The sequence below is a fragment of the Streptomyces sp. NRRL F-5650 genome (assembly GCF_000721365.1).
Taxonomy (GTDB): domain Bacteria; phylum Actinomycetota; class Actinomycetes; order Streptomycetales; family Streptomycetaceae; genus Streptomyces; species Streptomyces ardesiacus.
Map to the genome: position 1 here is coordinate 1 of NZ_JOGV01000026.1, position 57,364 is coordinate 57,364.

Annotated in this window: 51 protein-coding genes, 1 pseudogene and 1 riboswitch (1 of these 53 cut by a window edge); of the genes and pseudogenes, 39 read left to right on the forward strand and 13 right to left on the reverse strand. The window is 72.3% G+C overall.

Going from position 1 to position 57,364, the window contains the following annotated elements; translation table 11 throughout:
* Positions 1 to 67: 67 nt before the first annotated feature.
* A complete protein-coding gene (locus IG88_RS0121940; protein WP_031043803.1) occupies positions 68 to 1,282 on the forward strand; it encodes an acetyl-CoA C-acetyltransferase in 1,215 nt (404 codons plus the stop codon).
* A gap of 42 nt (positions 1,283 to 1,324) precedes the next feature.
* Positions 1,325 to 3,505, forward strand: coding sequence for a 3-hydroxyacyl-CoA dehydrogenase NAD-binding domain-containing protein (locus IG88_RS0121945; protein ID WP_031043805.1), 2,181 nt, complete (start codon positions 1,325 to 1,327; stop codon positions 3,503 to 3,505).
* A 9-nt stretch (positions 3,506 to 3,514) separates the two neighbouring features.
* Here the strand turns inward: IG88_RS0121945 and IG88_RS0121950 are convergent, their stop codons facing one another.
* On the reverse strand, positions 3,515 to 4,258 hold the full coding sequence (locus IG88_RS0121950) for a MerR family transcriptional regulator (RefSeq protein WP_031043807.1): 744 nt from the start codon (positions 4,256 to 4,258) through the stop codon (positions 3,515 to 3,517).
* A 259-nt stretch (positions 4,259 to 4,517) separates the two neighbouring features.
* On the opposite strand from IG88_RS0121950, the gene IG88_RS0121955 reads away from it, so the two are divergent.
* Together IG88_RS0121955 and IG88_RS0121960 are read left to right on the forward strand one after the other, a co-directional pair.
* A complete protein-coding gene (locus tag IG88_RS0121955; RefSeq protein WP_031043810.1) occupies positions 4,518 to 5,987 on the forward strand; it encodes an amino acid permease in 1,470 nt (489 codons plus the stop codon).
* 57 nt (positions 5,988 to 6,044) lie between these two features.
* On the forward strand, positions 6,045 to 6,530 hold the full coding sequence (locus IG88_RS0121960) for a macro domain-containing protein (RefSeq protein ID WP_031043813.1): 486 nt from the start codon (positions 6,045 to 6,047) through the stop codon (positions 6,528 to 6,530).
* Between the two features lie 12 nt (positions 6,531 to 6,542).
* Here the strand turns inward: IG88_RS0121960 and IG88_RS0121965 are convergent, their stop codons facing one another.
* Complete coding sequence (locus tag IG88_RS0121965) at positions 6,543 to 8,036, reverse strand: M1 family metallopeptidase (RefSeq protein ID WP_031043816.1); 1,494 nt, start codon at positions 8,034 to 8,036, stop codon at positions 6,543 to 6,545.
* Positions 8,037 to 8,286: 250 nt separating this feature from the next.
* On the opposite strand from IG88_RS0121965, the gene IG88_RS0121970 reads away from it, so the two are divergent.
* Entirely contained in the window at positions 8,287 to 10,023 is a 1,737-nt protein-coding gene (locus tag IG88_RS0121970; protein ID WP_031043818.1) for a BCCT family transporter, read from the forward strand.
* A 34-nt stretch (positions 10,024 to 10,057) separates the two neighbouring features.
* Here IG88_RS0121970 and IG88_RS0121975 read toward each other — a convergent pair whose 3' ends face one another.
* Positions 10,058 to 11,020 carry an FAD-dependent oxidoreductase gene (locus IG88_RS0121975; protein ID WP_037836399.1) on the reverse strand — a complete coding sequence of 321 codons (963 nt, stop codon included), beginning with the start codon at positions 11,018 to 11,020 and terminating at the stop codon, positions 10,058 to 10,060.
* Positions 11,021 to 11,124: 104 nt separating this feature from the next.
* Here IG88_RS0121975 and IG88_RS0121980 point away from each other — a divergent pair, with 104 nt between their 5' ends.
* The gene (locus tag IG88_RS0121980) at positions 11,125 to 12,765 is read left to right on the forward strand and encodes an ABC-F family ATP-binding cassette domain-containing protein (RefSeq protein WP_031043825.1); all 1,641 of its coding nucleotides are present in this window, start codon (positions 11,125 to 11,127) and stop codon (positions 12,763 to 12,765) included.
* Between the two features lie 161 nt (positions 12,766 to 12,926).
* On the opposite strand, the gene IG88_RS0121985 is transcribed toward IG88_RS0121980, so the two are convergent.
* The 4 genes from IG88_RS0121985 to IG88_RS0122000 all read right to left on the reverse strand — a co-directional run bounded on the left by IG88_RS0121985 (position 12,927) and on the right by IG88_RS0122000 (position 17,489).
* Entirely contained in the window at positions 12,927 to 15,296 is a 2,370-nt protein-coding gene (locus tag IG88_RS0121985; protein ID WP_031043828.1) for a Tex family protein, read from the reverse strand.
* 115 nt (positions 15,297 to 15,411) lie between these two features.
* The gene (locus IG88_RS44975) at positions 15,412 to 15,543 is read right to left on the reverse strand and encodes an LPFR motif small protein (RefSeq protein ID WP_007389050.1); all 132 of its coding nucleotides are present in this window, start codon (positions 15,541 to 15,543) and stop codon (positions 15,412 to 15,414) included.
* A gap of 146 nt (positions 15,544 to 15,689) precedes the next feature.
* Positions 15,690 to 16,559, reverse strand: coding sequence for an SCO6745 family protein (locus tag IG88_RS0121995; RefSeq protein WP_031043830.1), 870 nt, complete (start codon positions 16,557 to 16,559; stop codon positions 15,690 to 15,692).
* 174 nt (positions 16,560 to 16,733) lie between these two features.
* Complete coding sequence (locus IG88_RS0122000; protein WP_031043832.1) at positions 16,734 to 17,489, reverse strand: enoyl-CoA hydratase/isomerase family protein; 756 nt, start codon at positions 17,487 to 17,489, stop codon at positions 16,734 to 16,736.
* 201 nt (positions 17,490 to 17,690) lie between these two features.
* Between IG88_RS0122000 and IG88_RS0122005 the strand changes: the two genes are divergently transcribed.
* Positions 17,691 to 18,158 carry an ATP-binding protein gene (locus IG88_RS0122005; protein WP_037836403.1) on the forward strand — a complete coding sequence of 156 codons (468 nt, stop codon included), beginning with the start codon at positions 17,691 to 17,693 and terminating at the stop codon, positions 18,156 to 18,158.
* Between the two features lie 38 nt (positions 18,159 to 18,196).
* Here the strand turns inward: IG88_RS0122005 and idi are convergent, their stop codons facing one another.
* A complete protein-coding gene (gene idi, locus IG88_RS0122010; RefSeq protein WP_031043835.1) occupies positions 18,197 to 18,790 on the reverse strand; it encodes an isopentenyl-diphosphate Delta-isomerase in 594 nt (197 codons plus the stop codon).
* Positions 18,791 to 19,098: 308 nt separating this feature from the next.
* Positions 19,099 to 20,037 carry a cation diffusion facilitator family transporter gene (locus IG88_RS0122015; protein ID WP_031043837.1) on the reverse strand — a complete coding sequence of 313 codons (939 nt, stop codon included), beginning with the start codon at positions 20,035 to 20,037 and terminating at the stop codon, positions 19,099 to 19,101.
* A gap of 476 nt (positions 20,038 to 20,513) precedes the next feature.
* On the opposite strand from IG88_RS0122015, the gene IG88_RS0122020 reads away from it, so the two are divergent.
* From IG88_RS0122020 to IG88_RS38865, 20 genes and pseudogenes are all read left to right on the forward strand, one after another.
* A complete protein-coding gene (locus IG88_RS0122020) occupies positions 20,514 to 22,367 on the forward strand; it encodes a DUF5941 domain-containing protein (protein WP_031043840.1) in 1,854 nt (617 codons plus the stop codon).
* Positions 22,364 to 23,116 carry a sugar phosphate nucleotidyltransferase gene (locus tag IG88_RS0122025; protein ID WP_031043841.1) on the forward strand — a complete coding sequence of 251 codons (753 nt, stop codon included), beginning with the start codon at positions 22,364 to 22,366 and terminating at the stop codon, positions 23,114 to 23,116. Before IG88_RS0122020 ends, IG88_RS0122025 begins: the two co-directional genes overlap by 4 nt.
* Positions 23,104 to 24,165 (forward strand): iron-containing alcohol dehydrogenase family protein, encoded by a 1,062-nt coding sequence (locus tag IG88_RS0122030; protein ID WP_031043842.1) that lies wholly within the window; start codon positions 23,104 to 23,106, stop codon positions 24,163 to 24,165. Before IG88_RS0122025 ends, IG88_RS0122030 begins: the two co-directional genes overlap by 13 nt.
* Positions 24,143 to 24,922 (forward strand): CDP-alcohol phosphatidyltransferase family protein, encoded by a 780-nt coding sequence (locus tag IG88_RS0122035; protein WP_078861563.1) that lies wholly within the window; start codon positions 24,143 to 24,145, stop codon positions 24,920 to 24,922. Before IG88_RS0122030 ends, IG88_RS0122035 begins: the two co-directional genes overlap by 23 nt.
* An 8-nt stretch (positions 24,923 to 24,930) precedes the next feature.
* Complete coding sequence (locus IG88_RS0122040) at positions 24,931 to 25,803, forward strand: glycosyltransferase family 2 protein (RefSeq protein WP_031043849.1); 873 nt, start codon at positions 24,931 to 24,933, stop codon at positions 25,801 to 25,803.
* Positions 25,804 to 25,899: 96 nt separating this feature from the next.
* Positions 25,900 to 26,829 carry an ABC transporter permease gene (locus IG88_RS0122045; RefSeq protein ID WP_030404086.1) on the forward strand — a complete coding sequence of 310 codons (930 nt, stop codon included), beginning with the start codon at positions 25,900 to 25,902 and terminating at the stop codon, positions 26,827 to 26,829.
* Positions 26,822 to 27,601, forward strand: a complete 780-nt coding sequence (locus IG88_RS0122050) for an ABC transporter ATP-binding protein (protein WP_030404087.1) — start codon at positions 26,822 to 26,824, stop codon at positions 27,599 to 27,601. Before IG88_RS0122045 ends, IG88_RS0122050 begins: the two co-directional genes overlap by 8 nt.
* Before the next feature lie 359 nt (positions 27,602 to 27,960).
* Entirely contained in the window at positions 27,961 to 28,863 is a 903-nt protein-coding gene (gene hpnC / locus IG88_RS0122055) for a squalene synthase HpnC (protein ID WP_031043853.1), read from the forward strand.
* Complete coding sequence (gene hpnD, locus IG88_RS0122060; protein WP_031043856.1) at positions 28,860 to 29,807, forward strand: presqualene diphosphate synthase HpnD; 948 nt, start codon at positions 28,860 to 28,862, stop codon at positions 29,805 to 29,807. Before hpnC ends, hpnD begins: the two co-directional genes overlap by 4 nt.
* A complete protein-coding gene (locus IG88_RS44350) occupies positions 29,807 to 29,965 on the forward strand; it encodes a DUF6380 family protein (protein WP_037836406.1) in 159 nt (52 codons plus the stop codon). The genes hpnD and IG88_RS44350 overlap by 1 nt, the downstream gene beginning before the upstream one ends.
* Positions 29,962 to 31,395 carry a hydroxysqualene dehydroxylase HpnE gene (gene hpnE / locus IG88_RS0122065; protein WP_031043858.1) on the forward strand — a complete coding sequence of 478 codons (1,434 nt, stop codon included), beginning with the start codon at positions 29,962 to 29,964 and terminating at the stop codon, positions 31,393 to 31,395. Before IG88_RS44350 ends, hpnE begins: the two co-directional genes overlap by 4 nt.
* A 68-nt stretch (positions 31,396 to 31,463) precedes the next feature.
* On the forward strand, positions 31,464 to 32,528 hold the full coding sequence (locus IG88_RS0122070) for a polyprenyl synthetase family protein (RefSeq protein ID WP_031043861.1): 1,065 nt from the start codon (positions 31,464 to 31,466) through the stop codon (positions 32,526 to 32,528).
* A gap of 116 nt (positions 32,529 to 32,644) precedes the next feature.
* Positions 32,645 to 34,684, forward strand: a complete 2,040-nt coding sequence (shc, locus tag IG88_RS0122075; RefSeq protein ID WP_031043864.1) for a squalene--hopene cyclase — start codon at positions 32,645 to 32,647, stop codon at positions 34,682 to 34,684.
* Complete coding sequence (locus IG88_RS0122080; RefSeq protein ID WP_031043867.1) at positions 34,684 to 35,325, forward strand: hypothetical protein; 642 nt, start codon at positions 34,684 to 34,686, stop codon at positions 35,323 to 35,325. Before shc ends, IG88_RS0122080 begins: the two co-directional genes overlap by 1 nt.
* 6 nt (positions 35,326 to 35,331) lie before the next feature.
* Entirely contained in the window at positions 35,332 to 36,354 is a 1,023-nt protein-coding gene (gene hpnH, locus IG88_RS0122085; protein ID WP_031043870.1) for an adenosyl-hopene transferase HpnH, read from the forward strand.
* Between the two features lie 4 nt (positions 36,355 to 36,358).
* A pseudogene (locus tag IG88_RS38860) lies at positions 36,359 to 37,365 on the forward strand (flavodoxin/ferredoxin-dependent (E)-4-hydroxy-3-methylbut-2-enyl-diphosphate synthase).
* A gap of 25 nt (positions 37,366 to 37,390) precedes the next feature.
* A complete protein-coding gene (gene dxs / locus IG88_RS0122095) occupies positions 37,391 to 39,331 on the forward strand; it encodes a 1-deoxy-D-xylulose-5-phosphate synthase (protein WP_031043874.1) in 1,941 nt (646 codons plus the stop codon).
* Positions 39,332 to 40,717, forward strand: coding sequence for an aspartate aminotransferase family protein (locus IG88_RS0122100; RefSeq protein WP_031043877.1), 1,386 nt, complete (start codon positions 39,332 to 39,334; stop codon positions 40,715 to 40,717).
* An 85-nt stretch (positions 40,718 to 40,802) separates the two neighbouring features.
* The gene (locus IG88_RS0122105; protein ID WP_031043879.1) at positions 40,803 to 41,417 is read left to right on the forward strand and encodes a helix-turn-helix domain-containing protein; all 615 of its coding nucleotides are present in this window, start codon (positions 40,803 to 40,805) and stop codon (positions 41,415 to 41,417) included.
* The gene (locus tag IG88_RS38865) at positions 41,414 to 41,533 is read left to right on the forward strand and encodes a DUF6126 family protein (RefSeq protein ID WP_007389118.1); all 120 of its coding nucleotides are present in this window, start codon (positions 41,414 to 41,416) and stop codon (positions 41,531 to 41,533) included. The genes IG88_RS0122105 and IG88_RS38865 overlap by 4 nt, the downstream gene beginning before the upstream one ends.
* 23 nt (positions 41,534 to 41,556) lie before the next feature.
* On the opposite strand, the gene IG88_RS0122115 is transcribed toward IG88_RS38865, so the two are convergent.
* Positions 41,557 to 42,354 carry a tyrosine-protein phosphatase gene (locus tag IG88_RS0122115; RefSeq protein WP_031043881.1) on the reverse strand — a complete coding sequence of 266 codons (798 nt, stop codon included), beginning with the start codon at positions 42,352 to 42,354 and terminating at the stop codon, positions 41,557 to 41,559.
* Between the two features lie 425 nt (positions 42,355 to 42,779).
* Positions 42,780 to 42,937: riboswitch (cyclic di-AMP (ydaO/yuaA leader) on the forward strand.
* Positions 42,938 to 42,941: 4 nt separating this feature from the next.
* On the opposite strand from IG88_RS0122115, the gene IG88_RS0122120 reads away from it, so the two are divergent.
* Together IG88_RS0122120 and IG88_RS0122125 are read left to right on the forward strand one after the other, a co-directional pair.
* Positions 42,942 to 43,889: a M23 family metallopeptidase gene (locus IG88_RS0122120; RefSeq protein ID WP_031043883.1), complete on the forward strand. Its 948-nt coding sequence runs from the start codon at positions 42,942 to 42,944 to the stop codon at positions 43,887 to 43,889.
* Positions 43,890 to 44,124: 235 nt separating this feature from the next.
* Entirely contained in the window at positions 44,125 to 44,910 is a 786-nt protein-coding gene (locus IG88_RS0122125) for an SGNH/GDSL hydrolase family protein (protein WP_031043885.1), read from the forward strand.
* On the opposite strand, the gene IG88_RS0122130 is transcribed toward IG88_RS0122125, so the two are convergent.
* Positions 44,882 to 45,568 (reverse strand): TetR/AcrR family transcriptional regulator, encoded by a 687-nt coding sequence (locus IG88_RS0122130; protein WP_078861564.1) that lies wholly within the window; start codon positions 45,566 to 45,568, stop codon positions 44,882 to 44,884. The two genes, IG88_RS0122125 and IG88_RS0122130, sit on opposite strands and share 29 nt — an antisense overlap.
* Before the next feature lie 159 nt (positions 45,569 to 45,727).
* Between IG88_RS0122130 and IG88_RS0122135 the strand changes: the two genes are divergently transcribed.
* Positions 45,728 to 46,921 carry an MBL fold metallo-hydrolase gene (locus IG88_RS0122135; protein ID WP_031043898.1) on the forward strand — a complete coding sequence of 398 codons (1,194 nt, stop codon included), beginning with the start codon at positions 45,728 to 45,730 and terminating at the stop codon, positions 46,919 to 46,921.
* Positions 46,922 to 47,546: 625 nt separating this feature from the next.
* On the opposite strand, the gene IG88_RS0122140 is transcribed toward IG88_RS0122135, so the two are convergent.
* Together IG88_RS0122140 and IG88_RS0122145 are read right to left on the reverse strand one after the other, a co-directional pair.
* Positions 47,547 to 48,752 (reverse strand): MFS transporter, encoded by a 1,206-nt coding sequence (locus IG88_RS0122140; protein ID WP_037836410.1) that lies wholly within the window; start codon positions 48,750 to 48,752, stop codon positions 47,547 to 47,549.
* Complete coding sequence (locus IG88_RS0122145; RefSeq protein ID WP_199807481.1) at positions 48,749 to 49,621, reverse strand: NAD(P)-dependent oxidoreductase; 873 nt, start codon at positions 49,619 to 49,621, stop codon at positions 48,749 to 48,751. Before IG88_RS0122145 ends, IG88_RS0122140 begins: the two co-directional genes overlap by 4 nt.
* A 97-nt stretch (positions 49,622 to 49,718) precedes the next feature.
* On the opposite strand from IG88_RS0122145, the gene IG88_RS0122150 reads away from it, so the two are divergent.
* The 9 genes from IG88_RS0122150 to tdh all read left to right on the forward strand — a co-directional run.
* Complete coding sequence (locus IG88_RS0122150) at positions 49,719 to 50,327, forward strand: CGNR zinc finger domain-containing protein (RefSeq protein WP_051852008.1); 609 nt, start codon at positions 49,719 to 49,721, stop codon at positions 50,325 to 50,327.
* Positions 50,328 to 50,627: 300 nt separating this feature from the next.
* Positions 50,628 to 51,479: a VCBS repeat-containing protein gene (locus tag IG88_RS0122155; RefSeq protein WP_199807482.1), complete on the forward strand. Its 852-nt coding sequence runs from the start codon at positions 50,628 to 50,630 to the stop codon at positions 51,477 to 51,479.
* A gap of 389 nt (positions 51,480 to 51,868) precedes the next feature.
* Entirely contained in the window at positions 51,869 to 52,198 is a 330-nt protein-coding gene (locus tag IG88_RS0122160; RefSeq protein ID WP_051852009.1) for a hypothetical protein, read from the forward strand.
* Between the two features lie 443 nt (positions 52,199 to 52,641).
* Positions 52,642 to 54,510, forward strand: a complete 1,869-nt coding sequence (locus tag IG88_RS0122165; RefSeq protein WP_031043912.1) for a sensor histidine kinase — start codon at positions 52,642 to 52,644, stop codon at positions 54,508 to 54,510.
* A 119-nt stretch (positions 54,511 to 54,629) separates the two neighbouring features.
* Positions 54,630 to 55,064, forward strand: coding sequence for a roadblock/LC7 domain-containing protein (locus tag IG88_RS0122170; protein WP_031043915.1), 435 nt, complete (start codon positions 54,630 to 54,632; stop codon positions 55,062 to 55,064).
* 2 nt (positions 55,065 to 55,066) lie between these two features.
* The gene (locus IG88_RS0122175; RefSeq protein ID WP_031043918.1) at positions 55,067 to 55,441 is read left to right on the forward strand and encodes a DUF742 domain-containing protein; all 375 of its coding nucleotides are present in this window, start codon (positions 55,067 to 55,069) and stop codon (positions 55,439 to 55,441) included.
* Positions 55,419 to 56,048 carry a GTP-binding protein gene (locus IG88_RS0122180; RefSeq protein ID WP_031043920.1) on the forward strand — a complete coding sequence of 210 codons (630 nt, stop codon included), beginning with the start codon at positions 55,419 to 55,421 and terminating at the stop codon, positions 56,046 to 56,048. The genes IG88_RS0122175 and IG88_RS0122180 overlap by 23 nt, the downstream gene beginning before the upstream one ends.
* Positions 56,045 to 56,620 carry a GAF domain-containing protein gene (locus tag IG88_RS0122185; RefSeq protein ID WP_031043923.1) on the forward strand — a complete coding sequence of 192 codons (576 nt, stop codon included), beginning with the start codon at positions 56,045 to 56,047 and terminating at the stop codon, positions 56,618 to 56,620. Before IG88_RS0122180 ends, IG88_RS0122185 begins: the two co-directional genes overlap by 4 nt.
* Positions 56,621 to 56,822: 202 nt before the next feature.
* Positions 56,823 to 57,364 carry the 5' portion of an L-threonine 3-dehydrogenase gene (gene tdh, locus IG88_RS0122190; RefSeq protein ID WP_031043926.1) on the forward strand. It continues 487 nt past the right edge of the window, so 542 of the gene's 1,029 nt are visible here — the first part of the coding sequence; its start codon is at positions 56,823 to 56,825; its stop codon lies beyond the right edge, outside the window.

Sequence of the window (57,364 nt, forward strand, 5' to 3'; positions counted from 1 at the left end):
TACGGTCTCGTGGGCTCGGAGATGTGTATAAGAGACAGGTGCACACCCCTCAGTGAAAGGCCTGCCAGTGAGCACCGAAGCGTATGTGTACGACGCGATCCGCACTCCGCGCGGACGCGGCAAGGCGAACGGCGCCTTGCACGGCACCAAGCCCGTGGATCTGGTGGTGGGCCTGATCCATGAGATCCGGGCCCGTTTCCCCGGTCTGGATCCGGCGGCGGTCGACGACGTCGTGCTGGGTGTGGTCGGTCCGGTGGGGGATCAGGGTTCGGACATCGCGCGGATCGCGGCGATCGCGGCGGGGCTGCCGGACACGGTGGCGGGCGTGCAGGAGAACCGCTTCTGCGCCTCGGGTCTGGAGGCGGTGAACCTGGCCGCCGCGAAGGTCCGTTCGGGCTGGGAGGACCTGGTCCTGGCGGGCGGGGTGGAGTCCATGTCCCGCGTCCCGATGGCCTCGGACGGCGGCGCCTGGTTCAACGACCCGATGACCAACCTCGCCACCAACTTCGTGCCGCAGGGCATCGGCGCCGACCTGATCGCCACCATCGAGGGGTTCTCGCGCCGCGACGTGGACGAGTACGCCGCCCTTTCCCAGGAGCGCGCGGCCACCGCCTGGAAGGAGGGCCGCTTCGAGCGCTCCGTCGTGCCGGTGAAGGACCGCGCCGGTCTCACCGTCCTCGACCACGACGAGCACATGCGCCCCGGGACCACGGCGGACTCCCTGGCGAAGCTCAAGCCGTCCTTCGCCGACATCGGCGAGCTGGGCGGTTTCGACGCCGTGGCGCTGCAGAAGTACCACTGGGTGGAGAAGATCGACCACGTCCACCACGCTGGCAACTCCTCCGGCATCGTCGACGGCGCCTCCCTGGTCGCCGTCGGGTCCAAGGAGGTCGGGGACCGCTACGGCCTCACCCCGCGCGCCCGGATCGTCTCGGCCGCCGTCTCCGGTTCCGAGCCCACCATCATGCTCACCGGGCCCGCCCCCGCCACCCGCAAGGCGCTCGCCAAGGCCGGGCTGACCGTCGACGACATCGACCTGGTCGAGATCAACGAGGCGTTCGCGGCGGTCGTCCTGCGTTTCGTGAAGGACATGGGCCTGTCGCTGGACAGGGTCAACGTCAACGGCGGTGCCATCGCGCTCGGCCACCCGCTGGGTGCCACCGGCGCGATGATCCTCGGCACCCTCGTCGACGAACTGGAGCGCCAGGACAAGCGTTACGGCCTCGCGACCCTGTGCGTGGGCGGCGGCATGGGCATCGCCACGGTCGTCGAGCGCGTCTGACCCCCTCCCGACGGACACCACGGACACCTGGAGCACACCCTCATGAGCACCGAGCCCACCGCCATCCGCTGGGAGCAGGACGACACCGGCGTGGTCACCCTCGTCCTCGACGATCCGAACCAGTCCGCGAACACCATGAACCAGGCGTTCCGCGACTCCCTGGCGGCCGTCACCGACCGCCTGGAGGCCGAGAAGGACGCCATCCGCGGCGTCATCGTCACCTCCGCCAAGAAGACCTTCTTCGCGGGCGGCGACCTGCGCGACCTCGTCCGCGTCACGCCCGGAACCGCCCAGGACCTCTTCGACGGCGGCATGGCCGTCAAGCGGAACCTGCGCCGCATCGAGACCCTCGGCAAGCCGGTCGTCGCCGCCATGAACGGCGCGGCCCTCGGCGGCGGTTACGAGATCGCGCTCGCCTGCCACCACCGCGTCGCCCTCGACGCGCCCGGCTCCAAGATCGGCTGCCCCGAGGTCACCCTCGGCCTGCTCCCCGGGGGCGGCGGCGTCGTGCGCACCGTCCGGATGCTCGGCATCACCGACGCCCTGCTGAAGGTCCTCCTCCAGGGCACCCAGTACAACCCGCGCCGCGCCCGGGAGAACGGCCTGGTCGACGAGGTCGCCGACAGCCGCGAGGACATGCTCGCCAAGGCCCGCGCCTTCATCGACGCCCACCCGGAGTCGGCCCAGCCCTGGGACAGGCCCGGCTACCGCATCCCCGGCGGCACCCCGGCCCACCCGAAGTTCGCGGCCAACCTGCCCGCCTTCCCGGCCAACCTGCGCAAGCAGACCAACGGCGCCCCCTACCCGGCGCCGCGCAACATCATGGCCGCCGCCGTCGAGGGCGCCCAGGTCGACTTCGAGACCGCCCAGGTCGTCGAGGCCCGCTACTTCGTCGAACTGGCCGCCGGACAGACCTCGAAGAACATGATCCAGGCGTTCTTCTTCGACCTCCAGGCGGTCAACTCCGGCGCCAACCGCCCCAAGGGCGTCGAACCGAGGAAGGTCACCAAGGTGGCCGTGCTCGGCGCCGGGATGATGGGCGCGGGGATCGCCTACTCGTGCGCCCGCGCCGGCATCGAGGTCGTGCTGAAGGACGTCGCCCTGGAGTCGGCGGTCAAGGGCAAGGCGTACTCCGAGAAGCTGTGCGCGAAGGCCGTCGCGAAGGGGCGCACCAGCCAGGAGAAGGCCGACGCGCTCCTCGCCCGGATCACACCGACCGCGGAGGTGGCCGATCTCGCGGGCTGCGACGCGGTGATCGAGGCGGTGTTCGAGGACACCTCGCTCAAGCACAAGGTGTTCCAGGAGATCGAGCACGTCGTCGCCCCCGACGCCCTGCTGTGCTCCAACACCTCGACGCTGCCGATCACGGCGCTGGCCGAGGGCGTCGAGCGCCAGGCCGACTTCATCGGGCTGCACTTCTTCTCGCCCGTGGACAAGATGCCGCTGGTGGAGATCATTAAGGGGGAGCGGACCGGGGACGAGGCGCTGGCGCGCGCGTTCGACCTGGTCCGGCAGATCGGCAAGACGCCGATCGTGGTCAACGACTCGCGGGGCTTCTTCACCTCCCGGGTCATCGGCCACTTCATCAACGAGGGCGTCGCGATGGTCGGCGAGGGCATCGAGCCCGCCTCCGTGGAGCAGGCGGCGGCACAGGCGGGCTACCCGGCCAAGGTGCTGTCCCTGATGGACGAGCTGACCCTGACCCTCCCGCGCAGGATCCGCGAGGAGACGAAGCGGGCCGTGGAGGAGGCGGGCGGCACCTGGACCGCGCACCCCGCCGAGGCGGTCGTCGACCGCATGGTCGACGAGTTCGGGCGCCCCGGGCGTTCCGGCGGCGCAGGGTTCTACGAGTACGGGGACGACGGGAAGCGGGCGGGGCTGTGGCCGGGCCTGCGCGAGCACTTCACCAAGCCGGGGCACGAGATCCCCTTCCGTGACATGCAGGAACGCATGCTCTTCGCGGAGGCGCTGGACACCGTCAGGCTCCTGGAAGAGGGAGTCCTGACCTCCGTCGCCGACGCCAACATCGGCTCGATCTTCGGCATCGGTTTCCCCGGCTGGACGGGCGGTGTCCTGCAGTACATCAACGGCTACGAGGGCGGCCTGCCCGGCTTCGTCGCCCGCGCCCGCGAGCTGGCCGACCGCTACGGCGAGCGCTTCGCCCCGTCCGCGCTGCTGGTGGAGAAGGCGAAGAAGGGGGAGGTCTTCACCGACGGGCGCTGAGCCGCCGGATCACTCGTCGGAGTCCTCGCGTGCCTCCGTACCCGCGTCCGCGCCGGCCTCCTTGTCGAGCCACGCCCGCAGCTCCTCGCGCAGCGACCGCTGGAACGTGGTCAGCAACGCCTGGACCACCAGTGGGTGCATGTGGGCGGAGAGCGACCGCACGTCCGGCGCGTCGCGTTCGGCGACCGCGTCGCGCAGCAGCCGCGACAGGTCCCGCGCGGCGGCTCGGGAGTGCTCCAGGAGGGCGGTGCGGGCGGCGAGGACCGTCTCGGGGGAGAAGGGCACGTCGAGCAGTTCGACGCCGAGCCGGAGCAGCCCGGCGTCGACGCGGTAGCCGTCGCCGTCGGGCACCACGACGTCCATCGCCCCCAGCCGGTCCACCTCCTCGTCGGTGAGCGGTCGCCCCGCCCGCCTGCCCAGTTCCTCCCGGGTGACCCGCTCCACCGTCTCCGGTGCCCAGGAGGCCACCACCGCGCGGTGCAGCGCCAGGTCGTGGGCACTCAGGTCCGACGGCAGCCGCCCGAGGTACCGCTCGATGGCGGCCAGCGTCATGCCCTGGTGCTGCAACTCTTCGATGAGCGCCAGCCGGGCCACGTGCTCCCGGCCGTAGTGACCCACCCGGCGCGGGCCGAGCACCGGCGGTGGCAGCAGTCCTCTGGTGCCGTAGAAGCGGACCGTGCGCACCGTGACACCGGCCCGCGCGGCCAGCTCGTCGATCGTGAGGGCCGGCTCGCCGGTGTCGGTCGTCGTCATGTGCAGCAGTATCGCTGTCTCACCAGTGCTGTGAAACCTCTCGCGCACCGGGCGCACGCCTCGTGCCCGCGCTGTGCGGACCGTCGGTGGATCTTGTGAGAAGTCACGCTGTGTGACATGAGCCACCGCATGCCCACGCAGAGTCGTGGGAAGGTGCTGCGTTGGTCTGTGCCGCGTCAATGGGTGGTGCGGGCCCGAGACACAGGTACGGACGACTCGGGCGCACCCCGCCCGAGGGCACCAGAGAGTGGAACCACCCGTGAGCAAGGACGCCGTCGGCACGGCTCAGGCCGCCGCCCCACACCGGGCGACCGGAACCCTCCCCGCGGACGCGGGCGACGCCGGATACAGCAAGGACCTCAAGCCCCGCCACATCAACATGATCGCCATCGGCGGCGCGATCGGCACCGGCCTCTTCCTCGGCGCCGGCGGGCGCCTGCGCGACGCGGGCCCGGCGCTCGCGATCGCCTACCTCGTCTGCGGCGTCTTCGCGTTCTTCGTGGTCAGGGCCCTCGGCGAGCTGGTGCTCTACCGGCCCTCCTCCGGTTCCTTCGTCTCCTACGCGCGCGAGTTCCTCGGTGAGAAGGGCGCCTACGTCGCCGGCTGGATGTACTTCCTGAACTGGTCGACCACCGGCATCGCCGACATCACCGCGATCGCGCTGTACACGCACTACTGGAGCATGTTCACGAGCATCCCCCAATGGGTGCTCGCCCTGATCGCCCTCGCGGTGGTCCTGGCCGTGAACCTGATCTCCGTGAAGATCTTCGGCGAGATGGAGTTCTGGTTCGCGATCGTCAAGGTCGCCACCCTCGTCGGCTTCATGCTGATCGGCGTCTTCCTGCTCGCCACCCAGCACGACGTGGGCGGCCACACCCCGGGCCTCGGCATGATCACCGACCACGGCGGCTTCTTCGCGCAGGGCCTGATGCCGGTGATCGTCGTCATGCAGGGCGTGATCTTCTCCTACGCCGCCCTGGAACTGGTCGGCGTCGCCGCCGGCGAGACCGCCGAGCCGGAAAAGGTCGTCCCGCGCGCGGTCAACTCCATCATGTGGCGCGTCGCCCTGTTCTACGTCGGCTCGGTCGTCCTGCTGGCGCTGCTGCTGCCGGGCTCGCTCTACTCCGGCGACGAGAGCCCGTTCGTCACCGTCCTGTCGAAGATCGGCGTCCCGGCGGCCGGCGACGTGATGAACCTCGTCGTCCTCACCGCGGCGATGTCCTCCCTCAACTCCGGCCTGTACTCCACCGGACGCATCCTGCGCTCCATGGCGACCGCCGGGTCCGCGCCGAAGTTCACCTCCGTCATGAGCCGCAGCCAGGTCCCCTACGGCGGCATCCTGCTCACCTGCGGCGTCTGCGTCCTCGGCGTCGGGCTGAACTTCCTGGTGCCCAGCAAGGCCTTCGAGATCGTCCTGAACGTCGCCTCGCTCGGCATCATCAGCACCTGGGTGATCATCATGGTCTGCCACCTGGTCTTCGTCCGCCGGGCGCGGTCGGGGCTGGTCAGCCGTCCGCACTTCCGGCTGCCCGGCAGCCCGGTCACCGAGGTCGTCACGATCGGCTTCCTGCTGGCCGTGCTCGTCCTGATGTGGAACGACGCGGAGGTCGGCCGCAAGACCCTCTTCCTGGTCCCCGTGATCGCCGTGATGCTGGTGGCGGGCTGGTTCGGTGTCCGGCGCCGGGTGGGCGAGAACGCGGCGCGGGAGGCGGCCCGTACGGCGGAGTAGCCCGGGCCCGCGGTGCGGGCCCGGGGCACTGTCAGTGGCCGCCCGTACGGTGGCGTCATGTCGGAGATCAGGTATGTCCGGGGTGACGCCACCACACCGTCGGCGAAGGGCGTCAAGGTGATCGCCCACGTCTGCAACGACCTGGGAGGCTGGGGCAAGGGCTTCGTCCTGGCCGTCTCCCGCCGCTGGCCCGAGCCGGAGGCGGCCTACCGCGCCTGGCACCGCGACCGCGCGGCCAACGACTTCGCCCTGGGCGCCGTCCAGTTCGTCCAGGTCGAGCGGTACGTGTGGGTGGCCAACATGATCGGCCAGCACGGCATGCGCAGGGGCGGCAAGGGCGTGCCCATCCGCTACGAGGCCCTCGGCACCGCCCTCGGCCGCCTCGCCGGCAGGGCGGCCGAGCTGGACGCGTCCGTGCACATGCCCCGCATAGGCTGCGGCCTCGCCGGCGGCACGTGGTCCCGGGTGGAGCCACTGATCACCGAGCGGCTCACCGGACGCGGCGTCCCCGTGACCGTCTACGACCACGGGGACGCCGCCTGAAGCCGCCCGGGCTCAGTGCGCGTGCACGTCGTTCGTCGCGGCGATCTTCCGCCAGGAGCGGGGCTGCGCGGGTGCCTGGGAGGTCTTCGCGAGCGAGCGGGCGTGCGCCGCCGGGGCGTCCGGCTTCGACGGCTGGAACAGCCAGGTGTCGAACAGTGCGGCGAGCGGCCTGCCCGACACCTCCTCGGCGTAGCGCTGGAAGTCGGCGACGGACGCGTTGCCGTGGGCGTACTTCGCGGGCCAGCCCTTCAGGACGGTGAAGAAGGCGTCGTCCCCGATCTCGTTGCGCAGCGCCTGCACGGCCAGCGCGCCCCGGTCGTAGACGGCGGCGTCGAACTGGTTCTCCGGGCCGGGGTCGCCGGGCCGCACCGTCCAGAAGGCGTCGTCGGCCGGGTGCGAGGCGTACGTGTAGTCGGCGAGTTCCTGCGCCGTGCCCTCGCCCTCGTGCTCGGACCACAGCCACTGCGCGTACCGGGCGAAGCCCTCGTTGATCCAGATGTCCTTCCAGCCACGCACCGAGACCAGGTCGCCGTACCACTGGTGGGCCAGTTCGTGCACGACGACGGACACGTTCGACCCGTTCGCGAACTGCCGCGGGCTGTAGAACGGCCGGGTCTGCGTCTCCAGCGCGTACCCCGTGGTCGTGTTCGGCACGTAGCCGCCGAGCGCGTTGAAGGGGTACGGCCCGAAGTAGCCGCTCAGCCAGTCGGCGATCTCCCCGGTCCGCTCCACGCTGGCCCGCGCGGCGCCGTCGTTCGCGCCCAGGTCCCTGCTGTAGGCGTTGACGACGGGGATGCCGCTTTCGCTGGTGCCGGTGGTGAGGTCGAACCTCCCGATCGCCAGCGTGGCCAGGTACGTGGCCTGCGGCTTGTCCGAGCGCCAGTTCCAGCGCGTCCAGCCCAGCCGCGAACTCGTGGACTGGAGGGTGCCGTTGGAGATCGCCTGGGTGCCGTCCGGCACCTGCACGGACACGTCGTAGGTGGCCTTGTCCAGCGGGTGGTCGTTGCTCGGGAACCACCAGGCCGCGGCCTCGGGCTCGTTCGCGGCGATCCCGCCGTCCGGGGTGCGGTGCCAGCTCGTGAATCCGAACGCCTGCTTGGAGGACGGCACGCCGCTGTAGCGGACGACGACGGTGAGGGGCGCCCCCTTGTCCAGGGGCTTCTTCGGAGTGATCTCCAGTTCCTGCTCGCCCGAGGTCGTGAACGACGCCTTCGCGCCGTTGACCCGCACCTCGCCGACGTCCAGCAGGAAGTCCAGGTTGAACCGCGACAGGTCCGCGGTGGTGCGGGCCAGGATCGTCGCCGTCCCCTCCAAACGGTCCGTGGCCGGCTGGTACTTCAGACGCAGGTCGTAGTGCGAGACGTCGTATCCGCCGTTGCCGTAGGCCGGGTAGTAGGGGTCGCCGATGCCCGGAGCGCCGGGGGAGTGGGCCGCCGCCGACGCCGGGATCGCCAGCATGAGGGAGGCGGCGCCCAGTGCGCCCGGCACGATGAATCTGCGGTGCACGAAAGCTCCAAGTCGTAGGGGTACGAAGTCTGTTCGGAGCCTATTCGGCCCCGGTGTGCACTGTCGTGTCCACGGCCACTGGAATCACACGATCGTCATCCGGCCGTCATGAGCCACCCGCGGCAGCGGGCGCGCGGCGTACCGCGAAAGGGCGCCGAAACCCGACGCCGGGAGGGTGAGTTGCGCGCCATACGTGGTAGGGGCGTAGCGGACGGGTATTTTCCGCCTCACCGACTGGAAGGGGCCGCCTGTGACGCAGGACCGACCGCGTGACGAGGAAGACCATGAGAGAGGCACCCTGCCCGGTTCGGAGGCGGGCCTGCCGGGACAGGAGCACCGCCCCCGGACCGACCGCGTCGTCTTCGGCGTCACAGCCGTCCTGACCCTCGCGTTCGTCGTCTGGGGCGCCGCCGCCACGGACTCCCTGGAGAACGTCTCCAGCAGCATGCTCGGCGGCCTGCTGCACAACGGCGGCTGGGCGTTCACGCTGGCCGCCTCCGGCTTCGTGGTCTTCGCCCTCTGGCTCGCGGCCAGCCGCTACGGCCGCATCCACCTGGGCGCCGAGGGCGAGGAACCCGAGTTCCGGACCGTCTCCTGGGTCGCCATGATGTTCAGCGCGGGCATGGGCATCGGCCTGATGTTCTACGGCGTGAGCGAGCCGCTGGCGCACTACACCACACCCCCGCCCGGCACCAGCCCGGCCGACTCCGGCGACCGCATGGCGACGTCCATGGCCACCACCCTGTTCCACTGGACGCTCCACCCGTGGGCGATCTACGCCGTGGTCGGTCTCGGCATCGCCTACAGCACCTTCCGCAAGCGCCGCAGGCAGACCATAAGCGCGGTGTTCACCCCGCTCATCGGCGAGAAGCACGCCAACGGTGCCGGCGGCCGCGTCATCGACATCCTGGCCATCATCGCGACGATCTTCGGCTCCGCCGCGTCCCTCGGTCTCGGCGCGCTGCAGATCGGCTCCGGCATGGAGAAGCTCGACTGGATGGACAAGGTCAGCACCGGACTGCTCGTCGGCATCATCGCGGTGCTGACGGCGGCGTTCGTGGCCTCCGCGATCTCCGGCGTCGAGAAGGGCATCCAGTGGCTGTCCAACACGAACATGGTGCTGGCCCTGGTGCTCGCCGTCTTCGTGTTCGTCGCCGGCCCCACCATCCTCATCCTCGACCTGCTGCCGACCTCGGTCTTCGCCTACCTCGGCAACCTGCCCCAGATGGCCGGCCGCACCGAGATCAGCGGCGGCGAGGGCGTCGCGGACTGGCTGGGGAGCTGGACCGTCTTCTACTGGGCGTGGTGGATCTCCTGGACGCCCTTCGTCGGCATGTTCATCGCCCGCATCAGCCGGGGGCGGACGATCCGCCAGTTCATCGGCGGCGTCATCCTGGTGCCCAGCACGGTCAGCCTGATCTGGTTCGCGATCTTCGGCGGCTCCGCGATGCGGCTCCAGGAGCAGAAGCGGCTGGGCGACGACACGACCCCGGAGGGCCGGCTCTTCGCGGTGCTCCAGGACTACCCCGTCGCCACCGTCACCAGCCTGCTGGTGATGATCCTCGTCGGCATCTTCTTCGTCTCGGGCGCCGACGCCGCCTCCATCGTGATGGGCACGCTCTCGCAGAAGGGCGCCCTCGAACCCAGCCGCTGGGTGGTGATCGTCTGGGGCGCCGTGACCGGCGCGGTCGCGGCGATCATGCTGCTCATCGGCAGCGGCGAGGGGGACGCGCTCACCGGCCTGCAGAACCTCACGATCCTCGCGGCGGCGCCCTTCGTCGTCGTGATGGTCCTCATGTGCGTCGCCCTCATGCGCGACCTGCGCCGCGATCCGCTCATCGTGCGCGGCGAGATGGCCTCGGAAGCCGTCGAACTGGCCGTCGTCGAGGGCCACAAGCAGTACGAGGGCGACTTCGAGATCCGGATCGGCCCCGGCCCCGGCACGGACGTGGAGGGCGACCCGATCGGCAAGCACCACGAGGAGTGACCGCCGCCGGGTCCGGCCGAACGGGAGGGAGGCGTCAGGAGGCGAGCCGCGCCGCCTCCTCGGCGCACCCCCAGGCCACGGTGACGCCCGCGCCGCCGTGGCCGTAGTTGTGCACCAGCCGCCGCCCGTCCGGCAGCACCGTGCGCTCCAGCCGCACCGCGTCCCGGGCCGGGCGCAGCCCCACCCGGTGCGCGAGCACCCGCGCCCCGGCGATCTCGGGCCGCAGGGCCGCGCACCGCCGCACGATGGCCTCCGCGACCGCCGGGTCGGGCTCGGTCGACCAGGCGTCCTCCTCGGCCGTACCGCCCAGCAGGAGCCGGCCGGGCTGCGGAAGGAAGTACGTCGTCTCCCCGGAGTCCGCGTCGGCCGAGACCAGCCAGTCGTGGACCCCCGGGTTCTCCACGACGACCAGTTGCCCGCGCACCGGCCGCACGGCCGGGTCCGGCACCAGGTCCCGGGCGCCCAGGCCGGTGCAGTTGACCACGACCGGCGCGTCCGCCTCGGCCAGGTCGGACACCGCCCGGTCCTCCACCGTGCCGCCCGCGGCCACCAGCCGCCGCCGCAGCCACGGCAGGTGGGCCGACATGTCGACGAGCGGCAGCCGCGCCCACAGCCCCACCCCCGCGTACTCGCCGGCCGTCGCCGCACGCAGCCCCGGCAGCCTGGCCGACGCCCATGCGCCGACCTCCTCCGGGGTCGTCTCGCCGAGCACGCCTTCGCTCATGCGCACGCCGGTCTCCTCCGGCCGCGCCGCCAGCTCCTCGTACACGTCCAGGGAACGCAGCGCCCAGGCCTGTGCCAGCGCGACCGGCTCGATCCGGTACGGCCACCACAGACCGCCCGCCACCACCGAGGTGGTCCGCTCGACGGGCTCCCGCGTCCACAGCCGCACCCGTCGTCCCCGCTCGGCGAGGACGACGGCCGTCGTCAGCCCGATCACCCCGCCGCCGACCACGACGACTTCACCGGTCAGTTCGCCATCCAGTTCGGTTTCCACACCAGGACGTTAACCGACGGTCCCGTGCGGGGTGTGCGGGCGGCCCGGGGCGAGGGGAAGCCCGGCCGGGCGGGCCCCGGGCCCCGACTAGGATCTACGGTCTGATGACTGCCACCCTCGTCGCCAAAGACCTCGCCGCCGGCCACGGCGACCGCTCCCTGTTCACCGGGCTCGACCTCGTCGTCGCACCCGGCGACGTGATCGGCCTCGTGGGGGCCAACGGCGCCGGCAAGTCCACCCTCCTGCGGATGCTCGCCGGGCTGACCACACCGGAACGGGGCGAGCTGCGCCTGTCCCCGCCCGCCGCCACCGTCGGCCACCTCCCGCAGGAGCCGGAGCGCCGCCCCGGCGAGAGCGTCCGGGCGTTCCTGGCCCGCCGCACCGGCGTCACCGAGGCCCAGCGCGCCATGGACGAGGCCACCCAGGCCCTGGTCGACGGCGCCCCGGGAGCCGACGACGCCTACGCGACGGCCCTGGAGCGCTGGCTCGCCCTCGGCGGCGCCGACCTCGACGACCGGGCGGGTGAGACCGCCGACACGCTGGGCCTCACCGTCGACCTGGACCAGCCGATGACCTCGCTCTCCGGCGGCCAGGCCGCCCGCGCCGGTCTCGCCTCCCTCCTCCTCTCCCGCTACGACGTCTTCCTCCTCGACGAGCCGACCAACGACCTCGACCTCGACGGCCTGGACCGCCTCGAACGCTTCGTGACCGGGCTGCGCGCCGGCACCCTCGTCGTCAGCCACGACCGCGAGTTCCTCACCCGCACCGTCACCAAGGTCCTCGAACTCGACCTCGCCCAGCGGCAGATCAACCTCTACGGCGGCGGCTACGAGGCGTACCTCGAAGAACGCGCGGTGGCCCGCCGGCACGCCCGCGACGAGTACGAGGAGTACGCCGACAAGCGGGCCTCGCTCCAGGACCGGGCGCAGATGCAGCGCACCTGGATGGACAAGGGCGTCCGCAACGCCCGGCGCAAGGCGGGCAACGACAACGACAAGACCGGCCGCAAGTTCCGCAGCGAGGCCAGCGAGAAGCAGGCCGCCAAGGCCCGCCAGACCCAGCGCATGATCGAACGCCTGGAGGTCGTCGAGGAACCGCGCAAGGAGTGGGAGCTGCGCATGGAGATCGCGTCGGCCCCGCGCTCGGGCGCGGTCGTCGCCACCCTGCGCGACGCCGAGGTCAGGCGCGGCGACTTCGTGCTCGGCCCGGTCTCCCTCCAGATCGACTGGGCGGACCGGGTGGCGGTCACCGGGGCCAACGGCGCGGGCAAGTCCACGCTCCTGGGCGCCCTCCTCGGCCGCGTCCCCCTCGACGCCGGACACGCGGCCCTCGGCTCCGGGGTCCTGCTCGGCGAGGTCGACCAGGCCCGCAAGCTCTTCCACGGCCCCGAGACGCTGCTCGACGCCTTCCGCGCCTCCGTCCCGGGCACGGAACCCGCGGAGATCCGCACCCTCCTGGCCAAGTTCGCCCTCAAGGGCGACCACGTCATGCGCCCGGCGTCGACCCTCTCACCCGGCGAACGCACCAGGGCCGCCCTCGCGCTCCTCCAGGGCCGGGGCGTCAACCTCCTGGTCCTGGACGAGCCGACCAACCACCTCGACCTCCCGGCCATCGAACAACTCGAATCGGCCCTGGACGCCTACGAGGGCACCCTCCTCCTGATCACCCACGACCGCCGCATGCTGAACGCGGTGAGGACGACCCGCCGCCTGGAGGTGGCAGACGGCAGGGTGACGGAGGCGTAGCCGCAGGACCGCCCCCCCCGCTGCGGGCAGTCGTGCTGCTGGGGCGGCACGGGTGGGCGGTGGGGGCACCTCCCGCGCGAGCGAAGCCGAGCGTGGGGAGGCACCCGGCAAGCGCCGGCCTGTGTGATCCGCTCCCCGCCCCGGCGCCGAGTGCCCGGCGCCTACGCCAGCCCGGCCCGCCGCAACGCGTCCGCCATCGCCCCGTTGGACGGAGCAGGCGCCGACGAAGACCGCCCCTTGCCCCCACCGCCCGAGGCAGCCCGCTGCTGCCGCTGCCGAGGCGGCCGACCACCCCGCTCCTTCTTCGCCTCCCCCTGCGCGGCGGCCTCGTCGTCCAGCCGCAACGTCAACGAGATCCGCTTGCGCGGAATGTCGACGTCCATCACCTTCACCTTCACGATGTCCCCGGGCTTCACCACGTCCCGCGGATCCTTCACGAACGTCCGGGACATCGCAGACACGTGCACCAGCCCGTCCTGATGCACACCGACGTCCACGAACGCCCCGAACGCGGCGACGTTCGTGACGACGCCCTCCAGCACCATCCCGGACGACAGGTCGGAGATCTTCTCCACGCCCTCCTTGAAGGTGGCCGTCCTGAAGGCGGGCCGGGGGTCGCGCCCCGGCTTCTCCAGCTCGCGCAGAATGTCCGTGACCGTCGGCAGTCCGAAGGTCTCGTCCACGAACCGCTCCGGCTTCAGCGACCGCAGCACCGACGTGTTGCCGATCAGCCCGGCCACCTCCTGCCCGGCGGTCTTCACCATCCGCCGCACCACGGGGTACGCCTCGGGGTGCACACTGGACGCGTCCAGCGGGTCGTCGCCGCCCCGGATCCGCAGGAACCCCGCGCACTGCTCGTACGCCTTGGGGCCGAGCCGCGGCACCTTCTTCAGCGCGGTCCGGGAGGTGAACGGCCCGTTCGCGTCGCGGTGCGCCACGATGTTCTCGGCGAGCCCCGAGGTGATGCCGGAGACCCGGGCCAGCAGCGGCGCCGAAGCCGTGTTGACATCGACGCCCACGCCGTTCACACAGTCCTCGACCACCGCGTCCAGCGAGCGGGACAGCTTCACCTCGGACAGGTCGTGCTGGTACTGGCCGACGCCGATCGACTTCGGGTCGATCTTCACCAGCTCGGCCAGCGGGTCCTGCAGCCGCCGGGCGATCGAGACCGCGCCGCGCAGCGAGACGTCCATGTCCGGCAGCTCCTGGGAGGCGAAGGCGGAGGCGGAGTACACGGAGGCGCCCGCCTCGGACACCATCACCTTGGTGAGCTTCAACTCCGGGTGCCTGGCGATCAGTTCCCCGGCGAGCTTGTCGGTCTCCCGGGAGGCCGTGCCGTTGCCGATGGCGATCAGTTCGACCGCGTGCTCCTTGGCCAGCCGCGCCAGCTTGGCGATCGCCTCGTCCCACCGGTTGGCGGGGACGTGCGGGTGGATCACGTCCGTGGCCACGACCTTGCCGGTCGCGTCGACCACGGCGACCTTCACGCCGGTACGGAAACCGGGGTCCAGGCCGAGCGTCGCGCGGGTGCCCGCCGGGGCGGCCAGCAGCAGGTCGCGCAGGTTGGCAGCGAACACGTCGACCGCCTCGTCCTCCGCGGCGGTGCGCAGCCGCAGCCTGAGGTCGATGCCGAGGTGGACCAGGATGCGGGTGCGCCAGGCCCAGCGAACGGTGTCGACCAGCCACTTGTCGGCCGGCCGGCCGCGGTCGGCGATCCCGAACCGGCTCGCGACGATCGCCTCGTACGACGACGGGCCCTCGGTGGGCTCCTCGGGCTCCAGGACGAGGTCGAGCACGTCCTCCTTCTCGCCGCGCAGCATCGCGAGGACGCGGTGCGAGGGCAGGTCGGTGAACGGCTCCGCGAAGTCGAAGTAGTCGGCGAACTTGGCGCCCGCCTCCTCCTTGCCCTCCTTCACCCGGGCGACGAGCCGCCCGCGTCCCCACATGCGCTCGCGCAGCTCGCCGATGAGGTCGGCGTCCTCCGAGAACTTCTCCGTGAGGATCGAGCGCGCCCCGTCCAGCGCGGCCTGGGGATCGGCCACCCCCTTGCCGGGGTCGACGAACGCGGCGGCCGCGGCCGCCGGGTCCACCGACGCGTCGGCGAGCAGGCCCTCGGCCAGCGGCTCCAGACCCGCCTCGCGCGCGATCTGCGCCTTGGTCCGCCGCTTCGGCTTGAAGGGCAGGTAGATGTCCTCCAGACGCGCCTTGGTCTCCGCACCGCGGATGCGCGCCTCCAGCTCCTCGGTGAGCTTGCCCTGCTCCCGTACCGAGTCGAGGATCGCGGTGCGCCGCTCCTCCAGCTCCCGCAGGTAGCGCAGCCGTTCCTCGAGCGTGCGCAGTTGCGCGTCGTCGAGCATCTCGGTCGCTTCCTTGCGGTAGCGGGCGATGAAGGGCACCGTCGAGCCGCCGTCCAGCAGCTCGACCGCGGCCTTCACCTGCCGCTCCCGCACGCCGAGCTCGTCGGCGATCCTGCTCTCGATGGTCCCTACGCCGATGGACGTGCTGGACGCGTTGGACCCGGGTGTCGTCACGATCCCGTACCGCCTTCTCACTGAGGTTGCGCGGCAATTGTGGCAGGTGGCGACGACAATCGGGGATCAGGGCGCCGTCCGGGCCGGTCGGAACCGGTGCGCGCAGGTGCCGGGGTCAGACCCGGCGGCCCCGCGTGGCGGAGGAGGCCCCGCCGAAGAGCCGGGCCAGGGCCCGGAAGGGAAGCGTCACCACGGTGGCGACCGCGCCACCGATCTGGCGCAGTACGTCGGCGATGGCACGGAACACGAGTTGCCCCTTTCGTCGCCCGGCCGCCCAGGCCGGGAGACGTACGGGTACCTCGGTACCGGCGCCGCATGCCCGCCCGTACCCGCCGTACCGTGCCGTGCACCGCCGTACGCCGTCGCGCGAGCCCGGGCGTGTCGTCCGGCGCGTCAGCGTTTGCCGAACAGGTCCGCCGGGAAGGCCCCCGCCCCGAGTGCCGTACGCGCGAAGGCCGACGCGAGCTCCGTCAGGCGCGCCACGCCGTCGGCGCCCAGGTGGGCGTAGGGGCCCGCGTCAAGCCGGTCGGTCTCCCGCTCGATCCCCTCGCGCAGGGCCGTGCCCTCCTCGGTCAGCTCGCCCGCCGCGTCGAGCAGCCCGCGCCCACGCAGCCGGCCGACGGCCGCGTCCCACTCCTCGCGGGTCCAGCCGCGCGTGGTGAAGACCCACTTCGGTGCCAGGCCCCGGCCGGTCGCGGTGTGCGTCACCAGCGCCTCCAGGCCGTCCAGCCCCGAGGTCAGCAGCACGGCGAGGTGCCCGTCGCCGCGGTGCTCGCGCAGCAGCGTCGCCGCGTGCCAGAGCGCGAGGTGCGGTGCGTCGGGCACGGGCAGGTCGGCGTGGGCCGAGTAGAGCGGGCGGGCGCTGCGCGAACAGCCCTCGGCGGCGCGCAGCGCCAGCTCGGCCGCCTCCGCCATCTCGGGCGACGCCACGGCCTCCTCGCCCAGCAGCCGGCGCAGCGTCGCGTCCACGGCGCGCAGCCGTGCCGCCAGGACCTGCTCCGGCGAGACCTTCTCCCACACGGCGGGCACGTGCCGGGCGACGAGGTCGTGCCGGTAGTTGTAGAACGCCGCCGTCACGGCGCCGGCGCCGACCGGCCCCAGCGCGGCGGCCCGCACCGCGAAGTTGACGGCCGGGGCCTCGGTGACCCCGAGGGCGCCCAGTTCCCGGCCCAGGTCGGGGGAGAAGTAGTGCGTCGAGTGCAGGGAGTTGAGCGCGTTGTGGCAGCGGCGGCCCGCGCGTGCGTCGATCGCGGCAGTTGTCATGGCACGCACGTTACCAACCGCTCAGTACGTCCCTCGGGGCCTTGCGGTGCACGGCAGGAGAAGCAGGGCGACTCCTTCGGCACGGCAGGGTCACCGGCCCCGCCGGGCAGGGTCGCCGGCCGCGGCACCCCGGGGCGGGCACCGCGTCCAGGAGCTCCCGCGGCCGCAGCCGCCTCATCCGGAGTCGGGCCCGCTCCAGCCGAAGCGCGGCTGCCTGCGTTCCAGGAAGGCGGCGACGCCCTCCGCGGTGTCGCCGCCGGCGCGTGCCTGCGCGGCCCAGTGGGCGTCCCGGTCGGTGCGTCCGTTGGCGAACTCCTTCGCCGCGGCCTGCGTCAGCAGCGAACGGGACGCCAGTACCCGGGTGAACTCCGCGACCCGCTTGCCGAGTTCGCCCTCCGGCAGCACCTCGTCCACCAGGCCGGTGCGCAGCGCCCGCCCGGCGTCGATCAGCTCGCCGCTGAACAACAGGTACTTCGTGGTGGCGGGCCCGGTCAGCGCCACCAGCCGCCGGGTCGCGGACGCCGGGTAGACGACACCCAGCTTGGCCGGGGTCACCCCGAACAGTGCCGTCTCCTCCGCGAACCGCAGGTCGCAGGCGGCCGCCAACTGTGTCCCGCCGCCCACGCAGTGCCCCCGCACCGCCGCCAGGGTCGGCCTGGGGAACGCGGCGAGGGCCTCCTCGGCCCGAACCGCCAGCTCCTGCGCCTCCTCGGCCGACTCGCGCAGGGACGAGATGTCGGCGCCGGCGCAGAAGGTCGCGCCCTCACCGGTGAGCACGAGCGCCCGCACCCGGCGGTCGCCGGCCAGGTCGTCGAGGAGGCGGGGCAGCGCCCGCCACATCGCGGCCGTCATGGCGTTGCGCTTGGCCGGGTGGTGGACGACGACGGTGGCGACCGAGTCGGCGACCCGGTGCAGCAACTGCGGCTCCATGGACGGGATGCTATCCCTGGGCCCTTCGCTGCCGACGGCCGGCGGGGGACCCTGCGTGACAGAAACGGTCACATTTCAGACGCCGACGATCAGAAACCGCTCGATACTCGCTGACTTGTGTTCAGTCCCCGGGGGCGGCCCGTCGCGTTACCAACACTCGGGGGTGTGGTGACAATCGAGCCCAGGGGTGGCGACCGGACCATGGACGAGACCGGGCCCACCGGGCCGCTGCCGTACGAAGGCGTCTGGCGGTTCACCGCCCCCGCAGTGGACGCTTCGGTCCCGCAGGCCCGGCACGCCGTGCGCGACCTGCTGACGCGCCAGGGCGTGCCGGTCTCCGACGACGTTGCGCAGGCCCTCCTGCTGATCGTCTCGGAGCTGGTCACGAACGCGGTCCGGCACGCGGCCGTGCTCTCGCCGGTGCTCGCCGTGGAGGTCGCGGTCGGGCCCGAGTGGGTGCGGGTGGCCGTGGAGGACGACCATCCCTACCGCCCGACCGCCCTGGAGACCGACCACGGCCGTACCGGCGGGCGCGGCCTGCTGCTGGTCCGCGAGATCACCCGGGAGGCGGGCGGGGCCTGCGACGTCGCCCACACCGCGAGCGGCGGCAAGGTGATCTGGGCCGCCCTGCCGCTCAAACAGGCCCCGGGGCAGGACCTGTCGCAGTAAGGGGTACCGCCGCGGGACGCCCCGCGGCGGTAGCGCGCTCACCAGCCCGCGGACGGGCCCGTCAGCTCGCGGACGGCCGGCCGGGCCGCGTCCAGCACCGTCATGAACCACGCCGAGAAGGTGTCCTTCGCGTGCCGCTCGGTCAGCTCCGCCGGGGACACGAAGGCCGTCTCCGCCACTTCCTCCGGGTCCGGGCGCAGCTCCGCCTGCACCAGGCCGACGAAGAGGTGGTTGTACTCCTGCTCGACCAGCCCGGAGGCCGGGTCGGGGTGGTTGTAGCGCACCGTGCCCGCCTCGGCGAGCAGCGAGGGCGACACCCCCAGCTCCTCGTACGTCCGCCTGGCCGCCGCCGCGAACGGCGCCTCACCCGGGTAGGGGTGGCCGCAGCAGGTGTTGGACCACACGCCGGGGGAGTGGTACTTGCCCAGTGCCCGCTGCTGGAGCAGCAGCCGTCCCCGCTCGTCGAAGAGGAACACGGAGAAGGCGCGGTGCAACCGTCCCGGCGGCTGGTGCGCGGAGAGCTTCTCCGCGGTGCCGATCGTCACGCCGTTCTCGTCGACCAGTTCCAGCAAAATCGCGTCTGCGGTGCCGTTCGACGAGCTGGGCGTCGCGGTGGCAGGAGTGATCGGCATACCCATCCTTCACATCGGTCCTCGCGCCCCAAGTGTGCCGTACGAATCCGGCACTCTCGGCACTTCCCGGCACACCCGCATGTCCCCTGGGCACGGGCGGGGCCCCGGGAGCCGGCCGGTCGGACACCGAGCAGGGGTCCGATGGAAGATCATTCCCGGGGCCGCCCGCCCGGAACCCCCGGGTTCGCCCGGCCCCGGAGGGCATGGGGGTGAAGCGGAAGCGGAAGGGGGCGCCGCACGGAGCGTCCCGCCGCGCACGCGCCCCCGGTCCCGGACGGGTCCGCGGCCCCGGTGCGGCGCGCCGTGCCTCAGTGGCACAGCCGTGCCTCGTGCTCCGCGTGACCGCTCGGTTCGAGCTGGAAGGTGCAGTGCTCCACGTCGAAGTGGTCGCCCAGGCAGCCCTGCAGCTCGTGCAGCATCTTCTCGTGACCGATCGCGTTCAGCGCCTCGCCGTTCACCACCACGTGCGCCGACAGGACGGGCATGCCCGAGGTGATCGTCCAGGCGTGCAGGTCGTGCACGTCCTCGACGCCGTCGAGGGCCAGTATGTGGGCGCGCACCTCGGCGATGTCCACGTTCTTGGGGGCGGCCTCGAGCAGCACGTCCAGCGTCTCGCGCAGCAGCCGCACCGTACGCGGCACGATCATCAGGCCGATGACCAGCGACGCGATCGGGTCGGCGGGCTGCCAGCCGGTGGCCAGGATCACCAGCGCCGAGACGATCACCGCCAGGGAACCCAGCGCGTCCGCCGCCACCTCGAGGAAGGCGCCCCGCACGTTCAGGCTCTCCTTCTGGCCGCGCATCAGCAGCGACAGCGACACGATGTTCGCCACCAGGCCGATCGCGCCGAACACGACGGTCGGTCCGCCCGCCGTGTCGGCCGGGGTGATGAACCGGTCGATCGCCTCGTACAGGACGTAGCCGCCGACCCCCAGCAGCAGCAGACAGTTGGCCAGGGCCGCGAGGATCTCGGCCCGTGCGTAGCCGAAGGTGCGGCGGTCGCTCGGCGGGCGGCTCGCGAAGTGGACGGCCAGCAGGGCCATGCCGAGCCCCAGGGCGTCCGTCGCCATGTGCGCGGCGTCGGCGATCAGTGCGAGCGAGTCGGCGAGCAGGCCGCCGACGATCTCGACGACCATGACCGTCAGGGTGATCGCCAGCGCCACCCGCAGCCGGCCCCGGTAGGCGGCGGTCACCGTCCCGCCGGCGTGCCCCCCGTGTGCGTGCCCGTGATCGTGCCCAGCCCCCATGAGAAAGCCGCCTCCTTGTCCGCGAGGGCGTCCGGCACCCGGCGCCCGGACGACAGTCAACTACGGGTAGGGGGTATCCGGCAACGCGGCACTGAACACCGTTGTCATCTGCCCTGACCTGGGGAAACGCCATGCAGGTCAGGGCGCCGCGCGGCACCCGGAGATGCCGCGTCCGCCGAATGGGGGCGGGGTCCGCACAGGGCCGTCCTGACCCTGTGCGAACGGCCGCCGACGCTGTGCGATGTCCGCGATGCCCGGGTTGGGAACGCGGTTTGTGGGGCGGGGCCCGGATCCACGATGATGATCGCGGCGAAGGCGGGTGCAAGCGGCGTCGACCGACCGTGAAACGGGCGGTGAACGCGGCGTTCCCGGCATCCGATAACCTCTGCCGACATGCCGCCCGGGTGCCCCAGGCACGGGCGCTCCACCATGCACAGGCCCGGCGCCCAGACGCCGGCACCAGGGAGTGAGTTCGGTTGCCGACCGCCATCCTCACCGGTCAGCCGGTCCCCGGTTCGTCGATCGAGAGCGAGCTGCGGTCCCTGGGCTTCGACGTGCACCTCGCCTCCGGCACCGCCGACACCGAGACCCTGCTGGCCCGCGTCCCGGGTGAGGAACGCGTCGCCGTCGTCGACGCCCGCTTCGTGGGCCACCCGCACGCCCTGCGCCTCGGCCTCACCGACCCCCGCTTCCCGCTCGCCGCGATCCCGGGCGCCGTGACCGCGCAGCCCGCCGCCCGCCAGGCGCTGACCCGCGCGATGGCCCGCGAGAACTCCGCGGGCGGCGGCACCGCGCACGGGGGTGCCCCCGTGCGAACGAAGCCGGGCGTGAGGGAGGTGGACAGCCTCGCCGACCGGATCACCGCCGCCCTCGACGCCGACGGCGCCGGCGTGCACCGCCCCGAGCTCGGCAGCCTCGTCGCCGCCGTCCCCGCCGACCCGCAGGCCCGCAACGAGGCGCGGCAGGCCGTCGCCGCCGTCGACGACGAGGCCGTACGCCTGAAGTCGGCCGTCAAGGCCCGCGACGGCTTCGTCACCACCTTCTTCATCAGCCCCTACTCCCGCTACATCGCCCGCTGGTGCGCGCGCCGCGGCCTGACCCCCAACCAGGTCACCACCGCCTCGCTGATCACCGCGCTCATAGCGGCCGGCTGCGCCGCCACCGGCACCCGAGGCGGCTTCGTCGCCGCCGGTGTGCTGCTCATCGCCTCGTTCGTCCTGGACTGCACCGACGGGCAGCTCGCCCGCTACTCGCTCCAGTACTCCACCCTCGGCGCCTGGCTCGACGCCACCTTCGACCGCGCCAAGGAGTACGCCTACTACGCCGGACTCGCGCTCGGCGCGGCCCGCGGCGGCGACGACGTGTGGGCCCTCGCCCTCGGCGCGATGATCCTCCAGACCTGTCGGCACGTCGTGGACTTCTCCTTCAACGAGGCCAACCACGACGCCACCGCCAACACCAGCCCCACCGCGGCCCTCTCCGACAAGCTCGACAGCGTCGGCTGGACGGTCTGGCTGCGCCGCATGATCGTGCTGCCGATCGGCGAACGCTGGGCCATGATCGCCGTCCTGACCGCGCTCACCACGCCCCGGATCACCTTCTACGCGCTGCTCATCGGCTGCGCGTTCTCCGCGACGTACACCACCGCCGGGCGCGTCCTGCGGTCGCTGACCCGCAAGGCCACGCGGACCGACCGGGCCGCCAAGGCGCTCGCCGACCTCGCCGACTCCGGGCCGCTCGCCGAGGCGGCCGCCGGGGCGCTGCGCCCCGCCGCCCGCCGGCTGCCCGGCTTCGCCGTCCCCGCCGTCGCCCTCCTCGGCGGCGCAGCCGTCGCCACCACGGCCGCGCTCACCGGCTTCGGCGGCCCGTGGCCCCTCGTCGCCGCGATCGTCTACGTACTGACCTCCGCCCTCGCCGTCGCCCGCCCCCTCAAGGGCGCCCTCGACTGGCTCGTCCCGCCCTTCTTCCGCGCTGCCGAGTACCTCACCGTCCTGTTCCTGGCCGCCAAGGCCGACGTGAACGGGGCCCTTCCGGCGGCTTTCGGGCTGGTGGCCGCGGTCGCCTACCATCACTACGACACGGTCTACCGCATCCGCGGCGACGCGGGCGCGCCGCCGCGGTGGCTGGTGCGGACCGCCGGGGGGCACGAGGGCCGCACGCTGGTGATCTGCGTGCTGGCCGCGCTGCTCACCGCCCCACAGTTCAAGCTCGCGCTCACGGTCCTCGCCGTGGCCGTGGCACTCGTGGTGCTCGTCGAGAGCATCCGCTTCTGGGTCGCCGCCCACAAGGTCGGCGCACCCGCCGTACACGACGAAGGAGAACCCGCATGATCGGCCTCGTGCTGGCGGCCGGCGCCGGACGCCGTCTGCGCCCCTACACCGACACCCTGCCCAAGGCACTGGTCCCGGTCGGCCCCGAGGGCGCGGAGGACAGCATCACGGTGCTCGACCTGACGCTGGCCAACTTCGCCGAGGTCGGTCTGACGGAGGTCGGGGTCATCGTCGGCTACCGCAAGGAGGCCGTGTACGACCGCAAGGAGGAGCTGGAGCAGAAGTACGGCGTCAAGCTCACCCTCATCGACAACGACAAGGCCGAGGAGTGGAACAACGCCTACTCCCTGTGGTGCGGCCGTGACGCCCTCAAGGACGGCGTGATCCTCGCCAACGGCGACACCGTCCACCCGGTCTCCGTCGAGAAGACCCTGCTCGCCGCCCGCGGCGACGGCAAGAAGATCATCCTCGCCCTCGACACGGTGAAGAACCTCGCCGAGGAGGAGATGAAGGTCGTCGTCGACCCCGACAAGGGCGTCCAGCGCATCACCAAGCTCATGGACCCGGCCGAGGCGACCGGCGAGTACATCGGCGTCACCCTCATCGAGGGCGAGGCCGCCGCCGACCTGGCCGACGCGCTGAAGGCCACCTTCGAGCGCGACCCGCAGCTGTACTACGAGGACGGCTACCAGGAGCTCGTCAACCGCGGCTTCAAGGTCGACGTGGCGCCGATCGGCGACGTCAAGTGGGTCGAGATCGACAACCACGACGACCTCGCCAAGGGCAGGGAGATCGCGTGCCAGTACTGACGAGGCTCATCCCGTCGCCGGTCGTCGTGGACATCCGCGCGGGTGCCCTCGACGACCTGGGGTGCGTGCTCGCCGACGAACGCATCTCCCACTCGGGCAAGCTCGCCGTGGCCGTCAGCGGCGGCTCCGGTGCCAAGCTGCGCGAGCGCGTCGCCCCGTCCCTGCCCGGCGCCGACTGGTTCGAGGTCGGCGGCGGCACGCTGGACGACGCGATCAAGCTGGCCGGCGCCATGAAGGGCGGCCACTACGACGCGGTCGTCGGGCTCGGCGGTGGCAAGATCATCGACTGCGCCAAGTTCGCGGCGGCGCGCATCGGCCTCCCGCTGGTCGCCGTGCCGACCAACCTCGCGCACGACGGCCTGTGCTCCCCGGTCGCCACCCTCGACAACGACGCGGGCCGCGGCTCCTACGGCGTGCCGAACCCGATCGCCGTCGTCATCGACCTGGACGTCGTGCGCGCCGCCCCGGCCCGCTTCGTGCGCGCCGGCATCGGCGACGCCGTCTCCAACGTCTCGGCGATCGCCGACTGGGAGCTGGCCAACCGCGTCAAGGGCGAGCGGATCGACGGACTGGCCGCCGCGATGGCCCGCCAGGCCGGCGAGGCCGTGCTCCGCCACCCCGGCGGCATCGGCGACAACGACTTCCTCCAGGTGCTGGCCGAGGCACTGGTCCTCACCGGCATCGCCATGTCGGTCTCCGGCGACTCACGGCCCGCCTCCGGCGCCTGCCACGAGATCAACCACGCCTTCGACCTGCTCTTCCCCACCCGCGCCGCCGCCCACGGCGAGCAGTGCGGTCTGGGCGCGGCCTTCGCGATGTACCTGCGCGGGGCCCACGAGGAGTCCGCCCAGATGGCCGAGGTCCTGCGCCGCCACGGGCTGCCGGTGCTGCCCGAGGAGATCGGGTTCACGCCCGAGGAGTTCTTCCGGGCCGTGGAGTTCGCCCCCCGGACCCGGCCCGGCCGCTACACGATCCTCGAGCACCTCGACCTCAAAACCGACCAGATCAAGGACCTGTACGCCGACTATGTCAAGGCCATCGGTAGCTGAACTACGCCCGGTCGTCCATCCCGCGGGGGTCAAGGACCGGCGCAGCGGTGAGCACTGGGCGGGACGCCTCTACATGCGCGAGGTCTCGCTGCGGATCGACCGCTACCTGGTGAACACCAGGATCACGCCCAACCAGCTCACGTACCTGATGACCGTCTGCGGCGTGCTCGCCGCCCCGGCGCTGCTCGTGCCGGGCGTCTGGGGCGCGGTGCTCGGCGTGGTCGCGGTCCAGCTGTACCTGCTGCTGGACTGCGTCGACGGCGAGATCGCGCGCTGGAAGAAGCAGTACTCGCTCGGCGGCGTCTACCTGGACCGGGTCGGCGCCTACCTGACCGACGCCGCGGTCCTGGTCGGCCTCGGTCTGCGCGCCGCCGACATCTGGGGCACCGGACGCATCGACTGGCTGTGGGCCTTCCTGGGCACCCTGGCCGCGCTCGGCGCCATCCTGATCAAGGCCGAGACCGACCTGGTGGGCGTCGCCCGCCACCAGGCCGGGATGGAGCCCGTGAAGGAGGCCGCCTCCGAGATCCGCTCCTCCGGCATGGCGCTGGCCCGCCGGGCCGCCGGGGCGCTCAAGTTCCACCGGCTGATCCTCGGCATCGAGGCGTCCCTGCTGATCCTCGTCCTCGCGATCGTCGACCAGGCGCGCGGCGACCTGTTCTTCACCCGCCTCGGCACCGCCGTACTCGCCGGCATCGCGCTGCTGCAGACGCTGCTGCACCTGGTGTCCGTCCTCGCCTCCAGCAGGCTGAAGTGAGCGCGCCCATGAAGGTCGGCGCCGTCGTCATCACGATGGGCAACCGCCCCGAGGAACTGCGCGCCCTGCTCGACTCCGTCGCCAAGCAGGACGGCGACCCGGTCGAGGTCGTCGTGGTCGGCAACGGCGCCCCCGTGCCGGAGGTGCCCGAGGGCGTGCGCACCGTCGAACTGCCCGAGAACCTGGGCATCCCCGGCGGCCGCAACGTCGGCATCGAAGCCTTCGGTCCCGGCGGCAGCGACGTCGACATCCTGCTCTTCCTCGACGACGACGGGCTGCTCGCCCGCACCGACACCGCCGAGCTGTGCCGCCGGGCCTTCGCCGCCGACGACGAACTGGGCATCATCAGCTTCCGCATCGCCGACCCGGACACCGGCGAGACCCAGCGCCGGCACGTCCCCAGGCTGCGCGCCTCCGACCCGATGCGCTCCTCCCGGGTCACCACCTTCCTCGGCGGCGCCAACGCGGTGCGCACCCGGGTCCTGGGCCAGGTCGGCGGGCTGCCGGACGCGTTCTTCTACGCCCACGAGGAGACCGACCTGGCCTGGCGCGCCCTCGACGCGGGCTGGATGATCGACTACCGGTCCGACATGGTCCTGAACCACCCCACCACCGCGCCCTCGCGGCACGCGGTCTACCACCGCATGGTGGCCCGCAACCGCGTCTGGCTCGCCCGCCGCAACCTCCCCGCCCTCCTGGTCCCGGTCTACCTGGGCGTCTGGATGGCCCTCACCCTGCTGCGCCGCCCGTCCCGGCCCGCCCTGAAGGCATGGTTCGGCGGCTTCCGCGAGGGCTGGGCCACCCCGTGCGGCCCCCGGCGGCCCATGCGGTGGCGTACGGTGTGGCGGCTGACCCGGCTGGGCCGGCCCCCGGTGATCTGACAAGCTCGTACCGAGAGCGTTCCGGCCCCGACCGGGGCCACCAGGTCCACGCAGGCCCGCGCGGCCGAGCACTTCCGAAGACGAAAGTTTCCACCAGTGAGTGAGACAACGCACGACGGCACGGTCGCCATGACCAGGCCCGTGTCGCCCGACGAAGGCCTCACACCGGCCCGGCTCGCCGCCAAGTACGGGCTGTCCGTGAGCGGTGCCAGGCCTTCCCTCGTGGAGTACGTCCGGCAGCTCTGGGGGCGGCGGCACTTCATCCTCGCCTTCTCCCAGGCGAAGCTGACCGCCCAGTACAGCCAGGCCAAGCTCGGCCAGATCTGGCAGGTGGCCACCCCGCTGCTGAACGCGTTCGTCTACTTCGCGATCTTCGGTCTGATCCTCAAGGCGGGCCGCGGCATGCCCAAGGAGGTGTACATCCCCTTCCTGGTGACGGGTGTGTTCGTCTTCACCTTCACCCAGTCCTCCGCGATGGCTGGCGTGCGCGCCATCTCCGGCAACCTCGGGCTGGTGCGGGCCCTGCACTTCCCGCGCGCCTCGCTGCCCATCTCGTTCGCGCTCCAGCAGCTCCAGCAACTGCTCGCCTCGATGATCGTCATGTTCGCGGTCGTCATCGGCTTCGGCAGCTACCCCTCGCTGTCCTGGCTGCTGGTCCTGCCGGCGCTCGTCCTGCAGTTCCTGTTCAACGTGGGCCTGGCGCTCATCGTGGCCCGCATGGGGGCCAAGACCCCGGACCTGGCCCAGTTGATGCCGTTCATCATGCGGACGTGGATGTACGCCTCGGGCGTCATGTTCTCCATCCCGATCATGCTGAAGGACAGCCCGGGGTGGGTCTCCGACCTGCTCCAGTGGAACCCGGCCGCCGTCTACATGGACCTGATCCGCTTCGCGCTGATCGACGGGTACGGCTCCGAGAACCTGCCGCCGCACGTGTGGGCGGTCGCCCTCGGCTGGGCCGTGGTCCTCGCCGTGGGCGGCTTCGTGTACTTCTGGAAGGCGGAGGAGAGGTACGGCCGTGGCTGAGCAGCAGCAGGACCAGCGGGTGCCGACAGTCATCGCGGACGAACTGCACATCGTCTACCGCGTCAACGGCGCCAGGACCGGCAAGGGCAGCGCCACCGCCGCGCTCAGCCGCATCCTCCGGCGCGGCGAGGAGCGGGGCGTGCGCAAGGTGCACGCCGTGCGCGGCGTCTCCTTCACCGCCTACCGGGGCGAGGCCATCGGCCTGATCGGCTCCAACGGCTCCGGCAAGTCGACGCTGCTGCGGGCCATCGCCGGCCTGCTGCCCGCCGAGCGCGGCAAGGTCTACACCGACGGCCAGCCCTCCCTGCTCGGTGTGAACGCGGCCCTGATGAACGACCTGACCGGCGAGCGGAACGTCATCCTCGGCGGCCTGGCCATGGGCATGTCCCGCGAGCAGATCAAGGCGCGCTACCAGGACATCGTCGACTTCTCCGGCATCAACGAGAAGGGCGACTTCATCACCCTGCCGATGCGCACCTACTCCTCCGGCATGGCCGCCAGGCTGCGCTTCTCCATCGCCGCCGCCAAGGACCACGACGTCCTGATGATCGACGAGGCGCTGGCCACCGGCGACCGCAAGTTCCAGACCCGTTCCGAGGAGCGGATCCGGGAGCTGAAGAAGGAGGCCGGCACCGTCTTCCTGGTCAGCCACAACAACAAGTCCATCCGCGACACCTGCAACCGGGTCCTGTGGCTGGAGCGCGGCGAGCTGCGCATGGACGGCCCGACCGACGAGGTGCTCAAGGAGTACGAGAAGTTCACGGGCAAGTAGTGCGACACGCCGGTGCCGCGCCGGACCCCTTGCGGCGCGGCCCCGGCTCTGCAAAGGAAACGTCAACTCCTGGCGTTCGCAGGAATCTTGAAGCCGAACGGTGTGTTGTGGTGGTGGCCCGTGCACCCCGACGGACGTCCGTGAGTTGTACAACGTAAGCTGTACCGGTCCCGAAACGCTGCACATGGGGCGATAATGCCCGACACCCTCGAGCGGGCCTGCGGCGCGGGTGGCGAGGCGGCGTGTCCGAAATAGTGTGTATTGAGTCGGCAGTGTAGAACGGGAGATGTGACGGCAATGGCTACGGAAACTCCCCGGCTCCCCGAAGCGTGCGCCGTCCCCGCCCAGGGCAGCCCGCGATGACGGCGACCGAGGCGGCGTACGCCGTCGACCCGGAGCAGGGGACCCTCGCCAAGGCCGCCGACGAGAACTTCCCCGTCGCCCCCTTCTTCCTGCCCCGCGCCTGGCGCACCGATCTCATGGCCGTGTACGGCTTCGCCCGCCTGGTCGACGACATCGGCGACGGCGACCTGGCCCCCGGCGGCGCCGACGCCCGCATCCTCGGCGTCCCCGCGGACCGCGCCGACGACCGGCCGGCGATGCTGGACGCCTTCGAGGAGGACCTGCGCAGGGTCTTCGACGGCACCCCCCGCCACCCGCTGCTGCGCCGCCTGGTGCCCACCGTGCGCCGTCGCTCGCTGACCCCCGAGCCCTTCCTCGGGCTGATCGCCGCCAACCGCCAGGACCAGCTCGTCGCACGGTACGAGACCTACGACGACCTCCTCGCCTACTGCGAGCTGTCCGCCAACCCGGTCGGCCGGCTCGTCCTCGCCGTCACCGGCACCTCGACCCCCGAGCGGATCCGCCGCTCCGACGAGATCTGCACCGCCCTGCAGATCGTCGAGCACCTCCAGGACGTCGCCGAGGACCTCGGCCGGGACCGGATCTACCTGCCCGCCGAGGACATGAAACGTTTCCACGTCCGGGAGAGCGACCTCGCCGCCCCCACCGCGAACGCGTCCGTGCGCGCCCTGATCGCCTACGAGGCGGCCCGCGCCCGGGACCTGCTGAATGAAGGAGCCCCCCTGGTGGGTAGCGTCCACGGCAGGCTGCGACTGCTGCTGGCGGGGTTCGTGGCCGGCGGAAGGGCCGCGCTGCGCGCGATCGCCGCCGCCCAGCACGACGTACTTCCCGGCCCGCCCAGGCCGGGCAAGGTCCACTTGCTGCGCGAGGCGGGACTGGTCCTGCGAGGAGAGGGGTGATCGGGACCGTGGAGTCAGCGAACATGCCGGCACCGGTGCTCGCCGCCTACAGCTACTGCGAGGCCGTCACCGGTCAGCAGGCACGCAACTTCGCCTACGGCATCCGCCTGCTGCCCACGCCCAAGCGGCGGGCGATGTCCGCGCTGTACGCGTTCTCGCGCCGCGTCGACGACATCGGCGACGGGGCGCTGCCGGGCGAGGTCAAGGCCGCCCGGCTGGACGAGACCCGGGCCGTGCTCGCCCGGGTCCAGGACGGCGCGGTCGAGGAGGACGACACCGACCCCGTCGCCGTCGCCCTCGCCGACGCCGCCAGGAGGTTCCCGATCCCGCTCGGCGGCCTCGACGAACTGATCGACGGCGTCCAGATGGACCTGCGCGGCGAGACCTACGAGACCTGGGACGACCTGAAGGTCTACTGCCGCTGCGTGGCGGGCGCCATCGGACGCCTCTCGCTCGGCGTCTTCGGCACCGAACCGGGGGCGCGCGGCGCCGAGCGCGCGCCCGAGTACGCCGACACGCTCGGGCTCGCGCTGCAGCTCACCAACATCCTGCGCGACGTCCGGGAGGACGCCGAGGGCGGACGCACCTACCTGCCCGCCGACGACCTCGCCAAGTTCGGCTGCTCGGCCGGGTTCGACGGGCCGACGCCCCCCGAGGGCTCCGACTTCGCCGGTCTCGTGCACTTCGAGGTACGCCGGGCCCGCGCCCTCTTCGCGGAGGGCTACCGGCTGCTGCCCATGCTCGACCGGCGCAGCGGCGCCTGCGTGGCCGCCATGGCCGGCATCTACCGCCGCCTCCTCGACCGCATCGAGCGCGATCCGGAGGCCGTGCTGCGCGGCCGGGTCTCCCTGCCCGGACGCGAGAAGGCGTACGTCGCCGTGCGCGGACTGTCCGGACTCGACGCCCGCCACGTCACCCGGCGGGCCGTCAGGAGGCGCGCCTGATGGACACAGCGGGCACACTCGACACCCAGGACCCGTGCGAAACGATCGGCGGACAGCAGGGGGCAACCCTCCGGTGGCGGTCGGCGTCCCTGACTGAGACGGTCAGCCGTACGCCGTTCAAACACCACGGCGGCCGGACAGGGAAGGGCGCACCATGACGCAGGGCAACGGCACGCGCGACGGCAGAGTGCTCGCGGACGTCCCGGCCTCCGGGCCCGGCAGGCATGCCGTCGTGGTCGGCGGCGGACTGGCGGGGGTCACCACCGCGCTCGCGCTCGCCGACGCCGGCGTGCGCGTCACCCTGCTCGAGGGGCGCCCCCGCCTCGGCGGACTCGCCTTCTCCTTCCAGCGCGGCGACCTCACCGTCGACAACGGCCAGCACGTGTTCCTGCGCTGCTGCACCGCCTACCGGTGGTTCCTCGACCGGATCGGCGGCGCCGCGCTCGCACCGGTGCAGGAACGTCTCGACGTGCCCGTGGTCGACCTGGACAGGGCCGAGGGCAACCGGCTCGGCAGACTGCGGCGCGACGCGCTGCCCGTGCCCCTGCACCTGGGGCGCAGCCTGGCGGTCTACCCGCACCTCTCCCTCGCCGAGCGCGCCTCGGTGGGGCGTGCCGCGCTCGCGCTCAAGGGACTCGACCCGGCCGACCCGGCCCTGGACACGCAGGACTTCGGTAGCTGGCTGGCCGCGCACGGTCAGTCGGCGCGTGCCGTCGAGGCCCTGTGGGACCTGGTCGGGGTCGCCACCCTCAACGCGGTCGCGGGCGACGCCTCCCTGGGGCTCGCCGCGATGGTGTTCAAGACCGGTCTGCTGTCCGACCCGGGAGCGGCCGACATCGGCTGGGCCCGCGTCCCGCTGGGCGAACTGCACGACCGGCTGGCCCGCAAGGCGCTCGACTCCGCGGGCGTCCGTACCGAGGTCCGTACACGCGTCACCTCCGTCTTTGTAAACGAGAACGGCGGCTGGAGCGTTCAGGTTCCCGGCGAGACACTCGAAGCGGACGCCGTCGTCCTCGCCGTACCCCAGCGCGAGGCCCACGACCTGCTGCCGGAGGGTGCACTGGACGCCCCGGAGAATCTTCTGCGGATCGGCACCGCCCCGATCCTCAACATCCACGTGGTCTACGACCGCAAGGTGCTCGCCGCGCCCTTCCTCACGGCCCTCGGCACCCCGGTCCAGTGGGTGTTCGACCGTACCGGGGCCTCCGGGCTGAAGGAGGGTCAGTACCTGGCGCTGTCCCAGTCGACCGCGCAGAACGAGATCGACGAGCCCGTGGCCGCGTTGCGCGCACGGTACCTGCCCGAGCTGGAGCGGCTGCTGCCGCGCACCCGGGGCGCCGAGGTGAAGGACTTCTTCGTGACCCGGGAGCGCACCGCGACCTTCGCCCCCGCCCCCGGCGTCGGCCGCCTCAGGCCCGGCGCCCGCACCAAGGCACCCGGCCTCTACCTGGCCGGAGCGTGGACCGCCACCGGGTGGCCCGCGACCATGGAGAGTGCGGTTCGCAGCGGTGTCGGGGCGGCGGCCGCCGCGCTCGGCGCCCTGGGCCGGTCCCGCGGCCTCCTCCCCGACTTCGAGGAGGCCGCGTGAAAGCCGATCCGCGCGGGACCGACTCCCGCACTCCCGGCACCGCAACTGGAGGAAAGACTGTGCCCACTGTGCCCCCGGCCCCGGCGGCCGACCGACGGACCACGGTGGACGTGACCGCGCTTCTGGAGCGCGGCCGGACCCTGGCCACGCCGGTCCTGCGGGCGGCGGTCGACCGACTGGCCCCTCCCATGGACACCGTCGCCGCCTACCACTTCGGCTGGATCGACGCCCAGGGCAACCCCGCGGACGGCGACGGCGGCAAGGCCGTACGCCCCGCGCTCGCCGTGCTCTCCGCCGAGGTCACCGGCGCCGCGCCCGAGGCCGGCGTGCCCGGCGCGGTGGCCGTGGAACTGGTGCACAACTTCTCGCTCCTGCACGACGACCTGATGGACGGCGACGAGCAGCGCCGCCACCGCGACACCGTCTGGAAGGTGCACGGCCCCGCCCAGGCCATCCTGGTCGGCGACGCCCTGTTCGCGCTGGCCAACGAGGTACTCCTGGAGCTGGGCAGCGTCGAGGCCGGCCGCGCCACCCGCCGGCTGACCAAGGCCAGCCGCTCCCTGATCGACGGTCAGGCCCAGGACATCTCCTACGAGCACCGCGACCGCGTCAGCGTCGAGGAGTGCCTGGAGATGGAGGGCAACAAGACCGGAGCCCTGCTCGCCTGCGCCAGCTCCGTCGGCGCGGTGCTCGGCGGCGCCGACGAGCACACCGCCGACACGCTCGAGAAGTACGGTTACCACCTGGGCCTCGCCTTCCAGGCCGTCGACGACCTGCTGGGCATCTGGGGCGACCCGGACTCCACCGGCAAGCAGACCTGGAGCGACCTGCGCCAGCGCAAGAAGTCGCTGCCGGTCGTCGCGGCCCTCGCGGCCGGCGGGCCCGCCTCCGAGCGGCTCGGCGAGATCCTCGCCGCCGACGCCAAGGCCAGTGACTTCGCGAACTTCTCCGAGGAGGAGTTCGCGGCCCGTGCCGCCCTCATCGAGGAAGCGGGCGGGCGGGAGTGGACCGCCGACGAGGCGCGTCGTCAGCACACCATCGCCATCGAAGCCCTCGACGCCGTCGACATGCCCGACCGGGTGCGGGAGATGTTCACGGCGCTCGCGGACTTCGTCGTCGTACGAAAGAGATGATCATTATCGGTCGAATAGCCCTCGCGTAGTCGCCGGCCGGTGTCGTGGAGACACGAGCACCGGCCGACGGCGGACCCAGCAGACGCACCACATGCACACTGCACGAAGGGGAAGCCATGACAGCGACGACCGACGGAAGCACCGGGGCCTCCCTGCGGCCCCTGGCAGCCTCGGCCAGCGACACCGACAGCACGATCCCCGCCGCGGCGGCCGGGGTACCAGAAGCCGCCGCCCGCGCCACCCGGCGTGCCACCGACTTCCTGCTCGCCCAGCAGGACGCCGAGGGCTGGTGGAAGGGCGACCTCGAGACGAACGTCACCATGGACGCCGAGGACCTGCTCCTGCGTCAGTTCCTGGGCATCCAGGACGAGGAGACCACCCGCGCCGCCGCCCTGTTCATCCGGGGCGAGCAGCGCGAGGACGGCACCTGGGCCACCTTCTACGGCGGCCCCGGCGAACTGTCCACCACCATCGAGGCCTACGTCGCCCTCCGCCTGGCCGGCGACGCGCCCGACGCCCCGCACATGGCGCGGGCCTCCGAGTGGATCCGCTCCCGCGGCGGCATCGCCTCCTCCCGGGTCTTCACCCGGATCTGGCTGGCTCTGTTCGGCTGGTGGAAGTGGGAGGACCTGCCCGAACTCCCGCCGGAGCTCATCTACTTCCCGCCCTGGGTCCCGCTCAACATCTACGACTTCGGCTGCTGGGCCCGGCAGACCATCGTGCCGCTCACCATCGTCTCCGCGAAGCGGCCGGTGCGTCCCGCGCCGTTCCCGCTGGACGAACTGCACACCGACCCGGCCCGCCCCAACCCGGCGCGCCCCCTGGCCCCGGTGGCGAGCTGGGACGGTGCCTTCCAGCGCATCGACAAGGCCCTGCACGCCTACCGCAGGGTCGCACCGCGCCGGCTGCGCAAGGCCGCGATGAACACCGCCGCCCGCTGGATCATCGAGCGGCAGGAGAACGACGGCTGCTGGGGCGGCATCCAGCCCCCGGCCGTGTACTCGGTCATCGCCCTCTACCTGCTCGGCTACGACCTCGAACACCCGGTGATGCGCGCGGGCCTGGAGTCCCTGGACCGGTTCGCCGTGTGGCGCGAGGACGGGGCCCGGATGATCGAGGCCTGCCAGTCCCCGGTGTGGGACACCTGCCTGGCCACCATCGCGCTGGCCGACGCGGGCGTGCCCGAGGACCACCCGCAGCTCGTGAAGGCGGCCGACTGGATGCTCGGCGAGCAGATCGTGCGCCCGGGCGACTGGTCGGTGAAGCGGCCCGGACTCCCGCCCGGCGGCTGGGCGTTCGAGTTCCACAACGACAACTACCCCGACATCGACGACACCGCCGAGGTGGTCCTCGCACTGCGCCGGGTCAAGCACCACGACCCGGAACGGGTGGAGAAGGCCATCGGCCGCGGGGTGCGCTGGAACCTCGGCATGCAGTCCAAGAACGGCGCCTGGGGCGCGTTCGACGTCGACAACACCAGCCCCTTCCCCAATCGGCTGCCGTTCTGCGACTTCGGCGAGGTCATCGACCCGCCCTCGGCCGACGTCACCGCGCACGTCGTGGAGATGCTCGCCGTCGAGGGCCTCACCCACGACCCGCGCACCCGCCGGGGCGTCCAGTGGCTGCTGGACGCGCAGGAGGCGGACGGCTCGTGGTTCGGCCGCTGGGGCGTCAACTACGTCTACGGCACCGGGTCCGTGATCCCCGCGCTGACCGCCGCCGGGCTGCCCACCTCCCACCCCGCCGTCCGGCGCGCGGTGCGCTGGCTGGAGTCGGTCCAGAACGAGGACGGCGGCTGGGGCGAGGACCTGCGCTCCTACCGGTACGCCCGGGAGTGGAGCGGGCGGGGCGCCTCGACGGCCTCGCAGACCGGCTGGGCGCTGATGGCCCTGCTGGCGGCGGGGGAGCGGGAGTCCAAGGCCGTGCGGCGCGGCGTCGCGTGGCTCGCGGCCACCCAGCGCGAGGACGGCTCCTGGGACGAGCCCTACTTCACGGGCACCGGCTTCCCGTGGGACTTCTCCATCAACTACCACCTCTACCGCCAGGTCTTCCCGCTCACCGCACTCGGCCGGTACGTCCACGGCGACCCCTTCGCCAAGAAGGCGGCCGGGGCCGCCCGGACCGAGTCCGCCGCGGCCGAGGTGAAGGGCGCCTGATGACCCCGCGGACCGGCCCGTCCCCGCTGCTGATCGCCTGCGCGCTCGGCATCGAGCACCTCGCCCTGCGCACCGGCGACCGCGCCGGCGCGGGCGGGCCGGTCACCGTCCTGCGCACCGGCATGGGGCCGAAGGCGGCCGAGCGCTCGGTCGCCCGGGTCCTGGCCGACCCGGCCCTCGGCGGCGCCGCCGTGCTCGCCACCGGCTTCTGCGCGGGACTCGCCCCCGGCATGCACCCCGGCGACCTGGTCGTCGCCGAGGAGACCCGGGACCCGCGCTCCACGGTCGCCTGCGTCGCGACCGACCGGCTCGTCAAGGAACTCGGGCGAGCCGTTCCCGGGCGCACCGTCCACACCGGGCCGCTGACCGGCTCGGACCACGTCGTCCGCGGCCCCGAACGCGCCGACCTGCTCGCGACCGGCGCGATCGCCGTGGACATGGAGTCCGCGGCCACGCTCCTGAGCGCCGTCCGGACGGGCCCGCGTCCGGTTGCGGCCGTCCGGGTGGTCGTGGACGCTCCAGAACACGAACTCGTCCGGATCGGCACCGTACGCGGTGGAATATCGGCTTTCCGCGTGCTCCGATCCGTTCTTCCCGCATTTTTCGAATGGCACCGTTCTTTGTTGCTACCCCGGAGGTGAGCCCAGATGGCCATGCCGCTGCGCCAGTCCATCAAGGTCGCTACATACCTGGCCGAACAGAAGATTCGCCGACGGGACAAGTTCCCGCTCATCGTGGAACTGGAGCCGCTCTTCGCCTGCAACCTGAAGTGCGAGGGGTGCGGCAAGATCCAGCACCCCGCCGGTGTGCTCAAGCAGCGCATGCCGGTCGCGCAGGCCGTGGGGGCGGTGCTCGAATCGGGTGCGCCGATGGTCTCCATCGCCGGCGGCGAGCCGCTGATGCACCCGCAGATCGACGAGATCGTGCGGCAGTTGGTGGCCAAGCGCAAGTACGTCTTCCTCTGCACCAACGCGCTGCTCATGCGCAAGAAGATGGACAAGTTCAAGCCCTCTCCGTACTTCGCCTTCGCCGTGCACATCGACGGGCTGCGCGAGCGGCACGACGAGTCCGTGGCCAAGGAGGGCGTGTTCGACGAGGCCGTGGAGGCCATCAAGGAGGCCAAGCGGCGCGGCTTCCGGGTCACCACCAACTCGACCTTCTTCAACACCGACACCCCGCAGACCATCGTCGAGGTGCTCGACTTCCTCAACGACGACCTCAAGGTCGACGAGATGATGATCTCGCCCGCCTACGCCTACGAGAAGGCGCCCGACCAGGAGCACTTCCTGGGGGTGGAGCAGACCCGCGAGCTGTTCCGCAAGGCATTCTCCGGCGGCAACCGCGCCCGCTGGCGGCTCAACCACTCCCCGCTGTTCCTCGACTTCCTCGAGGGCAAGGTCGACTTCCCCTGCACCGCGTGGGCGATCCCCAACTACTCCCTCTTCGGCTGGCAGCGCCCCTGCTACCTGATGAGCGACGGTTACGTTCCGACGTACCGGGAGCTGATCGAGAAGACCGACTGGGACAAGTACGGCCGCGGCAAGGACCCGCGCTGCGACAACTGCATGGCGCACTGCGGCTACGAGCCCACCGCCGTCCTGGCCACCATGGGCTCGCTCAAGGAGTCCCTGCGCGCCATGCGCGAGACCGTCTCCTCGAACCGGGAGTGAGGTCATGACCGCCATCCCCTTGGGACTTCCCGGGGTACCGGTCCGGCCGATCGCCGAGCGGCGCGTGTCGCGGCGGATCCAGGTCGGGCCGGTGGCGGTCGGGGGCGGGGCCCCGGTGTCGGTGCAGTCGATGACGACCACCCGCACGTCCGACATCGGTGCCACGCTCCAGCAGATCGCCGAACTGACGGCCGCCGGCTGCCAGATCGTCCGTGTGGCCTGCCCCACCCAGGACGACGCCGACGCGCTGCCCGTCATCGCCAGGAAGTCGCAGATCCCGGTGATCGCCGACATCCACTTCCAGCCGAAGTACGTCTTCGCCGCCATCGAGGCGGGCTGCGCGGCGGTGCGCGTGAACCCGGGCAACATCAAGAAGTTCGACGACCAGGTCAGAGAGATCGCCAAGGCGGCCCGCGACCACGGCACCCCGATCCGCATCGGCGTGAACGCCGGTTCCCTGGACCGCCGCCTGCTCCAGAAGTACGGCAGGGCCACCCCCGAGGCGCTGGCGGAGTCCGCCCTGTGGGAGGCGTCGCTCTTCGAGGAGCACGACTTCCGGGACATCAAGATCTCGGTCAAGCACAACGAGACACGATCCGGGTCTCGCTGAGCGCCCCGCCCGTGGAGGAGATCAAGGTCGGCATCCAGATCCTCCAGTCGCTGGGGCTGAGGGAGCGCCGGCTGGAGATCGTGTCCTGCCCGTCCTGCGGCCGCGCCCAGGTCGACGTCTACAAGCTGGCCGAGGAGGTCACCGCCGGTCTGGAGGGCATGGAGGTCCCGCTGCGCGTCGCCGTCATGGGCTGTGTGGTGAACGGCCCCGGCGAGGCCCGTGAGGCGGACCTCGGCGTGGCCTCCGGCAACGGCAAGGGGCAGATCTTCGTCAAGGGCGAGGTCGTCAGGACCGTTCCCGAGTCGAAGATCGTGGAGACCCTCATCGAGGAGGCGATGAGGATCGCGGAGCAGAGGGAGAAGGACGGCGCCTCGGGGGCGCCGGCCGTCACCGTGAGCTGAAACGCGGACCGAAGGGGGCCCGAGCGTGACGATTCTGGAGAACATCCGGGGACCACGCGACCTGAAGGCGCTGTCCGAGGCGGAACTCGGTGAACTGTCCGGCGAGATACGTGACTTCCTGGTGCACGCGGTCGCCCGCACCGGCGGTCACCTCGGACCCAACCTCGGCGTGGTGGAGCTCACCGTCGCCCTGCACCGGGTCTTCGAGTCGCCGGACGACCGCATCCTGTGGGACACCGGCCACCAGAGCTACGTGCACAAACTGCTGACGGGGCGTCAGGACTTCTCCAAGCTGCGCAGCAAGGGCGGCCTGTCCGGCTACCCCTCGCGCGAGGAGTCCGAGCACGACGTCATCGAGAACAGCCACGCCTCCACCGTCCTCGGCTGGGCCGACGGCCTCGCCAAGGCCCGCCAGGTGCAGGGGGAACGGGGCCACGTCGTCGCCGTCATCGGTGACGGCGCGCTCACCGGCGGCATGGCCTGGGAGGCGCTGAACAACATCGCGGCGGCCAGGGACCGGCCGCTGATCATCGTGGTCAACGACAACGAACGCTCGTACGCCCCGACCATCGGCGGTCTCGCCAACCACCTGGCGACGCTGCGCACCACCGACGGCTACGAGCGGGCCCTGGCCTGGGGCAAGGACGTGCTCCAGCGCACACCCCTGGTCGGCCACACCGTCTACGAGGCCCTGCACGGCGCCAAGAAGGGCTTCAAGGACGCCTTCGCCCCGCAGGGGCTCTTCGAAGACCTGGGGCTGAAGTACCTCGGCCCGATCGACGGGCACGACATCGGCGCCGTCGAGTCGGCGCTGCGCCGCGCCAAGCGCTTCCACGGGCCGGTCCTGGTGCACTGCCTCACCGAGAAGGGCCGCGGCTACGAACCAGCGTTGCGCGACGAGGAGGACCACTTCCACACGGTCGGCGTGATGGACCCGCTCACCTGCGAGCCGCTGAGCCCCGCGGGCGGTCCGTCCTGGACCTCCGTCTTCGGCGAGGAGATCGTACGGATCGGCGAGGAGCGCGAGGACGTGGTCGCGATCACCGCGGCCATGCTGCACCCGGTCGGACTGGCCCCCTTCGCCGAACGGTTCCCCGACCGCGTGTGGGACGTCGGCATCGCCGAGCAACACGCCGCCGTGTCCGCCGCCGGCCTCGCCACCGGCGGCCTGCACCCGGTCGTCGCCGTCTACGCCACCTTCCTCAACCGCGCCTTCGACCAGCTCCTCATGGACGTGGCACTGCACCGCTGCGGCGTCACCTTCGTCCTGGACCGGGCCGGTGTCACCGGCGTCGACGGGGCCTCGCACAACGGCATGTGGGACATGTCCGTCCTCCAGGTCGTCCCCGGGCTGCGCATCGCCGCGCCCCGCGACGCCGGCCAACTGCGCGCCCAACTGCGCGAGGCGGTCGCCGTGGACGACGCGCCGACGCTGCTGCGGTTCCCGAAGGAGTCCGTCGGCCCCGCCGTACCCGCCGTCGACCGGATCGGCGGCCTGGACGTCCTGCACGCCGGGGACCGGCCCGAGGTGCTGCTCGTGGCCGTGGGCGTCATGGCGTCCGTCTGCCTCGGAGCCGCCGAACTCCTCGAGGCCCGCGGCATCGGCTGCACCGTCGTCGACCCGCGCTGGGTCAAGCCCGTCGACCCGGCGCTCGCCCCGCTCGCGGCCCGGCACCGCCTGGTCGCCGTCGTCGAGGACAACAGCCGCGCCGCCGGGGTCGGTTCCGCGGTGGCGCTGGCGCTGGGGGACGCCGAGGTCGACGTCCCCGTGCGCCGCTTCGGCATCCCCGAGCAGTTCCTCGCGCACGCCAAACGCGCCGAGGTGCTCGCGGACATCGGCCTCACCCCGGTCGACGTCGCCGGCCGGATCAGCGCGAGCCTCGCCCTCGCCGAACCGGCCGGGGAACCGGCGGCAGAACAGTCCGGCGACGGACGGAACGTCATGTCAGCGCAAGGAGACAACTGAATGACCAAGGAGTTCGACCTCGCCGCGCTCTTGGCCGAGCGCGGGGCCGAGCGGTACGAGCTGCACGCCAGGCACCTCAACCACCAACTGCCGCGCATGCTGCGCACCATCGGCTTCGACAAGGTCTACGAGCGGGCCGAGGGCGCGCACTTCTGGGACGCGGACGGCAACGACTACCTGGACATGCTCGCCGGGTTCGCGGTCATGGGCCTGGGCCGCCACCACCCCGTCGTCCGCAAGGCGCTGCACGACGTCCTCGACGCCTCCCTCGCCGACCTCACCCGTTTCGACTGCCCGCCGCTGCCCGGCCTGCTGGCGGAGAAACTGCTCTCCTACAGCCCCCACCTGGACCGCGTCTTCTTCGGCAACAGCGGCACCGAGGCCGTCGAGACCGCGCTGAAGTTCGCCCGCTACGCCACGGGCAGACGGCGGATCCTGTACTGCACGCACGCCTTCCACGGACTGACCACCGGCTCGCTCTCCGTCAACGGCGAGGACGGCTTCCGCAAGGGCTTCGCCCCGCTGCTGCCCGACACCGCCGTCCCCCTGGGCGACCTGGAGGCCCTGGCGCGGGAGCTGAAGAAGGGCGACGTGGCCGCGCTGATCGTGGAGCCGGTCCAGGGCAAGGGCGTGCACGAGGCCCCGCCCGGCTATCTGCGGGCCGCGCAGGAACTGCTGCACCGGCACAAGGCGCTGCTGATCGCCGACGAGGTGCAGACGGGGCTCGGCCGCACCGGGAAGTTCTACGCCTACCAGCACGACGACGGCGTCGAACCCGACCTGGTCTGTGTCGCCAAGGCACTGTCCGGCGGGTACGTGCCGGTGGGGGCCACCCTGGGCAAGGACTGGATCTTCCAGAAGGTGTACTCCTCGATGGACCGGGTCCAGGTCCACTCGGCGAGCTTCGGGTCCAACGCCCAGGCCATGGCCGCCGGGCTCGCCGTACTGTCGGTGATGGAGAACGAGGAGATCGTGGCGAACGCCGCCGCGGTGGGAGAACGGCTGAAGTCCCGCCTGGCCGCACTGGTGGACCGCTACGAACTGCTCGCCGACGTCCGGGGCCGGGGACTGATGATCGGCATCGAGTTCGGCCGGCCCAGCTCCCTGAAGCTGCGCAGCCGCTGGACCATGCTGCAGGCCGCGCGGAAGGGGCTGTTCGCGCAGATGGTGGTCGTGCCGCTGCTGCAACGGCACCGGATCCTGACCCAGGTGTCCGGCGACCACCTGGAGGTGATCAAGCTGATCCCGCCGCTGATCATCGACACCGACGACGCCGACCGGTTCGTCGACGCCTTCACGGAGGTGATGGAGGACGCGCACCACGGCGGTGGCCTGATGTGGGACTTCGGGAAGACCCTGGTCAAGCAGGCGGTGGCCAACCGCTGAGCGTGCTGCACACTCCTTTCCGCGGGGCTTTTGCCTCTGAGGCAAGGAATTTGCCCGTCGGGCAAATCTCGGGCTGAATGGAGGCATGAGCTCCTCCGAGACCGGCCCCGCCGAGGGCGCGGTCGCCGCCGTCGCGCCCCAACTGCGTGAACTGCGGCGGCGGGCCGCCCTCACCCTCGAGGCCGCGGCCCGCGCCGCGGGGCTGTCGCCCGCCCACCTCTCCCGTCTGGAGACCGGGCAGCGCCAGCCCTCGCTGCCGATGCTGCTCGCCCTCGCCCGCGTCTACGGTACGACCGTCGCCGGGCTGCTGGGCGAGACGGCCGCCGACCGGGACGCCGTCGTGCGCGCCGCGGACATGGAACCCACCGCCGCGGGCGGCTGGACGTACTACCGGGCGGGCGCGCCGGGCCGTGGCATGCAGGCCCTGCGGGTCCAGGTGCCCCACGGCTCCCAGGGCGACGTCGTGCGGGTGCACCCCGGGGAGGAGTGGCTCCACGTCCTGCGTGGGCGGCTGCGGCTGCGCCTCGGAGACACCGAGCACCGGCTCACCGCCGGGGACGGCGCCCACTTCGACTCCATGACCCCGCACCGGATCGCGGCCCAGGACCCCGACGGGGTCGAGCTGCTCTTCGTCCACACCCTGCTGCAGAGCCCGACGGCCGCGCTGTGCCTCGGCCCGACCCCTGGAGAGACGCCATGAGTGCCATCGAGGACAAGTTCCCGCGCGCCCTGTGGGTGCGGCTGGTCATCTACATCGCCCTGGGGCACGTCTTCGGCGGCTTCCTCTACCTGCTGTTCGAGGTGGGCGCCAAGTAACGCCCCGTCCGCGGGCGGGCGGCTCAGTCCACCATGCGCTCGCGCAGGCGCTCCCGGGTCCCGGGAGTGAGCCGCAGCCCTTGCTCCAGGTAGGCGTCGACGCCGCCCCAGGTCTCCTCGATCGTCTCGAAGGCCGCCGCCAGGTACTCGGCGCGCGCGTCGAAGAGGGGGCTGAGCAGCTCCATGACCTCGGGGGAGTAGGCGGAGGCGGCGGAGCTGCTGCGGTGCACCTTGTAGCGGCGGTGCGTGGCGTTGGACTTCAGGTAGTCCTCGACGATCGCGTCGCGCTCGACGCCCAGGGCGAGGAGGGTGACCGCGATCGACAGGCCCGCGCGGTCCTTGCCGGCCGCGCAGTGCATCAGCGCGGGCACGCTGTCCTCGGCGAGCGCGTGCAGGATCCGGGAGTGCTCCGCGGTGCGCTCGGTGACGATCGAACGGTAGGAGGCGATCATCCGGCGGGCGCCCTTGCCGTCGCCGAGGATCCCGTGCAGTTGGCCGAGGTCTCCGTCCCGGACCATCTTCCAGAACTCGGCCCCGTCCGCCGGGTCGCTCAGCGGAAGGTTCACATTGCGCACGCCGGGCAGCTCGACGTCCGGGCCCTCCAGCTTCTGGTCGGCCGCGTTGCGGAAGTCGAAGATCGTGTGCAGGCCCAGCGAGGCCAGGAACGCGGCGTCCTCACCGGTGGCGTGCGCCAGGTGCCCGCTGCGGAACAGCACCCCCTGCCGTACCCGCCGGCCGTCCACGGTCGGCAGTCCGCCCACGTCCCGGAAGTTGCGCACACCGCTCAGCTCGGGTTCGGTCGACGGGACCTGCTGCGTCACGGGGGCTCCTCCCACTCCGTTCCGCCGTCGCTGCTCGCCGGCGGGTGCCACTCGACGATACGGCATGACCAGTACGGGAAAGCAGCTCCGAGTGGGGCATTCCGGGCCGGTAAGCGTCGTCTGTCCGAATTGGTGTCTTGGTGGTAACTGGCCCTGAAATGGCGAAGGGTGGGCAAGAGGTGCGTGAGCAGCGTCATATCCGTGACCGTGCGTTGTCCGTCATGTTCACGTAATTGGGCCGCTTCCCAAGGGAATTCAGGGAAAGCGGTGCGGCGGAAATCGACGCAGTGTTACCGCGTTTTTCCGTAAAGGATCAATGGAAACGCCCGGTGCGCGAACCTCTCGCTTGTTTCCGCGCGTCCCGGTCCCTTACGTTCACCACCGATCCGGACGGACGCCTAATCCTGCCGCCGACCGGAGCCCGTATTCATCCACCACCCGTACACGGCAGGAGCGGGGGACCCACAGGTAGAACTGCCTGTTCCGGTTCCCGGAACGGCTTGGGGTAAAGCCGCGTTCCGGCGCGGCCGGGCATCTCCAGCCCGCACCCGACAGCTCACCTCGCAGGCGCCGGAGAGGAATTCGCCATGCCCGCGAAGGGTAAGCACCGCCGTACCAGGGCCCTGCGCCTGACCCGCACCATCGCCGTCGCCGGAACCGGCGGCGCCGCGCTCGCGCTGCCGCTGCTGGGTGCCGCCGCCGCCAACGCCGCTCCCGCGCACTCCGTTTCCGGGCAGTCCGCGCAGTCCGTTCCGGCGTCGGCCGAGAAGGCCGCCGCGAACGGCTCCGGCAAGAACTCGGATTCCCGGACGTACACCGTGAAGAGCGGTGACTACCTTTCGAAGATCGCCGACGAGCAGCACGTCGACGGCGGCTGGAAGAAGCTCTACGCGGACAACCGCGAGGCCGTCGGGTCCGACCCGTCGCTGATCCACCCCGGGCTCAAGCTCTCGATCGCCGGCAAGGCGGCCAAGTCGTCGGCGCCGTCCTCCGCGCCGTCGCAGAAGACCGCCGAGAAGCCCGCCAAGAAGCCCGCCGAGAAGACCGCCGCCGAGAAGCCGGCGGACGCCGCGACGACCTCCTCCTCCCGGTCCTCGGACACCGGCACCCAGTCCGCGGGCACCACCAGCGGCTACACCTCCCCCGTCGCGGGCGGCACCGTCGGCACCCCGTACCACCAGTCCGGCAGCATGTGGTCCAGCGGCTACCACACCGGCACCGACTTCGTCGTCCCGACCGGCACCTCGCTCAAGGCCGTCGGCGCGGGCACCGTCGTCTCGGCCGGCTGGGGCGGCGCGTACGGCAACCAGGTCGTCATCAAGCTCGCCGACGGCCACTACGCCCAGTACGCCCACCTCTCCTCGCTCTCCGTCTCCGCCGGCCAGTCGGTGACGGCGGGCCAGCAGGTCGGGCTCTCGGGTGCCACCGGCAACGTGACCGGCCCGCACCTGCACTTCGAGATCCGCACCACGCCGGACTACGGCTCGGACATCGACCCGATCGCGTTCCTGCGCTCGCACGGCGTCTCCGTCTGACGACCGGTTCCGCGCGGTCGCCGCGCCCCGAAGGCCGGACCCCGATCCCCGGGTCCGGCCTTCGGCGCACCCGCTGTGCGGCGGACCCGCCCTCCGCCGTATTCCGGAATTGACGAACACTTTAGGAGTGGCTTATCTCACCGCCCGTCAACCCTTTCCTACGGTCGCGTAGGTCACATTCCAAGGTGAATCATGGGCCGACGTGGCAGACGATTCGAAGAGTGACAGCAGAGCAGTGATCGGGTCGTACGTGGCGGTGGGGGACAGCTTCACCGAGGGCGTCGGCGACCCCGGCCCCGACGGCGCGTTCGTCGGCTGGGCCGACCGACTGGCCGTCCTGCTCGCCGACCGGCGCCCCGAGGGCGACTTCACGTACACGAACCTCGCCGTGCGCGGCAGGCTCCTCGACCAGATCGTGGCGGAACAGGTCCCGCGGGTCGAGGCCCTCGCGCCGGACCTGGTCTCGTTCGCGGCGGGCGGCAACGACATCATCCGGCCCGGCACCGACCCCGACGAGGTCGCCGAGCGGTTCGAACGGGCGGTGGCCGCACTGACCGCCGCGGCCGGCACCGTCCTGGTGACCACCGGGTTCGACACCCGCGGGGTGCCCGTCCTCAAGCACCTGCGCGGCAAGATCGCCACGTACAACGGACACGTCCGCGCCGTCGCCGACCGCTACGGCTGCCCCGTGCTGGACCTCTGGTCGCTCCGCGGCGTCCAGGACCGCAGGGCGTGGGACGCGGACCGGCTGCACCTGTCGCCGGAGGGCCACACCCGCGTGGCGCTCCGCGCCGGACAGGCACTGGGCCTGCGCGTCCCGGCCGACCCCGACCAGCCCTGGCCGCCCCTGCCGCCGCGCGGCACGCTGGACGTGCGCCGCGACGACGTGCACTGGGCGCGCGAGTACCTGGTCCCGTGGATCGGACGCCGGCTGCGCGGCGAGTCGTCGGGCGACCACGTGACGGCCAAGGGCACGCTGTCGCCGGACGACATCAAGACGCGGATCGCCTCGGTGGCCTGAGCCGGGAGCGGGTCTCCGGCGCCCGTGCGGTGTCCCCCCGACGTCGCGGGGGCGCCAGGTCCGCCCGCTCCAGGCCCAGTTCGCGGGCCAGTGCCTCGTCCGCCCACTCCTGTGCCCGGGACCGCGACACCGCGCCCGCGTACGACGTGAGCTGCACCGCCAGCCCGTCCAGCAGCGCCGTCAGGCGCAGCGCGGCGGCGTCGGGTTCGGCGCAGGAGAACTCGCCGGCCGCCGCGCCTTCCGCCATGACGGCGGCGATCGCCGCCTTCCACTGCCGGTCCAGTTCGCCCGTCACCTCCCGCAGCGCGGGTTCGCGCGGCGCCGCCGCCCAGCCCTCGATCCACAGCCGCCAGCCCTCGGCCCGGCCGGTCGGCGCGTACCACCGCACGGCCGCCCGCAACCGGCGCAGCGCCGTCGTGCGGCGGGCGAGCAGCTTGTGCAGATGGGCCAGATCTTCCTCGGCGGCGTGCCGGAACGCGGCGGCCACCAGCCGCTCCTTCGTCGAGAAGTGATAGAGCACCAGGGCGTTGCTGACCCCGAGCGCGGCGGCCACGTCGGCGATCCGCAGTGCCGCCACACCCCGCGCCGACATCAGCTCGACGGCCGCCCGCAGCAGCTCCTCGCGCCGCTCCGTCACGCTCAACCGGACTCTCCCCACGCCCGTCACCCTATACAGGCTCCCGCGCAGGCCCCCAGCGTGCGGTGACGCCCTCACGGACCGCCCCGGACCGGGAACACGGATGCGGCATCCGACGTTCGAGTGGCGTAGACCGAGACCAGCACGACGATCACCTGAAGCACTCCACCTGGAGGTACCGTGGCCGCTTTCCGTTCCCCGAGTCCCGGGTTCAGCGTGCCGCGGCCCGCAGCCTTCGGCGCGGACCCGGGGGGCGCCCGCATGGCCCGCATCCGCCGGTCGCCCCACTTCCGCGACGGCGTCTTCCAGAACCCCGGGGGCGCGGCACGGACCCGGCCCTCCGGGTCGGCCACCGAGTTCGCCAAGACCTACTTCGACAGGCAGGCCCGGCTGAGCCGGTCCGCGCGGGGCCCGATCCCGGTGCACGCCACCACGGTGGCCGACCTCGCCCGGCCGTCCGCCACGGGACTCCGGCTGACCTGGATGGGCCACTCCAGCGTGCTCGCCGAGATCGACGGGCAGCGCGTGCTGTTCGACCCGGTGTGGGGCGAGCGCTGCTCCCCGTTCCCCTTCGCCGGGCCCAAGCGTCTGCACGCGGTTCCGCTGCCCCTGGCCGCGCTCGGTCCCGTCGACGTGGTCGTCGTCTCCCACGACCACTACGACCACCTGGACATGCCGACCATCAAGGCGCTGGCCGGCACGGACACCGTCTTCGCGGTGCCCCTGGGAGTCGGCGCCCACCTCGAACACTGGGGCGTGCCCGCCGGCCGGCTGCGTGAGCTGGACTGGCACGAGTCGACCCGCGTCGGCGGCCTCACCCTCACCGCCACCCCGGCCCGGCACTTCTGCGGGCGCGGGCTGCGCAACACCCAGCACACGCTCTGGGCGTCCTGGGTCGTCGCCGGGGAGGAACACCGCGTCTACCACAGCGGCGACACCGGCTACTTCGACGGCTTCCGGGAGATCGGCGCCGCGCACGGCCCGTTCGACGCCACGATGATCCAGCTCGGGGCGTACGCCGAGTTCTGGCCGGACATCCACATGACCCCCGAGGAGGGCGTGCGCGCCCACCTCGACCTCCAGGGCGGCGCGCCCCACGGCGCCCTGCTGCCCATCCACTGGGGGACCTTCAACCTGGCGCCGCACGCGTGGGCGGAGCCGGGGGAGTGGACCAAGGACGCGGCCGAGGAGGCCGGCCAGGCGGTGGCGTTCCCACGACCGGGGGAGCCGTTCGAGCCGGCGGGCAAGCTGCCGGCGGAGGCGTGGTGGCGGACGGTGTCGGCTCCGATCGCGCACCCGTGGCGACGTCCCCGGATCGCTGAGGGCGTGGCCGGGACGAGCAAGGGGGATCTCGACCTCGCGGGGGAGCGGTGAGGCCGGTCGGGGGCGAGACGGGGGGAAACGGGGGAGACGGTGAGGCTGCTGGGTCGGCTGCCCGCTGACCCACGGCATCGTCTGCTGCGCGCCTTGGCTCGAACGCCCCCGGGTGGAGCGCGAAACGTAAGTCCACAAGGCCGGGGCCGACGTCCTGGGGCGACTTCGGAGGAGGCGTCCGCGGAGATCATCGGCTGCTGCATCGCATCTCGCTCTCAAGGAGGGCCCGGAAGGTGCGCGGGGGCCGACCGGTGAGGCGCCGGACCACGAGGGCCGCAGTACCGCCCACTGTTCGAACAGATCGGGCAGGGCCTGGTGCCGTCGTGCTCCCACCGTGCGGCGAGCCCGGCGAGGATCGGCTCCAGCTCGGACGCGGCGCGAAGACGCACTGGTCATCGCCCGCGCCGAGCCGGAAGGGCAGAGTGATGCCGTACGGGGGAAGGTCTTGCCGGGGGCGTGGATGGTGCAGCCCGTCCGGGTGCACAAGGCGGCCAGGTCGTGGTCAGTCTCGTACGAGCCGTGCTGCGGTCTGCACCCGAGCCGCTGGTGGACCTGCCGGGTCCGCTTGAGCGGCGCGGCGGCGGGACCGTCCGGAGCCGGCCACCGCCATGCCCGCTGCCCTTGGTCAGGTGTCGCGCGGCCCCGGCGGGAAGGCTCGCTTGCGAGCGACGACGACGAGGACCGCCAGGATCGTGAGGGCGAGCGCTGTCCATGCCAGGGCAGGTGCGGTGGCACCGGCGGCGAGGACCGATCCGCCGACGAGTCCGCCGCCGGCGACCGCGAGGTTGAAGACGGTGACGAACACGGACTGTGCCGCGTCGGTGTGCTCTCCCGCCCTGTCCGCGAGGGCGGTCTGCAGGACCGCGGGCGCGCCGCCGAAGCCGATTCCCCACACGGTGACGGCAACCGCGACCGGCAGCACGCCGAGTCCGGGGTTCGCCAGCGCCAGGCTCGCTGCGCCCACGAGGGCGAGCGCACCGAGCAGGGTGGCGCGCAGAGCGCGGTCGATGATCGCGCCGGTTGCCACGATGCCGACGATGGAGGCGACGCCGAACACCGCGAGACCGGTGTCCAGGCGCAGCCTGGTCCCGGCCAGTAGCGGGGCGATGTAGGTGTAGAGGATGTTGTGCGCGAGGACCCACAGCAGGGCGGCCAGCAGGACGGCCCGGATGCCGGGCAGCACGACCACGCGCCGCAGCGGCTCAGGGGTGCCGGAGAGCCGGCCGGGAACGTCCGGCACGACGGCCGCGATCCAGATCGACAGGAGTGCTGCCGCGAGGGAGATCGCGGCGATCACCCACCGCCAGTCGACCAGTGAACCCGCCAGTGTGCCGAGAGGGACGCCGACGGCCAGGGCGATCGGTTGGCCGATCCCGCTGACGGCCAGCGCGCGCCCCTGCTGCGAGGGCGCGACCAGGCGTCGGGCGTAGCCTGCGAGCACGCCCCACACGAGCGCCGCCGCGGTACCCGCGAGGAAGCGCGCTGCGAGGATGAGTGGATACCACGGCGCGACTGCGGTGACCGCGTTGAACACCAGCAACCCGAGGACCGCGACGAGCAGTACCTTCTTGCGGTTCGTTCGGCGGGTGGCGGCGACCAGCGGGACGGCCGCGACGACCGACCCGACTGCGTAGAGGCTCACGAGCTGTCCGGCGGCGGACTGCGAGACCGACAGCCCAGCGGCGAGCTGTGGCAGCAGTCCGGCCGGGATGGTCTCGGTGACGATCGCCAGGAAGCCTGCCGCCGCCAGGGCGAGCAGGGCCGCCCGCGGCAGTCGAGGGGGTGCGGTGCCGCCGGCCCGGAGAGTGGTCGTGCCGGTGGTTGCGGTCACCGGGCGGCCTCGGTGAGATCGCGGTGCCGCTGGAGGTCGGCGAGTGAGGCCCAGTCGTGTTGCCCGTGCCCGGCTTCGGTGGCTTCGGCCAGCAGTGCCGAAAGCAGGTCGGCCACCGGCAGCCGGAGCCCGGTCGCTGCGGCCTGGGACCGGGCAAGGTCGACATCCTTGCGGCCGAGGGCCGGGGTGAACCCGGCCGGGGAGTACTTCTCGGTGGCTATGAGTTCGCCGTAATTGGTATAGACCGGGCCGGGAGTGATGGTGGAGGTGAACAGCTCCACCAGGGTGCCGGCGTCGACGCCGCCGCGCTCGGCGATGCTCACCGCCTCGGACATCGACTGGATCGCCGAGGCGATCAGCACCTGCCCGGCGACCTTGACGACGTTCGCCTGCGGAGGTTCGGTTCCGACCGGCCAGATCCGCGCGCTGATCGCTTCGAGCATCGGCCGAACTCGCTCGACGGCGTCAGGCGCTCCGGCGGTGACGAGGTTGAGTTTCGCGGCCTCGGCGACGGGCACGCCGCCGAACATCGGCGAGGCCACGTACCGGACGCCCTCGTCGGTGTGGTGTCCGGCGGCCTCCTGGGCCAGCGACGGGCTGATCGTCGCAAGGTTCACGTGCACAGCCCCTGCAGGGGCTGCGGTGAGTGCGCCGCTGTCGAGGAACACCTCGCGAACGGCCCGGTCGTCGGCGAGCACCGAGAAGACCACTGGAGAGCTGAGCGCTTCCCTCAGGTCCGTGGCCTCGGTCACGCCGGCGGCGACGAGCGGAGCGAGCCGGGAGCGGTCCCGATTCCACGCCGCTGCGCGATACCCGGCCGTCACGAGGTTCCGGGCGATCGCCGCTCCCATCCTGCCGGTGCCGACCACTGTCACGTCCGCCATCACATCAACCTCCTCGAAGGAACCTGTTGAACCGGTTCCAACATACATCAGGAACCGGGCTGGAACCGTCTAAGGTGGTTCCATGACCTCGTCCGCCGAACAGAGCCGCCCGCCCGGCACCGCCGACGCTCCGGCGTTCCGGCTCGACAACGACCAGCTCGCCTTCCGCTTCACGGCGACCCTGAGCGACCGCTACGGCAGTTCTGTCGAGCGATTGCCGGACGCCCGCCGTCTCGACGACTGGCTCGCCGCCAACGCGCTGACGATCGGCCCTGAGCTCGCCACCGCGGCCGACCTCGGGCTGGCGCTCCGACTGCGCGAGGCCATCCACCGGGCAGGGTCGGCGATCGCCCAGGGAGCCTCGCCCGAGGACGTCGACCGGGAACTGATCAACCGGGTCGCGGGGGAGGAGCGCGCGTTCCCGGAGCTCACTCCGGACGGCCTGCGTTGGCACGCTCCGCCGGGCAGTCACGTCCGTGGCGCGCTCGGCCTCGTCGCCCGGGACGCGATCACCGTCCTCGGAGGGGAGCGCCGCGCGCACGTGAAAACCTGCGAGAGTCCGGAGTGCCGCGGACTCTACGTCGACACGAGCCAGGCGCAGAACCGGCGGTGGTGCTCCATGAGCATCTGCGGCAACCGCGCGAAGAAGGCGACGTTCCGCGCTGCCCGACGGGCAGCGCCGGCGGGTTGAGACCGACGCCGGCCGGAGAGCGAACTGCCCCGCCGGGCACGGATGTGCGCGCGGCCGCCGATGCCGGACGTCGTGGGCGGTGGGGGGGGAACGTCGCAACGAGCAGCCGCTGCGGGGCCGGTGCTGGGAGGGGGCACGGCCCCGCCATCGCCTCGACGCCGGGGCTGTTCACTCGCCTTCGGTGACGCGTCGCGAGGCCGAGGCGTCCCCATCCTGGCCGACCGCGTCCACCCGGGCGCCGGCCCTTGGGCCACCACCGGACGCAGGCGGCCGTCCGGCGCCGGACACTAGTATCCCGGCATGGTGGAACCCTCGCGTCCACAACAGGGCGGTGGCAGCCGTGTGTTCACCGTCTGGTGGAGACGGCCGTACACACGAGGGCGAAGGCGGCTCCTCATCGGCACGGGGGCTGTTCTGGCCGCGGTCGCCACGACGCTCGCCCTCGGTTCCGGGCCCGAGCCCGGTGAGCACGCGCCGACTGTGGTGTGCTCCGACACCGACAACACCAGCCTGACCGCGGACGTGGACGCGGACGGGCGGCTGGACGAGATCCACGACCCGGACCGCTCGGGAAAGGGTTCCGTCCTCTTCAGCCGGGCCGACGACCGTGTCGAGGTCGGTGTCGACGACGCTCTCGGCGTATGGCAGAAGGCCCGGGGCCTGCTCACGTCGGACCTGGAGACCAGGGGCACGTTCGGCGACTTCGACGGCGACGGCTATCTCGATCTGGCGCTGTTCCGCAGTCAGGAGGACACCGGGGACAGCCCCCGCGCCAACCTGCTCGTGCACGAGGTGCGCTACGGACCGCTCGCCCGGGACCTCAGCGGCAGCCGGAGCGGCACCATCCGCGTTCGGGTCTCGTTCTTCGTCGCCGCGGTGCGTGCGACCGACGAGGACCAGGACGGGCGCGCCGAGCTGCACGTGTTCCAGTCTGCCGGAGACGGAGGATACGTGGAGTACATCGGCCGTCAGAAGGACGGCGGCGTGACCCTGCGCGAAGCCGGCACCGGCTACTTCGGCCAGGGTGACTGGGATGAACTCCAGCCGGGATGGAGCGACTTCGGGACCTGCGTGTACACCGGCCCCGAGAGCACGCCGTCGGTCCGGAGAGAGCCGTCGGATGCCACGCCGCCATCAGGAGCGGAGCGATGACGACGGGTGCCACGCGGTGACCGAGGGGCCGATCACCGCATCGGCGGTCGGTCCCGCGCCCCGCGATCGGCACGGTGACCACGAGAACGCTCACTGCGGTCGCCGGACGGACTCCGACTCTGCCGGGCCGTGGCCGAGCGGATGTCGCGGGAACTGGTCGAGGCCGGGGCAACGCCGAGGAGCGGCGCGGAGCTGAAGTGGGCGTTTTCGGTCAACATGTGTTTCCATTGCGCCGCTCCGAGATCATCCGCGGCCCGGTCCGCCGAGGGAAAACCACATCGGCGGTCGGCTGTCGCGACCATGGAAAGAACGCGCATGAGAACCACCAGGCGTGCCACGCCCACAGCCGCGCCGACCGGCACCGTCCAGCCCCCGGCCGTGGTGGGCCGGTGATCGCCGTGGCGGCGGCCCTCGCCGAGATCGTCCTGATCCTGGTGCACCGCGTACGTGCCGCAACGGAGCCCGGGTCGCACACGCCGTGGCGCGGCATGGCCGTCGGGCTCTTGGGGTGCCTGATCGGCTGGCTCGTGGTCGGGCGGCCGGAGACGGCCTGGAGCGACCTCTCCCTGACGCTGGTCTTCGGGGTGGTCGTCGCCTCCGAAGCCGCTCACGCCGCCCGCACCCTGTCCGGGCGGAGCTGGACGTGGTGGGGCGCCGCTCTCCTCAGCGGCGCGGCGGCGGCCACCTGGCTGCTGCCGGACCCTCTGCCGTTCGGCTGAGCACTGGACGCCGCGCGCCCCGACGATCCGCTGACCGTCGTCTGCACCTCCCGGCGCCATCGGGGCGTGCCAGGGCATGGTCCTGGCCCACGGCCAGGTGATGCCCAATGCCCCGGCGCTGAGGCCGTGCTGGAGCTGCCGCCGCACGTGAAACACATCTGCTGTCTGCCGTTCGGTCAGGTGGGGCTCGCGCATGGGTGACTGGCCGTCAGGGTCACGCACGGTGACCGGATTCGATCGAGTCCGACTGATTCTCCATCGTTCCCGAACGGTTATGTATCCGGCTTATCGGGCTGTCGTACGAGGCCTCATACCAGAGCGGGACGTTGGCCGGGGGACTTTGGCAACTGCCCACCGCACATGAGGGGTGGGCGACTACTGTCAGTGTCCGTCGGGCGACGTAGGGCCGACCCACCAGTACACGGACCAGTACGAGGACACCGATGTCTCACCTCCGCGCACCGGGCGCGCGCGCAGACCGCCGCGAGGGCGGGCGGCACGGCCGGCCGGCCCCACGCACCACCGCAGCGCCGGCCGAGACGCACATACGGCCCCAACTCCTGCGGCTCGCCGTCCTGCCGCCGGTCGCGGTCGCGCTCAGCGCCTGTGCCGTCGTCCTGTTCACCGTCCGGTCCACCGGCGCCCGGCCCGGCCCCGTCCTGTGGGGCGTGCTCGCCGGGGCGGTCTCGGTGACCCTCGCGGCCGTCGTCATCGCCGCCGTCGCCGCCGACCGCGCCGCCCGGTCCGTGCACGACCGAGTCGGTGCCCTGCGCCGCGGCACCGCACGCCAGGAGGGCGAACTGCGAGCCGTCGTCGAGGCGTTGCGCCGCGGCGAGGCCCCCTCCCCGCGCGCCCCACGCGCCGCGCCGCCGCAGGACGCCGACGACTTCGAACTGCTCGCCGCCGACCTCGCCCGGGCCCACGACGGCGCCGTCACCGCCGTGGTCCACGCCGCCCAGCTCTCGAGCCAGGCGGGCAGCGAACAGAAGCTGGAGGTCTTCGTCAACCTCGCCCGGCGCCTGCAGTCCCTCGTGCACCGGGAGATCTCCATCCTGGACGAGCTGGAGAACGAGATCGAGGACCCCGACCTCCTCAAGGGCCTCTTCCACGTCGACCACCTCGCCACCCGCATCCGCCGCCACGCGGAGAACCTCGCCGTGCTGGGCGGCGCGGTCTCCCGCCGCCAGTGGAGCAACCCGGTCGACATGACCGAGGTGCTGCGCTCGGCCATCGCCGAGGTCGAGCAGTACTCCCGGGTCCGGCTGGTCCCGCCGGTCGACGGCACCCTGCGCGGCCACGCCGTCGCCGACGTCATCCACCTGCTGGCCGAACTCGTCGAGAACGCCACCCTGTTCTCCGCCCCGCAGACCCAGGTGCTGATGCGCGCCGGACTCGTCACCTCGGGCCTCGCCGTCGAGGTCGAGGACCGCGGGCTCGGCATGCCCGTCGGCGAGCAGGACCGGATGAACGCCCTGCTCGCGGACCCCGACCAGGTCAACGTCGCCCGCCTGCTGGCGGACGGGCGCATCGGACTGTTCGTCGTCTCCCAGCTCGCCAAGCGGCACGGGATCACGGTGCGGCTGCAGACCAACATCTACGGCGGGGTCCAGGCCGTCCTGGTCCTCCCGCAGGCGCTGCTGGGCACGGAGCCGGACGCGCTGTCCGGGGACGCGGCCCGGCCGGCGGAGGGCGTCGGGGTCGAGCCGGTGCCCCTGCCGGCACCCCGGCAGCAGTTGCGGGCCGTGGCTCCCGCGGGGCCGCCGGAGGGCGCGTACCCACCCGCCCCGGCCGCACCGACGCCCGCCGCTCCCGCACCGACGCCCGCCGCTCCCGCTGCCGCTCCCGTCCCGGCGGCCGCTGTGGAGCCCGCTCCCGCGCCCGGGCCCGCTCCCGCTCCAGGAATGACCGAGCCGGTGCGGGTGCGCAGGGCCGACGGCGAACCCGTGCCGCTGCTGCCCGTGCGCGGCACACACCGGAACCGGCCCACCCCGGCCGCGGCCGTGCCCGGCGTGCGGCCCGAGGACCGGGGTGCCGTCGCCGAACACACGGCCACTCCGCCCGTACCGCGGCACAGCGTGGTGCGGGGCACCATGGGCAAGCCCCAACTGCCGCGCCGCCGCGCCCAGGAGCACATCGCCCCCCAGTTGCGCGGTGGTCCCGCGCCCCGCCAGGAAGCCGAGCAGTACACCGGGCACGACCCGGGACTGATGGCGGCCTTCCAGCGCGGCATCGGCCTCGCCGAGGCCCAGCAGCACGCCGAGGCATCGTCCCCGGCCCCGACCCACGGCACCCCGGGCGTACCGGCCGAATGACCGTCCCCGCGACCGCCGCCACGACCACCGCCACGAGCCCCACCGCTACCCCCGCCCTCACCCCCACCCGAACGACCCGCGCTCCCGCAGACCTTCGTACCCCAAGGAGTCGATCCACCATGGCGAGCGATGCGCCGACCGGCCACGTGTCCGACCTCGACTGGCTGATGAGCGGCCTCGTCCAGCGCGTACCGCACACCAGCAGCGCGGTGCTGCTGTCCGCCGACGGACTGGTGAAATCCGTCCACGGCCTCGACCCCGACAGCGCCGACCACATGGCGGCCCTGGCCTCCGGCCTGTACTCCCTCGGCCGCAGCGCCGGCGTCCGCTTCGGCGACGGCGGGGACGTGCGGCAGGTCGTCGTCGAACTCGACTCGACCCTGCTCTTCGTCACCACCGCCGGCTCCGGCACCTGCCTCGCCGTGCTGGCCGGCCGCGAGGCCGACGCGGCCGTACTCGGCTACGAGATGGCGATGCTGGTCAAGAGCGTCCGCCCCTACCTCGTCACCGCGCCCCGGCAGCACGCCGTCGAACCCCCGGCGATGAGGCCTTGACGGTGGCCGCGGCCGGCGACGGGCCCTGGCTCGACGACGCGGCCGGACGGCTGGTGCGCCCCTTCACCGTCAGCAACGGCCGAACCCGGCCCACCGTCGCGCTCGACCTGATGTCCCAGGTCATGGCCACCGGGGCGACCCCCCTCGGCTACCTGGGACCCGAGCACACCCAGGCACTCGACCTGTGCCGGGCACCCCTCCCGGTCGCCGAACTCGCCGCCCGCCTGCGGCTGCCGGTGGCCGTCACCAAGGTGCTGCTCTCGGACCTCGTCGACTGCGGCGCGCTGACCGTCAAACCACCCGCCGCGTTCCACCACCACCCCACGGACCGGGCCCTTCTGGAGGCAGTGCTCGATGGACTACGACGACAGCTCTGACCACGTCCACGGCGAAGGCGCCGACCCGTTCCCCACCGCCCTGAAGATCCTCGTGGCGGGCGGATTCGGCGTCGGCAAGACGACCTTCGTCGGCGCGGTCAGCGAGATCGCGCCGCTGAGCACGGAGGAACTGCTCACCACGGTCAGCGCCGCGACCGACAACCTCGACGGAATCGAGAACAAACTCGAGACGACCGTGGCCATGGACTTCGGCCGCCTCACCCTCGACGCCGAACACGTCCTGTACCTCTTCGGAACACCCGGCCAGGAACGGTTCTGGTTCATGTGGGACGAACTGTGCGAAGGCGCCCTCGGAGCGGTGGTCCTCGCGGACACCCGGCGCCTGGAGGAGTCCTTCGCGGCCGTCGACTTCTTCGAGGAGCGCGGCCTCGGCTTCGTCGTCGCGATCAACGAGTTCGACGGCTCCTACCGCTACGACCCCGAGGAGGTGCGCGCGGCCATGGACCTCCACCCCGAGATCCCCATCGTGCGCTGCGACGCCCGGATCTCCAGCTCCGGCGTCCAGACCCTGCTCACCCTCGTACGCCACCTCATCGCCCACACCCCGGCCCACGCCCCGGGATTCGGCGCCGGAGTCCGCCCATGAGCTACGACCCGCCGCGCCCGGCCGGACGTCTGCTGCTCACCCCCGAGGACCGGGAGGCCCCGGCCCGGGTACGGCGGCTGCGTTCGCTGGGCCTGGCGGAACGCCCCGATCCGGCTCTCGACGCCTTCGCCGGCCACCTCGCGGGCCTCGCCGAGGCGCCGTACGCCATGGTCAACTTCCTGATGGAGGGCGGGCAGTTCTTCGCGGGCCTGCGGGTGCCGGAGGCCGCGCCGGTGACCGGGGCGGACGGGCCACGCCCCGAGTTCGGCCGGGTCCAGCCCCGTGACCACGGCTTCTGCCCCCACGTGGTGATCCGGCGCAAGGCGCTGGTCCTGGAGGACGTGCGCGACTACCCGCGCTTCGCGGGCAACCCGGTCGTCGACGCCTTCGGCATCCGCTCCTACCTGGGCGCCCCGCTGATCGACAGCACGGGGACGGTCCTCGGTACCGTGTCCGCCGCCGACGTGCGGCCCCGGGCCTGGGGGACCGCGGGCCTGGCGACGATCAAGTCGGCGGCGGCCGACCTCGTACGGCGCATCGAGCGCAGCGCGGAGGACGGCCTGCCCCTGTGAGCCGCGGACCGGCCTGGCGACGGCCTCCGCGACGGCCCGCGCGGACGGCGTGAAGGAAAGCTGCGGCCGGGCTTAAGAAAGGCTCGATGGACCGGGGGCGGTGACGTACGGCAGATTGCTGTGCGATTCCCCTCCCCTCCCCGGACGCGGGCCGCTTCGGCATGCCCGCCGCCGGGACCTCACCCCGTCAGGAGCCGTAGCGTTGAAGGCGCTGGTCAAGGAGAAGGCGGAGCCCGGGCTGTGGCTCGCGGACGTCCCGGAGCCCGTCGTCGGACCCGGTGACGTCCTCATCAAGGTGCTGCGCACCGGCATCTGCGGCACCGACCTGCACATCCGGGCCTGGGACGGCTGGGCGCGGCAGACCATCCGCACCCCGCTCGTCGTCGGCCACGAGTTCGTCGGCGAGGTCGTCGACACGGGTCGCGACATCACCGACGTCAAGCCCGGCGATCGCGTCAGCGGCGAGGGCCACCTGGTCTGCGGCAAGTGCCGCAACTGTCTGGCGGGGCGGCGCCACCTGTGCCGGGCCACCGTCGGCCTCGGCGTCGGCCGGGACGGGGCGTTCGCCGAGTACGTGGCGCTGCCCGCCGGCAACGTCTGGGTGCACCGTGTCCCCGTCGACCTCGACGTCGCCGCGATCTTCGACCCGTTCGGCAACGCCGTGCACACCGCCCTGTCCTTCCCACTGGTCGGCGAGGACGTGCTCATCACCGGCGCCGGGCCCATCGGCCTGATGGCCGCCGC

Excerpts from the sequence above, each read along its gene's own strand:
- IG88_RS0121945 (WP_031043805.1), top strand. The coding sequence starts at position 1,325 with ATGAGCACCGAGCCCACCGCCATCCGCTGGGAGCAGGACGACACCGGC.
- IG88_RS0121950 (WP_031043807.1), bottom strand. The coding sequence starts at position 4,258 with ATGACGACGACCGACACCGGCGAGCCGGCCCTCACGATCGACGAGCTG.
- IG88_RS0121960 (WP_031043813.1), top strand. The coding sequence starts at position 6,045 with ATGTCGGAGATCAGGTATGTCCGGGGTGACGCCACCACACCGTCGGCG.
- IG88_RS0121980 (WP_031043825.1), top strand. The coding sequence starts at position 11,125 with ATGACTGCCACCCTCGTCGCCAAAGACCTCGCCGCCGGCCACGGCGAC.
- IG88_RS0121995 (WP_031043830.1), bottom strand. The coding sequence starts at position 16,559 with ATGACAACTGCCGCGATCGACGCACGCGCGGGCCGCCGCTGCCACAAC.
- IG88_RS0122000 (WP_031043832.1), bottom strand. The coding sequence starts at position 17,489 with ATGGAGCCGCAGTTGCTGCACCGGGTCGCCGACTCGGTCGCCACCGTC.
- IG88_RS0122005 (WP_037836403.1), top strand. The coding sequence starts at position 17,691 with ATGGACGAGACCGGGCCCACCGGGCCGCTGCCGTACGAAGGCGTCTGG.
- idi (WP_031043835.1), bottom strand. The coding sequence starts at position 18,790 with ATGCCGATCACTCCTGCCACCGCGACGCCCAGCTCGTCGAACGGCACC.
- IG88_RS0122015 (WP_031043837.1), bottom strand. The coding sequence starts at position 20,037 with ATGGGGGCTGGGCACGATCACGGGCACGCACACGGGGGGCACGCCGGC.
- IG88_RS0122025 (WP_031043841.1), top strand. The coding sequence starts at position 22,364 with ATGATCGGCCTCGTGCTGGCGGCCGGCGCCGGACGCCGTCTGCGCCCC.
- IG88_RS0122035 (WP_078861563.1), top strand. The coding sequence starts at position 24,143 with ATGTCAAGGCCATCGGTAGCTGAACTACGCCCGGTCGTCCATCCCGCG.
- IG88_RS0122040 (WP_031043849.1), top strand. The coding sequence starts at position 24,931 with ATGAAGGTCGGCGCCGTCGTCATCACGATGGGCAACCGCCCCGAGGAA.
- hpnC (WP_031043853.1), top strand. The coding sequence starts at position 27,961 with ATGACGGCGACCGAGGCGGCGTACGCCGTCGACCCGGAGCAGGGGACC.
- IG88_RS44350 (WP_037836406.1), top strand. The coding sequence starts at position 29,807 with ATGGACACAGCGGGCACACTCGACACCCAGGACCCGTGCGAAACGATC.
- hpnE (WP_031043858.1), top strand. The coding sequence starts at position 29,962 with ATGACGCAGGGCAACGGCACGCGCGACGGCAGAGTGCTCGCGGACGTC.
- shc (WP_031043864.1), top strand. The coding sequence starts at position 32,645 with ATGACAGCGACGACCGACGGAAGCACCGGGGCCTCCCTGCGGCCCCTG.
- IG88_RS0122080 (WP_031043867.1), top strand. The coding sequence starts at position 34,684 with ATGACCCCGCGGACCGGCCCGTCCCCGCTGCTGATCGCCTGCGCGCTC.
- hpnH (WP_031043870.1), top strand. The coding sequence starts at position 35,332 with ATGGCCATGCCGCTGCGCCAGTCCATCAAGGTCGCTACATACCTGGCC.
- IG88_RS0122100 (WP_031043877.1), top strand. The coding sequence starts at position 39,332 with ATGACCAAGGAGTTCGACCTCGCCGCGCTCTTGGCCGAGCGCGGGGCC.
- IG88_RS0122105 (WP_031043879.1), top strand. The coding sequence starts at position 40,803 with ATGAGCTCCTCCGAGACCGGCCCCGCCGAGGGCGCGGTCGCCGCCGTC.
- IG88_RS38865 (WP_007389118.1), top strand. The coding sequence starts at position 41,414 with ATGAGTGCCATCGAGGACAAGTTCCCGCGCGCCCTGTGGGTGCGGCTG.
- IG88_RS0122120 (WP_031043883.1), top strand. The coding sequence starts at position 42,942 with ATGCCCGCGAAGGGTAAGCACCGCCGTACCAGGGCCCTGCGCCTGACC.
- IG88_RS0122150 (WP_051852008.1), top strand. The coding sequence starts at position 49,719 with ATGACCTCGTCCGCCGAACAGAGCCGCCCGCCCGGCACCGCCGACGCT.
- IG88_RS0122155 (WP_199807482.1), top strand. The coding sequence starts at position 50,628 with ATGGTGGAACCCTCGCGTCCACAACAGGGCGGTGGCAGCCGTGTGTTC.
- IG88_RS0122165 (WP_031043912.1), top strand. The coding sequence starts at position 52,642 with ATGTCTCACCTCCGCGCACCGGGCGCGCGCGCAGACCGCCGCGAGGGC.
- IG88_RS0122170 (WP_031043915.1), top strand. The coding sequence starts at position 54,630 with ATGGCGAGCGATGCGCCGACCGGCCACGTGTCCGACCTCGACTGGCTG.
- IG88_RS0122180 (WP_031043920.1), top strand. The coding sequence starts at position 55,419 with ATGGACTACGACGACAGCTCTGACCACGTCCACGGCGAAGGCGCCGAC.
- IG88_RS0122185 (WP_031043923.1), top strand. The coding sequence starts at position 56,045 with ATGAGCTACGACCCGCCGCGCCCGGCCGGACGTCTGCTGCTCACCCCC.